The sequence below is a fragment of the Aphanizomenon sp. UHCC 0183 genome (assembly GCF_009712065.1).
GTDB classification, from domain to species: domain Bacteria; phylum Cyanobacteriota; class Cyanobacteriia; order Cyanobacteriales; family Nostocaceae; genus Dolichospermum; species Dolichospermum heterosporum.
In genome coordinates this window covers 1-57671 of record NZ_VILC01000016.1, presented here as the reverse complement: position 1 = coordinate 57671, position 57671 = coordinate 1, and the positions used below count along the sequence as shown (strand labels likewise).

Here is a 57671-nt window from a genome sequence, read left to right as displayed (position 1 = left end):
GAGTCATGGTATTAGGAAGTGCGATCGCTGCCGCTACCCAAGTTTTAGCCCCCCGTGACTTGATTCTTAGTCTTGGGGCTGGGCCAATTAGCTCAATTTTAGCCATGCTAGTATTAGCAGCAGTTGTATCAATATGCTCTACAGTTGATGCCTTCTTTGCCCTATCTTTTGCTTCCACTTTTACTAGCGGGTCATTGTTAGCATTTTTAGTATTTGGACCGATGATTGATATTAAAGGTATTGGTTTGATGCTATCAATTTTTAAGCCAAAAGCCCTGATCTATCTATTTTTCTTAGCTGGACAATTGACGCTCTTATTCACCTTATTTCTGAATCTGCACGTCATCTAATTGAGATTCAGTCCCATTTTCATCAGAATTTTCTCCTTTACCTCGGAAATGTGGGGTGTGAGGTATAGGGTTTAAACTTGGGGAAAGTGAGAATATAGTAACTGAAGATTAAGAAAAAGGTAGTCAATAATTTCTGTTCATCTACTCCCTGCCCCCTGCCTCTATCATCTGTGACACCCAAAAATGCTGAATTCCCAAACTAAAGCCCCAAATAAACTCATCCCTTGGCTAGATGTATTAGCCATTACAGCTTGGGGTATTCTCATGTTGAAATATTGGCTAACAGGCAAACTCTACTTATTAATCCACCCGGACTTCTTTTGGTTAGTAGTTGTAGCTGGAATAGCCTTATTAATCATTGGTTTTTCCAAAGGATTGCAACTGTGGAAAAACCGTCACCGTCCCCAAATATCTAATCCTGGGCATATTAACTTATTTCCCCCTGGTTGGGGCAGTTTTTTACTACTAACAACGGCAATTTTAGGGTTAATGATTACACCCCGTGTCTTTGCCAGTCAAACAGCCCTAGATCGGGGTGTCACTGAATCAACAGGTGCTAGTCGCGCTCAACCTCAAGCATTTCGGGCTACAGTTCGCCCAGAAGAGCGATCGCTTGTAGACTGGGTACGCACACTGAATGTCTATCCTGAACCGGACGCATACACAGGGCAAAAGGCAAAAGTTCAGGGATTTGTGATTCATCAACCTAACGTCAGTGAAGAATATATATTTTTAGCCAGATTTGTTCTCAGTTGTTGTGCCGCAGATGCTTATCCCGTGGGATTACCAGTCCAAATATCTGGAACACGGCAACAGTATCCGCCTGATACATGGTTAGAAATAGAAGGACAAATGACCACACAAACAGTCGCCGAAAAACGTCAATTAACAATCAAAGCCAACTCTCTGAAAAAAATTCCCCAACCTCAAAACCCTTACAGTTATTAGTCAGGATCATCAATCTAAAATCTAAAATCCAAAATCGTTAGATGAGCAAATCCTATAAACTTATACAACCATTAGACGGAATTGCGATCGCAGTCATGCTCCTACTGAGTATGCTCATCGGATTGATCATCTGGAAAGGCGATGTAGTCAAACCTAGCGTCCGCAACTTTACCTGGGAAAACCAACAAATCGGCGCGGAGGATCTCTCCTTCTCCCTCACCTTTAGTCGGCCAATGGACTTCAAAAGCATTGAGGAGAACTTAAAAATAGATCCACCCCTAGCCGGGAAAATTAGTTGGACAGGCAGAAGAATGGTCTATACCCTCCTCACCCCAGCCCCCTACGGAACAACGTACCAAGTCAAATTAGAACAAGGCAAAGATAAATACTCTCAAGCCGAAGGGAAAAACCGCGTCATGCAGCCCTTTACAGGGAACTTCACCACCCGCAATCGCGCCATCCTTTATATTGGCTCTGCGCCAGAAATCCAAGGGCAGTTGGTACTTTATAATTTAACCCAAGAACAAAAAAAAGTCCTTACTCCCAAAGACTTAATTGTTATGGATTTTGAGCCATTCCCCAATGGTGAAAAAATCCTCTTCTCCGCCCGTTCCGCCAAAAATCCCGACCTCCTCTCCGCCCAACTTTATACAGTAACCACAGGCATACCTAATCAAATTGGTCAAGAAACAGCAGCCCCAGGTAAGGTTGACCTAATTTTAGATAACAAAGAATATCAAAACCTCAAATTTGACCTCTCCGCAGATGGACAAATCATCGTTATTCAAAGAGGTAAACGAGATAATCCCGGTGACTTTGCCCTCTGGTACTTATCCACCCAAAATGACAATTCCGGCGAAAAACCCACCCCCAAACGATTACAAGGACAACCAGGTGGAGATTTTCTGATTACACCCGACAGCAAAGCCGTAGCCGTTTCTCAAGGACAAGGAACAGCAATTGTATCCTTAGAAGGTAACAGCAGTAAACCCCTGGATTTTCTGCCTCAATTTGGCTTAGTACAAGCCTTCTCTAAAGACGGTTCACAGGCAGCAATGGTCAAATTTAACACCGACTATACAAGAGATTTGTTTTTAGTCACCAACCAAGGCGTACAAAAACAACTATTAAAAACAACAGGCTCAATTCTTAGCTGTCAGTTTGACCCAGCCTCCCCTAACCTTTACTGCTTAGTTACACAACTGGTTTCTAAAGAACAATACATAGAACAGCCTTACTTGGTATCCATTAACCTAAAAACAGGAGTACAAAAACCATTGCTACTCTTACCCGCTGCTCAACGCAATGTGCAAACCCATTTAGCCCCCGACGGTTTAGGCTTCTTATTTGACCAAGTAGTTCCCGTGACCAACAACACAGCCCAACTACCCGCTAACACCTTAAAAACAGATGACGGCGAACCCATTGCTAGTAGTAGTCTTTGGTTAATGCCTTTGCTACCCATCCCTGATAATATCAACATAGATATTAAACCAGAACAACTGCCATTAGTGGGCTTTCATCCCCATTGGCTACCTTAAGTAATTGACAATTGCCAACTGATAATTAACAATTGTCAAATATCAAGAGTCAATTTTTCTTTGTGTAAATAACTGATAACGGCTACGTATTTGTGAATCATCACAATATGACCGTGACAAATTTACCTCTAATCAAGCTAACGCCACGCTATCGGCCAACTACAGATTGTCAATGTGAAACCGTAGTTATGGAAAAATTGGAAGACAGCAACCAACAAGACTGGATTGCAGAACCTAATATTGATCAACAAGCACAGATCAACTTAGAATTTCAGCAATTACTGAAGTTAAATACAGAATTAACTACAGCTAATAATCATCTATATGCCCAGGTCGAGCAGTTAAAAACCGAATTAGCTGAAGCAGAAAAGATTTTGCATTGGCACAAAACTCGGTCTACTGTTACCGAATCTATGTTTATCCAACAAAATCAAGAACTTTCCGTTGGTCAAGAACAAATTCATTCCCTGTATCAGCAGTTAGAAACATCTGTCCAAACAGTTCAACAACAAGAAATTTGTATTGAAAATTATAAAGCTAATTTGCAAATTAGCCAACAGCGGTTAGCACATTTGGAAAGAGAATGTTCGCTTCTGCAAGCTAACTACAGTCAAGAGTCCCAGCAGCTATTACACTCGGAAAATACCTGTCGTGAGTTGCGGGCTAGACTTATGCGTCAACAACGACAGACCATGCAGTTTAAATCGGCTTTGGAAAAATGTCTAGATACACCCATTCCTAGCCATGAGAACCTGGAGGATCATATCCATCATCCCCATGATGTCATCCACAAACAAACCCGATTCTCCAGAAAAGCCCGGTCTTTGTTTCCCAACGCTCAACCTATTCGACCTTGGACAGGGGAAACAGATTCTGTGAATGAGTCTGTCAATAGTTCTTGGGTTAAGTCTACAGTGACAACTTCGGAAAACTATACCCATCATCCAGAACCAGTCATTTCCGATCTTATACAGGTTAATGAAGCAACTATGCCCTCAACAACTGGAGATGATTCTGAACTATTATCTCTAGACCAACAACTGGAAGGAATAATTCATCGCTTTTTTATTACACCATTATCTGAAGAAACAGACCAGGGAACAGGGACAGATGCAAATATTCATCAAGGTGATACATCTATTTTAGAAGCTTTAGTATCTAATTCAGAAAATCATCCACAACCAGAAATCATCATTCAACAGGATTTGCAAATGGAAATTGATCCTTATGCTAATACTGAAAATTCTGGAAAGGAAGATTTTTCACTATCACTAATACAGGAATTACCAGTGATTTCTCATTCCCTCAGCCATCAGATCCATACTGAGGAAATGGAAGATTATTGGTTAGACAATTCCCCAGCAACAGCATCTTTACCAACTAATGATATTTTGCCGGAGTTATTGGATAATCATACATCTAACAATCAATCTGACCATAAATCGCCTTCACCATTGATTTATCCCCGACGACCACCCAAGGGACGCAAATCTTTAGCATCTGTAGAACTACCAAATTTTCAACCTAAGCATAAGTAGCTTTTTTTGGTGATAAAGCTTGAAAATATACGGCATCAGTGATTAGGGTGGGTTTGAATGTGTAAACTAGGCAATATTAGCCATTACACCGATTTTCGGGTAAATGAACCACATTTTTTTGTCTCACGCAGAGGCGCATAGAGAAATCAAGAGTGTGGTCTAAATACATGAAAACAGACTGTCTTAATAAGGAGTAGCTTGTTAATAGGGGTAAGCAGAACGTCTAGTTTGTCAAATAGCTCACCGAATTTGTAAATCTCTGAATTTAGATGAGGTGCTAGTCACCACAGTTGCAGAGGTAAAACAGGTTCTCCAAGCTGACATCTAGAATTAGAATATCGGAAAAGGGCGCAGGCCCTGCGCCCCTACGGAATGATTTTGATTAATATTTTCGCTCTTTTGGTGCAAACATTGTGATTGTGACGGGACGATATTGAATATTAATTCCTGTTGGTGAATAATAAGCCATGGTGTGTTGTAAAAACTTATTATCGTCTCTTTCGGCAAAGTCTTCTCTAAAGTGTGCGCCGCGACTTTCTTGGCGGTTGAGGGCGGAAGTTAAAATGGTTTGTCCAACTACCATTAAACTTTGTAGTTCTAAGGCTTCAACTAATTCTGTATTCCAGCTTTTTCCTTTGTCATCTAAATATATTTGTGAATATTTTTGTTGTAGTTGGGCGATTTTTTCTAATCCCTGACGCATTACTTCGTCGGTGCGGAAAACGCCACAATTTTCAGTCATATTATCTTGAAAAGCTTGACGGATTTGATTAATTCTGTACTGTCCTGGTTGGTCTATTAAGAGTTGTATTTGTTGTTTGGCTTCGTTGATGTAGCGTGTTTCATCTATGGATGGTAATTGCCGATTTTGGACATAATTAGCGATCGCCGCCCCAGTTCTTTTACCATAAACTACACATTCCAATAAGGAGTTACTACCTAGACGATTTGCTCCGTGAACCGACACGCAAGCAGTTTCCCCAGCGGCAAAAAAGCCTTCGACAAAACTATCATTATTACTTCTAACTTGTCCGTCAGTGTTAACAGGAATACCACCCATACAATAATGATTGGTAGGACGCACAGGCATAGGTTGAGTGACAGCATCTACACCGACCAAACGATGGGCTTCTTCCCAGCAAAAGGGAACACGACTCATGATTTTTTCCTTACCTAGATGGCGTAAATCCAGATAGACAAAGGGACCACCCGCGCTACCATCAGTATTTACACCACGACCGGCACGGATTTCATAGGTAATTGCCCGTGAGGTAATATCACGAGGGGCTAACTCCATGCGACTGGGGGCATAATTGGCCATAAAGCGATCGCCATCAGCATTAATCAAATATGCCCCTTCACCGCGCACAGCCTCGGAAATCAGCACACCCACAGGATACAAACCTGTAGGATGAAACTGGACAAACTCCATATCTGCCAAAGGTAAACCAGCCAAAGCTGTCATCGCCAAACCATCACCAGTAGAAGCATAATCATTAGAAGTCGTGTTATAAACCCGACCATAGCCCCCCGTAGCAAACATCACAGCCTTCGCCCGTAACACCTCAATATGCCCATCCAACAGGTGAAACATCACCACACCCTTCGCCTGGCCATCCTCCAAAATCAGGCGCATTACATACCATTCTTCGTAAATCTGCACCCCATAACGGCGCAAATTATTAACTAACTCATGTAAAATTGCATGACCAGTTTTATCAGCCGCATAACAAGTGCGGTTGTGAGAATGTCCACCAAAAGCCCGTTGAGCAATCCGACCATCAGGTAAACGAGAAAACAATACCCCCAGATGTTCCAAATCAATCACCACATCCGGTGCTTCCTGAGTCAAAATTGCCACCGCATCTTGATCCGCCAGATAATCGGAACCCTTGACAGTATCAAAAGCGTGAGCTTCCCAAGAATCCGTACCATCCACATTTTTTAAAGAAGCCGCCATACCACCTTGAGCAGCCACCGAATGAGAGCGAATTGGGTGAGTTTTGGCAACTACCGCTACCTTTAAACTAGGGTCAGTCCGGGCAATTTCCACCGCAGCCCGACAGCCAGCCAAACCACCACCAACAATAATTACATCATGTTCAAGCATCATCAACCACCGATTAAAAAAAAATTCCCCATCTACAAGACAGGGTAATAGAGAAATTGTAAATTTGACATCTGGTGCAAAAAAATGTAGAGACGCTTCATGTAACTTCTCTACAAGGGTTGTAGCAAACACACATTTAATTTTTACCAAATGTCTATTGGTGAAATCCCCTTTAGCTAGTTACTTGGACTGGGTTTTGTGAAATACTACTTTGTATTGATTCTGTCTTGGTTTTTGGCTCTACAGCATTGAGTTCAATATTATTTAATAAAGTCGTCACAAAGGCGAAAAGTAAAAAAGGTAGAGATAAAAGAACCACAAGACCTACCGTAGCTAAAGCGTATACAGGTCTTTTTGCGCCCATTAGTGCTAAAGCTGATGCCAAGCTAATAGTAATCGTAATTAACCAAACAATAATTTGACCGTAAATATCACCAAAAGTTAAGGTACAGACAAAGCGATAGTTTTGAATATTATTTGTGTTCATTTTAAAACTGGCCTCAATTTTGTCCTATAGCTTCTACCTTAAATCTATGTTTGCCTCAAGAACAATTTCTCAATATATTTCCAAGGTTTGTAATATTACTTTACAAAAAACTAATGTTCAGTCACATCCCCTGGGAAATTGTCAATTAATGTGTTTTATATATAACCATTTATACAGAGAACACGGTTAAAAAGAAAGTTTCTTCTATACAAAATTCGCCAAAGGCGATCGCTCGACTGACAGAATCAAACCGGATTCCTATAGTTTCATAATTAATAAAAACTTATCCTCAATTTAAAAATCTATGATATAAAAGTAAATAAAACTTAATCATTATTCATGCAAATGCTAAATGACTCCCCTACCTTACCCAAATTCAAAGATTTACTAACCAAAAAAATTCTCTTAGGTAACGAACCCAGTGCTGAGTTAATAGCAATTCTTACCATCTATTTTGTTCAAGGTATACTGACATTATCGCGTTTAGCTGTCAGCTTTTTTCTCAAAGATGAATTACTATTAGGTCCCGTGCAGATGTCAACAATTATGGGAATCTGTACTATACCTTGGATGATTAAGCCATTATATGGGTTTATTTCCGATAGTTTACCCATATTTGGTTATCATAGAAAACCTTACATAGTTATGTCAGGAATTCTGGGCTGTGCAGCTTGGGGATGTTTAGGAACAGTCGCTCATACCAGTACAACAGCCACAATTATGATTGTACTTTCTTCTGTCTCTGTGGCTATTAGTGATGTGATAGTTGATTCCATAGTAGTTGAAAGAGCCAGAAACGAATCAGAAGCCAAAATAGGTTCTTTACAATCTCTTTGTTGGGGTAGTTCAGCTATTGGTGCCTTATGTACAGCTTACCTTAGCGGGTTACTTTTAGAATATTTTACCACCCGTATAGTATTTTTAATAACAGCATTATTTCCTTTAATTATTTCATCTGTAGCTTGGTTAATTACTGAAAAACCTATTAATAAAGATCACAAAAAAAGCAACAACACAAAAGATCAACTACTAAAAATCCGCCAAGCAATTACTCAAAAAACAATTTGGTTGCCCACATTATTTATATTTATTTGGCACGCTACACCAAAAACTGAATCAGCATTCTTCTATTTCACAACTAATGAACTCCACTTTCAACCAGAATTTTTAGGACGAATTCGGTTAGTGACGAGTTTTGCTTCCCTAGTTGGAGTTTGGGCTTTCCAACGTTACTTTAAGCACATTCCCTTTAGAACTATGATTACTGCGGGTATTTTCCTATCCACAGCTTTAGGAATGACGAATTTATTATTAGTAACGCACACCAACAGAATGTTAGGCATAGATGATCATTGGTTTAGCTTAGGTGATAGTTTGATTATTACTGTGATTGGGCAAATTGTATTCATGCCCATATTAGTATTATCAACAAAGCTTTGCCCTCCCGGCATAGAAGCCACATTTTTTGCGTTAATCATGTCTGTATTTAATGTAGCAGGAACAGTTTCCTACGCATTAGGATCAATCATGATGAAATGGTTAGGAATCACAGAATATCAATTTGACTCCCTGTGGTTATTAATCATTCTCACTAGCTGTACTTCTCTGATACCCATATTTTTTGTTAAATTGCTACCAGATGATAGAATTGATAATGATGTACTTATTTAATAGATAAAAATCTCGAAGACAATTAGATTTATCTCTATATTTACATCCCTGGTTTTCTGAAAAAACTTACCATAGCCAAGAAAAAATGCAAATATTAGAACCTCAAGATCAGCAAAATCTCCAAAAATCCTATACTCTCAAAGATTGGCAAGGAGGATATGAATCTCTTCACCAGGAATTTGATTACTGGATTGATGATATAGAAGGAGAAATACCACCAGAATTGCAAGGAACATTATTTAGAAATGGACCTGGTTTACTAGATATTAATGGGCAAAAATTACATCATCCCTTTGACGGTGATGGCATGATTAGCCGCATTACATTTACCAATGGCCGCGCCCATTTTCGTAACCGCTTTGTTACCACAGCAGGTTATTTAGCAGAAAAAAAAGCGGGTAAAATTCTTTATCGTGGTGTTTTTGGTACACAAAAACTGGGCGGTTGGTTAGCTAACATCTTTGATTTCAAAATCAAACATATTGCTAATACTAATGTAATTTATTGGGGTAAAAAACTATTAGCACTATGGGAAGCATCCGAACCCTATTTACTTAATCCGCACACTCTAGAAACATTAGGGAATGAATACTTCAACGGTGTTTTATCTAAAGGGGAAGCCTTTAGCGCCCACCCGCGAATTGATGCAAATGGTACATTAGTTAATTTCGCTATTACACCAGGACTATCAACTACAATTAACATATTTGAGTTAAATACCGACGGAGAAATCACCAATAAACAAAATCATAGCGTTGCTGGTTTTTGCTTCATTCATGATTTTGTGATTACAGAAAATTACTGTATTTTCTTCCAAAATCCTGTTAGTTTTAACCCCATACCTTTTGCTTTGGGAATATCTAGCGCCGCCCAATGTATTAAAGTCCAAAAAAATCAACCTACAAAAATCATCATTATTCCTCGCCAAAACCCAACTAAAAAAATCAAAGTTTTAGAAACTCAGGCAGGTTTTATTTTCCATCATGTTAATGCTTTTGAAGTGGGTAATGAAATTATCATTGATTCTATTTGCTATGAATCATTACCAGAAGTTGAACCCAATAGCGATTATCGAGAAACAGATTTTGATGCCAATTCTCCTGGCAAACTTTGGCGGTTTAATCTGAATTTACCAACCAATACAGTCGAAAATCATTTAATAGATGATCGATCTTGTGAATTTCCCACAATGCACCCTCATCATGTCGGTAAATCCTATCGTTATCTATACACGGCTGCGGCTCATAAATCAACGGGAAATGCACCCCTACAAGCAATTTTCAAACTTGATTTAGAGTTACAACAAAGACAATTATGGAGTGCTGCACCAGCAGGTTTTATCGGTGAACCAATTTTTATTCCTCGTCCAAATTCCCAAACAGAAGATGATGGCTGGCTAATAGCCTTAGTTTATGATGCAGAACATCATCGTTCAGATGTGGTAATTTTAGATGCTGTAAATTTGGAAAAAGGTGAAATTGCAAGACTACACCTCAAACATCATATTCCCTATGGCTTACACGGGAGTTTTACACCTGAAACATTCATTTAATTAATATAGGTTGGGGAAAAGCTTCTGCGTCACCCAACCAAGTCATCAAAATTTGGCGTTGCTGAATCGAGGTATGAAATTCCCAAATTGAATCTTTAAAACTCAAACCTCAGTGCGTCTTTGCGCCTTTGCGTGAGACTAAAATTCATACCCTTAATCAGCAACGCCGATATTTTTATAGTTTATCTGCCCAAGCGTCTTACTGCATACAAATCGAAATAAAATTGTAACAGAAACTACAAAATTGACATCTTTTTCAAAAAAGAGGGTAAGCTAACCATATCAGTCCGGTTCACAAACATACGGTGATGAGGAGTAGGTATTATGGTGACAACGTCTCTCCCACTTATAGAAAATCATTCTCCAGCGCATATTTGTCCTTATGATCAAGCCTGTAGCTATTTAGAATGGGCTGCTAAAGAATTAAAATTAGATCAAGGTATCGTAGAAATACTCAGTCACCCTCGAAAAGTTGTCACAGTTTCCATTCCCATAAGAATGGATAATGGGGAAGTGCGGGTTTTTGCTGGACATCGGGTACAACATTCGGATATTTTAGGACCCTATAAAGGTGGTATTCGCTACCATGAAGCAGTGACATTACGAGAAGTATCCGCCCTAGCCATGCTCATGACTTGGAAATGTGCATTGTTAGGCATTCCCTACGGTGGTGGCAAAGGCGGAATTCCCATAGACCCCAAAAAGTTCAGTGTGGGGGAATTAGAACGCATTAGTCGCCGTTATATTAGCGAATTAATTAAAGACATTGGACCATCCGTAGATATACCCGCACCAGACATGGGAACATCAGCGCGGGAAATGGCATGGATGATGGATACTTATTCTGTCAATGTTGGTCATTCTGTCCCCGGAGTAGTTACAGGTAAACCATTATCTATTGGTGGTTCCCTGGGACGAGAAATGGCGACTGGACGCGGTGTGATGATTATTGTTCGTGAAGCACTTGCAGATCACGGTAAATCCCTCGTAGGAGTCAGGGTAGCAATTCAAGGCTTCGGTAATGTAGGTGGGGCAGCCGCCGAATTACTACACCAACAAGGAGCAAAAATTATCGCTGTTTCCAGTGCTAGTGGGGGTATCTTTGCCGAAAATGGTCTTGATATTTCTGCTGTCAAAGCCTACGCTGCGGCCAACCATCGCAGTGTGGTGGGATTTCCCCAAGGAACACCCATTAGTAATGCAGACTTATTAACTTTACCTTGTGATGTCCTGATTCCTGCCGCTTTGGAAAACCAAATTACCGCAGAAAATGTCCATCAAATAAAAGCCCAATTTGTCGCAGAAGCGGCTAATGGTCCAGTGACTTTGGAAGCTAACCGCGTTCTAGAAGCCCAAGGTGTCACCGTGTTACCGGATATTTTAGCCAATGCTGGGGGTGTGGTGGTCAGTTATTTAGAATGGGTACAAGGTCTTTCCTACCTATTCTGGGACGAAGAACGAGTCAACCGGGAAATGGAACATTTGATGGTTCAGGCTTACCGCAAGGTGATTCATGAGTCGCAAGCACGGGGGGTAAATCTGCGGTTAGCTGCTTATACTTTGGGTGTAGGTAGAGTCGCGCAAGCTTTGAATGATCGGGGCTTGTATCCTTAGTTTTATTTGTAATCTAGTTTAATTGGGGTGTGTTATGGCTTTAGCCTAACGCACCTTTTTTCAATCCTTGTACGTCGTCTACATATATAATTATTTTGTATAAATATTAATTGTTGATCATGCTACAACGAATAATTATCAAGGGGTTCAAGTCCATTAAGACTATGAATCTTGAGTTGCGTCCTTTAAACATATTGATTGGAGCTAATGGAGCAGGTAAAAGTAATCTCATTTCCTTTTTTAAGATGCTGAATGAGATGATGGCCGGGCGACTTCAACAATATATCGGCATATCCGGTTACGCTCAATCCTTATTGCACTTTGGACCTAAGATAACACCGCAAATCGAGGCACAACTAGAGTTCAAGATTGACAATGGGAGTTTGGATATTATCTATACCATGTGTCTAGGTCATGCGGCAGGTGATACTTTGATATTTGCTGAAGAAACAGCGACGCGAAACGGCTTACACCTACCTCAACCTTCAACCACTTACTCGTTAGGTGCAGGACATCAGGAAACAAAAATCAACAAAGCAGCACAAGAAGGTACGCCAACAATTGCCAACGCTATCAAACATTTGCTCAATGGCTGTTGTGTTTACCACTTTCACGATACGTCATCTACCGCGCGAGTTCGTCAATCCTGTTATATTGATGACAACCGCTCGCTGGTGTCTGATGCTGGAAATCTAGCCGCATTACTTCTGAGATTTCGTGAATATCATAATACAGCCTATCAGCGTATTATTAAAACGATCCGTTTAATTGCCCCATTTTTCGATGATTTTGTTCTTGAGCCTAGAGCGAATAATGTTATTCTCAACTGGCAGGGAAAAGACTCAGATCAAGTATTTGGTCCACACCAATTTTCGGACGGTACATTACGTGCTATCTGCCTGACTACGTTGCTTTTGCAGCCAGAAGAAGACCTCCCAGAACTAATAATTGTTGATGAACCGGAACTGGGTCTTCATCCCTACGCGCTCAATGTTGTAGCTGCGATGTTTGGTAAGGCCTCCTATCATACACAAATTCTCATCAGCACCCAATCTACTTCTTTTTTAGATAACTTTAATCCTGAAGATGTAATTACGGTAGATAGAGTAGGTAAGGAATCGCAATTTAAGCGGTTAAATCCTCAAGAATTAGAAACTTGGTTAGAAGAATATAGTTTAGGAGAAATTTGGGAAAAAAATATCATTGGTGGAGGTCCACACTAATGGTAAGACTCTATTTATTTGCAGAAGGACAAACAGAACAAACATTTGCTTCTATTATCCTGCAACCATATCTGGCGCAACATCAAGTATTTATGCACCACCCTAGACTCATTGCTCATGGAAGAAAAAAGGGTAAAACTAATCGTGGTGGTAGCGGTTATGGTGATTATCAGCCAATGAAGGATGATATTTTGCGATCGCTTACTGGGGATAAAAATACAGATGCTTTCTTTACAACGATGATTGATCTGTATGCAATTCATCATAATTTTCCGGGATTAGATGAAGCTGAAATCATGCGTCAAAATCCCATAAAACGAGTCGAGTTTTTGGAGAAAAGCTTTGCTGACGATATTGATGATCGGCGATTCGTCCCGTATATTCAATTGCATGAATACGAGGCTTACCTTTTTTCTGATCCTACTTGTTTTGAGTCCTTTTATGATAAATGCTCAGACAAAGTTGAAGAACTCAAACGTATTGCCGATAAATATGAAACTCCTGAGTTGATTAATGATAGCAAGGAAACAGCCCCCAGTAAACGTATTATTGCCCAATTTCCTGATTATAAAGGCGCAAAATCTACTTATGGACCACTATTAGCTGAATCAATTGGACTAGAAGTAATTCGGAATAAATGCCCTCACTTTAATTCATGGCTTTCACGACTTGAATCATTGGGGAAATAAGCCATTGATACCCCCAACATTAACAGGGGTAAATTTTTGTGTTCATGAAATGCGATCGCAGGATAAATTCTCATGAAATTCATTGAATCGTATAAAAGATAAAAGTAATGACTCAAAAGTATTACTGGCTGAATTTTGGATTTTTGATGACAACCTTTTTTCATCAGAAATTTACCTAAACAAAGACAAAAGCTCTCAAAAACATCAGTGTAATCAAGTAATCGTTTAAATTCATATTTAGTAAGTTACGAAACTTCCTTAACTACTTGCTGAAGAAGTCGCAAACTTTAATGGCAAAGATACTATATAACGGTATCCTGACTCCACCGAACCTTGAATAGAAATTTGTCCATGATGTAACTCGGCTAAAGTTTCTACTACCTGAGAACAAAATGACTCCCGACGTAAAAGTTGGCGTTTAGAAGCTAAATCATTCATTAATCCTAACCGAGATAAGCCCACCGCCGATTTGAACCAATGAAATTTTTGATCAATAAATCCTAAAATAGAAATTTCCACTTCTAGAAAGTGAGCAGCAGTTTGAGCAGCTTCTTCAAATACTGGAATCATTTCTGATTGTTGCAAACCCAGGTTCAATAATGCTTGTAGGCGTTGTTGTTCTTTTGTATTTACATAATTTCCATCATTTCGAGGAGTAAATAATTTATTGTTTGAATTTGCCATTGTGATTATTAGCCTAATAACTGCTTGATATGTAAATTTGCACAACCCCTAGAGGTTATTTCATCCCTATTTTCAAGCATTCCCAAATTTTTGACTACAATCAATAATGGAGAACAAAAAAAATTAACTAATAGTTGTTTTGCTCATCAATTCTACTCAACACAATACTTTTAGTTTAAGAAAATGTAGGTTGGGTTGACAAAGGAAACCCAACATTATTAAACTTAATTATTAAAATCCTTGTTGCGCTGTCGCTTAATCCAATCTAATTATATATAAAAAAATACAACCCTCTAACAAAGATTGTATCATTCTTGTGAATGAATTTAAGGCGTTGCTGAATCGAGGTATGAAATTTCCAAATTGAACCTTTAAAAATCTTGCCTTTGCGTCTTTGCGCCTTTGCGTGAGACTAAAATTCATACCCTTAATCAGCAATGCCAATTTAATTAGGGTGGGGAAACCCCACCCCTACAGATATTAGCGTTTCACCAATTTCTTAGACATCTTGCGAAGACGAATAGATTCAGGTGTAACCTCCACCAATTCATCTTGAGCAATGTATTCCAAAGCTCGTTCTAAATTCATGTCTACGGGTGTTTGTAACTGAGTCAGTTCTTCACCACCAGATGAGCGGTGGTTGGTTAACTGCTTAGTTTTACAAACGTTCAATTCCAAATCTTGGGGACGATTATGTTCACCAATAATCATACCTTTGTAAACTTTTGTTCCTTCACTGATAAAGAATGCACCTCTATCTTCACAATTCTTCATCGCGTAAGCAGTAGAAACACCTTCTTCAAAGGAGATAAGAACACCCTTATTCCGGGCTTCAATATCACCGCAAAGGGGGCGATAATCAAGGAAACTGTGGTTCATGATCCCTTCACCGCGAGTCATCCGCATGAATTCACCTCGGAAACCAATTAAACCACGGGCTGCCACAATAAACTCTAGTTGGGTGCGATCGCCTCCACCTGGCTGCATATCTTGCATTTCCGCTTTCCGTTGTCCTAAGCGTTCAATACAGCTACCAACTGCATCAGCGGGAACGTCTAAAGCTAGAAGTTCAAAAGGTTCGCAAGGTTGACCATTAACTGTGCGGTAAATTACTTGAGGTTGAGATACTTGGAACTCAAAACCTTCACGACGCATGGTTTCGATTAAGATACCCAGGTGTAATTCACCCCGACCAGAAACCAGGAATTTATCGGGAGAGTCGGTGTCTTCAACGCGCAAAGCTACGTTGGTTTCTAATTCGCGGTATAGGCGATCGCGGATTTGCCGAGATGTTACCAGTTTACCTTCTTGACCAGCAAAGGGCGAATCATTCACCCAGAAGGTCATTTGTAAAGTTGGTTCATCCACCTTAATTAAGGGTAGAGCCAGAGGTTCATTAGGATCTGTAATAGTTTCACCAATATAAGCATCAGCAAAACCAGCTACAGCCACAATATAACCTGCGGTAGCTTCCTCCATTTCTATCCGTTTTAAACCTTCAAATCCCATCAACTTGGTAACTTTGCCCTTGACAATGCTGCCATCTTCTACTACCAAAGCAGCTTGTTGTCCAGCGCGGATAGTTCCATTATGGATTTTACCAATGATAATCCGTCCTAAATATTCAGAATAATCTAGGGTAGTCACTTGCAATTGCAGAGGCTTGTTAGGATCTCCCACAGGTGCAGGTACGTGGCGAAGAATGGCATTAAATAGGGGCTGCATATCTACTGATTCTGCTTCTAAGCTTTCCTTAGCGAAACCAGCCATACCGGAAGCAAATAGATATTTAAAGTCGCATTGGTCTTCATCTGCACCTAATTCTAAGAACAGATCCAACACCTTATCAACAGCAACATGGGGGTCAGCTTGTCCCCGGTCAATCTTGTTAATAACAACGATAGGACGCAAACCTTTTTCCAAAGCCTTTTTCAACACAAAGCGGGTTTGGGGCATTGGACCTTCGTTGGCATCAACAATCAGAATACAACCGTCCACCATGCCGAGTACCCGTTCTACTTCTCCACCGAAGTCAGCGTGTCCAGGGGTATCAACGATATTAATCAGAGTGTCTTTGTAACGAACCGCCGTATTTTTAGAAAGAATTGTAATGCCTCGTTCCCTCTCCAAATCATTGGAGTCCATGACACAATCCGGAACGTCTTCGCCTTCGCGGAAAATGCCGGACTGTTTGAGGAGAGCGTCAACAAGGGTGGTTTTACCATGGTCAACGTGGGCGATAATGGCGACGTTACGAATTGGGAGCGTCATAGAGGGTTTCGGTAAACTTTAAGGTTTTTAGATTAAGAAGCTAATTTTCGGTCGTTTTAACAGAAGTGGGGATGATTTGCCAAATCTGTAACGAACCTTTAATAATTCTAGCGTAATTGTCACAAATATTGTTATTTTGATAATAAATATCAAGAGCATGGTTTAGGTTGAAGAGTCTATCAATGGGATTTTTTAGTACATTTTTACTAAAAAATCTAGTTTAAACTATAATTAAGACGTGTGTGGTGTTGTTAAAAATTATTTGGATAGCTAGTTTATTGTAGTCAGTTTATTTGGATTTGCGAGTTTGATTATGATTGATTGTCTAACTGTAGCTCGCTACTTTATTATGAAAGCTTATACAGATGGTATAGAAGCAGAAATGACAAACATGAAATCTCAAAAGCTTTTATACTATGCTCAAAGTTTGCATTTAGCAATGTATGATGAGCCACTATTTCCAGAAGAAATCCAGGCATGGCGGTATGGGCCTGTATGTCCACCTGCTTATAGATTTTATAACGAATTTGAAGCCAAACAATTACCTATACCTAGTCAAAAATCATTATCAGAAATATCTGAAGATAACAAACAACTACTAGAAGAAGTATGGGAATATTTTGGGGGCTATCATGCTTATCGTTTAAGTGATATGACTCATTTAGAATTTCCTTGGAAGAAAGCACGTAAAGGGTTACTTCCTGAAGCTGCTTCAACTACAGTAATTTTACTAGAAGATTTAAAAGTATTAGGATATGAAAAATTAGAACAGATAGAACGTGATCATCCAGGCTATCAAATTGTCATGCGACAAGTTTTAAAGGACGCTTGTAATTCAGAATCATCAACTCGTATTCAAAAAGGAGAAGTGCGTGACTGGCTTAACTCCCTTCTCGATTGAAAAATCTGATAGTTTTCAGCGTTCTTTCAAAAAACTCGCAAAAGCTTATAGATCCGATTTTGTAGAGTGTGTTGCCCAAATTTTAGAAGATTTAATTGAAGAACAGTATCCCATAAATTCCCGTAACGAACCTTTACCGGGAAAGATTGAATTATCTCAAGGATGGTCATTTCACAAAATCGAGTTTAAAGTATCCAAAGGTGCATCTGGACAAATTAGATTAATGTATTTAGTTAATACAAATGATTTTGTTATTAAGCTTGTGTGGATTTATAATCACGAACAATTTGCAAAACGTCCTGCTGAATCAGATTTAAAGGGCATTCTTAAAGAAATTTTAGACATTTAGTAGCAGTGGATAATTTTTATCTAAGCATGAGATTGTCAATTACGGCAAATATTGTGCCAAAATGAACTTATAGAGTTATAAGTTTACAGGTTATGGGTTGGTTGTCAGGACAGCAATTACAAGATGGTAAATATACCATAGAAAAAGAATTAGGCGAAGGTGGTTTTGGAATCACTTATCGCGCTAGAGATAATCAGGGAAATTACGTTGTTATCAAAACTTTAAATGATACAATCCAAAAACGTGCTGATTTTGCTAAATTTCAACAAGACTTTCTCAACGAAGCCATTAAATTAGCTAAATGTAGTCATCCTCATATTGTGCAAATTTACGAAGTCATTCATGAAAATGATCTTTGGTGTATGGTGATGGAATATATTGATGGTGAAGATTTAGGAACTATAGTAGAAAATCAAGGTATTTTATCTGAAACTGAAGCATTACGCTATATTCAGCAAATTGGATCAGCATTAACTGTAGTTCATGATAATGGCTTATTACATCGAGATATTAAACCACAAAATATCATGTTGCGTTCTGGTAAATTAGAAGCCGTGTTAATTGATTTTGGGATTGCGCGAGAATTTACACCGAATTTAACCAAAACCCATACCAAAATATTATCTGATGGTTTTGCACCAATTGAACAATATGATGCTAGAGCAAAACGGGGAGCATTTACAGATGTTTATGCTTTAGCTGCAACTTTGTATTCTGTGTTAACTGGAGAATTACCAACTATATCACCAATGAGAGCAATTGGTACAGAATTAGAAGAAGCAAAAAAGATAAATTCTAGTATTAGTGATCGCGTTAATCATGCAATAATTAAAGGAATGGAAATAAAGCCGGAAAATCGTCCTCAGTCAATAACTGAGTGGTTAGGTTTATTAGATTTAAATGAAATAGATTTACAACCACAAGTAACAAAAATTCATAGTATTGATGTCGTTAATATTGAGCAAATTCCCAATTTATTAACTAATAAATTATTTAATAAAATAAATAATTATAGTAAGCTAGAGGAATTGCTTATTAACAAAAAATGGCAAAGTGCTGATGAATGGACAAAGTATAAGATATTAGAAATAATGGGTTTACAAGAACAAGGATATTTCATGGCAGAAGATATTAAAAATTTTCCTTGTCAAGCCTTACAAACTATGGATCAACTGTGGGTAAAATATAGTAAAGGGCGTTTTGGTTTTAGCATCCAGAAAAGAATATGGGAAAAATTAGGTGGAAAAGCTGGAGTATTTAACGAAGAAAATTGGGTACTATTTGGAGAATATGTAGGATGGAGATCAACGAGAAATCATCAAATTTTATTTGCTGGTTGGACTACTAGAGAATGGTGTTATTATTCGGAAATAAACTTTAGTGAAAATGCAGTAGAAGGACATCTTCCTCGACTATGGTATGAATGGCGTGGTGGTTATGAATTATCTGCTATTCTCTTGAGATTGGAAGTGTGTAATTTCAGTTAATTAACAATAACGCCGAAATATACTAAACACGGGTGAGATTTAAACTTTTGCCAAATGACAAAGAACCCAGATGTGTAGGGGTTTAGCAGTGCTTAATGGTGTCAACTTAACGTGAAACCTGTAGCCCGCCTGGGAATGAATTCCCAGTCTAATAGCAGAAGTCATCTGAAGATGACTAAATAACCCGGAAATTTTTGAGTAAACTTTAGTTTACTTTCGCTATTAGCCCGGAAATTCATTTCCGGGCGGGTGTGGAAGCAAACAGATAAGCCATTTTTAACTTAAGTTGACACCAATGAGCTTTTGCTTTACCCCTACGTTTAGAATCAAACAATCAAGCCGTTTTGAGTATACCTATTTAACTAAAAATGCTATCAGAAAGATTTACCCAAGCGCTTACCTACGCCCATGAACTCCACGCCACGCAAAAACGCAAAGCTGGGGATATTCCCTATATTACCCATCTACTAGGAGTAGCCAGCATAGCCTTAGAATATGGTGCTAATGAAGATGAAGCGATCGCAGCCCTACTACATGATGCCATAGAAGACCAAGGCGGAGCAGCCACCAGAGCAGAAATTCGTCGGCGGTTTGGGGATAAAGTCACCGCCATAGTTGATGGTTGTACAGACACAGACACCACACCTAAACCCCCTTGGAAACCCCGGAAACAAGCCTATATTGCCCATATTGCCACCGCTTCCCCAGAAGTATTGCTAGTTTCTGCCGCTGACAAACTCCATAACGTCCGTTCAATTCTCAAAGATTATCGGATGATTGGTGATGCAGTTTGGGAACGTTTTCAAGGTGGCAAAGCAGGCACACTTTGGTATTATCGTTCCCTCGCAGATGCTTTCCAGAAACATCAAATTACGCCCTTAGTAGAAGAATTAGAAAGAGTAGTTTCCGAATTAGAAATATTAGCTGCATACAAAAAATGAAGAACGAAAACTTTCATCCTTCATTATTTACAGCATATTGCAGGTTACAGGAAGTACAAAGTTATCATGCTTTTACTCCTTCTTTCTTCTTTCTTCCTCCTGACTCCTGACTCCTTTTTTCTTCCTTTGGGATGATAGTTATTGGTTGATTAACGGAATAAACTACTGAGTGAGCTATCTTCGTGAATCCGCCAAATTGCTTCTCCCAGTAGATTAGCGACAGAAAGCGTCACCAATTGCGGAAACTGATTAGCCTCTGGGATGGGAATAGTATTAGTGACTATAACTTCCTCAAAGACCCCACTAGACAATCGCTCAATTGCCGGTGGGGAAAATACAGCATGAGTAGCACAGGCATATACCTGACTTGCACCTTCTTGACGTAGTAACTTAGCCCCTGCCGCAATCGTACCGCCAGTATCAATCATGTCATCCACCAATATGGCAGTTTTGCCTCTCACATCACCAATCACATTTAAAACCTCGGCGACATTATGAGCCTGACGACGTTTATCAATAATTGCCAATGGTGCATCATTCAATTTTTTCGCAAATGCCCTAGCCCGTGCTACCCCACCCACATCAGGAGAAACAACCACAATATCCTGTAATCCTTTGCTAATGAGATAATCTAGGATAACTGGTGAACCATAGACATGATCAAAGGGGATATCGAAATAGCCTTGAATTTGGGCTGCGTGCAAATCCATCGCTAGAACGCGGTTAGCACCTGCTTCAGTAATCAAATTAGCAACTAACTTCGCAGTAATTGACTCTCTGCCGGCTGTTTTTCTGTCAGCGCGAGCATAACCATAGTAAGGAATTACTGCTGTAATCTGGCGTGCAGATGCTCGACGACAGGCATCAATCATAATGAGTAATTCCATCAAATGATCATTGACGGGTTGACAACTGGGCTGGATTAAATAGACATCACAACCCCGAATTGATTCTTGGATTTGAACATAAAGTTCTCCGTCCGCAAATCTTTTGCGAATCATTGGCCCCAAGTCCATACCTAGATAACGAGCAACTTCTTGCGACAGTGCTATATTGGCAGAACCGGAAAAAAGCCGCAGACGATTATTGTCAGGTAGTCCCGTTGCTATTGACTGAATTGGTAAAGTGGCAGAACTTAGCACAGCAGATCCTCGAAGTGCATTCATAGAAATATCATCAGAGATTGAGCAAATTTCGCCGAAATTGAGTAAACAAATAATATTGATCTTCCAGTTAGCTCTGGGGTGTTACAACACCTATGATTAAATAGCACCAAACGTGCAAACAATTATTTTATGATACTTATTACCAATTAATAACCCAGTTAACTGAAGATTAAATATTAATTTTAATAAATCCCCAGACCTGGAAAAATTTGCCGTGAACTAAACCGCTTGATTTATAAGAAGATAGGCTCAAAACCCCGGAATTTATCCCTAAAAATCCCCAAAATTTTTAGGTATCAATGTCTTGTAAGTCGGGGATGAAAGCTGTAAGAGGGGATTTATCCCCCAGTGATAAGTTGATTATATTTGATGTTATCATCTTCTCAATAGACAGGAAAGGTAATCAACCTGTATAAAAACGCTACCATATTGAACACATCCTGACTTAAGGCAGAACGTAAGAATAGAATAATGCAAGACTTATTTCCAGTATACACTTCCTTGCAGGCGGGGTGACTGAGGAAAATTACGGAAGCTACAATTGAGACATATTGTGTCACGTTGTGGATGGATGATGCTTTTACTAAGTTCTAGCTCAGTTGCTATTATATTCAATTAATAGATCATGCAATCACCGATTACAGTTGGTACTATCCTACAAAATCGTTACCACATAATTCACATTATTGGACAGGGGGGATTTGGTAGAACCTATCTAGCAGAAGACCAAAGACGCTTTAATGAACTTTGTGTTCTGAAAGAATTAATTGCCCCAATCACAGAAACATCCCATGGGCAAAAAGCACAGGAGTTATTTGAACGAGAAGCTGCAACATTGTATCAAATTGAACATTCGCAAATCCCCAAATTTCGAGAAAAATTTGCCCAAAACGAAAAGTTATTTTTGGTACAGGATTTTGTGGCTGGTAAGACTTACCGCAATTTGCTCAAAGAACGTCAAGACCTGGGAAAAACCTTTAATGAGGCCGATGTACTGCATTTATTAAGAACTTTATTACCTGTTCTTAGTTATATTCATGGAAAGGGAATTATTCATCGAGATATATCTCCAGAAAATATAATTTTACGGGAAAATGATTTTCTGCCTGTGTTAATTGATTTTGGAGTGGTTAAGGAGTTAGCCACAAAATTACAATCATCAAGTGCTACATCAGTAACAACTGTAGGTAAGTTAGGTTATGCGCCTAGCGAACAAATGCAGACGGGCAGGGCATATCCTAGTAGTGATTTGTATGCGTTAGCTGTGACTTCTATAGTTTTATTGACTGGGAAAGAACCCGCAGATTTATTTGATGAGCAGCAACTAACCTGGAATTGGCAAAAATGGGCAACGGTGAAACCAGAATTTGCTCAGGTTTTACAGCGAATGTTGAGTTATCTACCGGGGGAACGCTATCAAAGTGCGGCTGATGTGACTCAGGCACTGCTGAACATAGGCTATAGTAGTCAACCTCCAGCTAATTTATCTTCTTTACAAACTATTGCTATTGGTCACCGTCCTGAACCTATATCGAAAGCATCTGAAAAGCCGCAACCTTCAGTAGATTCTGGGCAAAGTAGCTCTATTTTGGATAATGGTTGGGCGTTGGGGGGTATTGGCTGTATTGTGATTATTTTAGCAGGTTTTGGTTCTTGGACTCTGGTAACTTCACTGAAAGGTAAGCCGCGTCCATTGGGAGAAACGACTACAACTCCACAATCTTTTCCTTCTCCAGTTATTCCTAGTGGGATGACATTAACACCAACTCCAACACCGATTAATAGCGAACCTGTGATTAATCGCCAACGGCTGAAATTAGACAGGTCTAATATGGCGAGAGTTGAGGGAACACTGCGGGAAAATGAATTAGTTCAATATAGTTTGCAAGGTAAGAGTGGGGAAAAGTTAGTTGTATCTGTAAATGAGAACAGTGGTGTTATTCTGACGATTTTAACTGCTGATGGTGAAGTCGTGAATACTCAAGATCAACAATCTACATCTTATGAGGGAATATTAGCGAATGATGGCAAATATATTATTCAATTAGGTTTGTCCGGGGGTGTGGCAGAGGTTAATTATAGTTTGAATGTGGCTTTAGAAACGCCAACACCAACGCCAACGGAAACACCAACCCCGACGGAAACACCAACGCCAACGGAAACACCAACGCCAACGGAAACACCAACCCCGACGGAAACACCAACCCCGACGGAAACGCCAACTCCAACGGAAACGCCAACGCCGACGGAAACACCAACGCCAACGGAAACACCAACGCCAGGTTTTAATGGGACTAATTAGGGCTAAATTAGGAAAGGAAGCAAATTAAGTTGTCATTTTTAACGGAAAACGTTGTTGAATACTTTATTGATTACGGGAACTGATACGGATGCTGGTAAAACTGTGGTGACGGCAGCTTTAGCGGCTTATTGGCAAAAATATTATCCTCAGCGCAGTTTGGGGATGATGAAGCCAATTCAATCGGGGGTGGGTGATAGGGAACTGTACCAAAGTCTGTTTAATTTGGAACAGTCAGCGGAGGAAATTACACCTTTGTATTTTCAAGCGCCTTTAGCACCTCCAATTGCGGCTGCGAAGGAAAATCGTCAAGTTGATTTGGCGATCGCTTGGCGAACTTTGTTATCTTTACAAAAACAGCGTGATTTTGTGTTGGTGGAATCTTTGGGGGGTTTAGGTTCACCAGTTACCAATGAGTTGACTGTGGCTGATTTGGCGGGTGAATGGCGATTGAAAACTATTTTGGTTGTGCCGGTGAGATTGGGGGCGATCGCTAGTGCTGTGGCTAATGTAGCATTAGCTAGGCAAACTAAAATCAATCTGCGGGGGATTATTCTCAATTGTACCCAACCTCGCACCGAGTCAGAAATTGCTGATTTAACGCCACCAGATTTAATTCGATCATTAACAAATATTCCCGTTTTAGGTTGTGTTCCCTACCTAGAAAATCCTAGAGATTTGGAAAAACTTGCCGAAGTGGCTGCGGCTTTGGACTGGGAAATATATTGTAGGTAATTGGTAATTGGTAATTGGTAATGGGGAAGAGTTTTTTTCATTTTTAATTAATTAATAAATATGGTTTCTACATTTCCTCTGGCTTCAACAGTAAATCTCAAAAATGTCCGGTTAGAAATTCGGGCTTTACAACCACAATTAGTGGAGTGGAGAAGACAGATCCACCAAAAACCAGAATTAGGTTTTCAGGAAAAAATTACCGCCGAATTTATTGCCCAAAAATTGCAAAATTGGGGAATTGTCCATCAAGCCGGAATTGCTCAAACGGGAATTGTCGCTATTATTAAAGGTGAAAAACCTGGGAATGGCAAAGTGTTAGCAATTCGGGCGGATATGGACGCTTTACCTATTCAAGAACAGAATCAAGTTCCCTATTGTTCTCAACATGATGGAGTCATGCACGCTTGTGGACATGATGGACATACAGCGATCGCTCTCGGTACAGCCTATTACCTCAATCAACACCGAAAAGACTTTAGCGGCACTGTCAAAATTATCTTCCAACCCGCAGAAGAAGGTCCCGGTGGAGCAAAACCGATGATTGCAGCAGGTGTACTTAAAAACCCTGATGTTGATGCCATTATCGGTTTACACTTATGGAACAATCTACCATTGGGAACTGTAGGAGTCCGGGCTGGGGCATTAATGGCTGCTGTCGAATTGTTCCGTTGCACCATTTTCGGTAAAGGTGGACATGGGGCAATTCCTCATCAAACAGTGGATTCTGTAGTGGTAGCAGCGCAAATAGTCAATGCTTTACAAACAATAGTTTCCCGTAATGTGAACCCCATTGATTCGGCTGTAGTGACAGTGGGAGAACTCCACGCCGGCACAGCAGTTAATGTGATTGCTGATACCGCGAGAATGGGGGGAACAGTGAGATATTTTAATCCTGATTTGGCAGGTTTTTTTAAAGAACGCATTCAACAAATTATTGCGGGAATTTGCCAAAGTTACGGTGCAAGTTATGACTTAGATTATATTCATCTTTATCCACCAGTTATCAATGATACGGGAATTGCAGCGTTAGTGCATTCAGTAGCAGAAGAAGTCGTAGAAACCCCTATTGGTATCGTTCCCGAATGTCAAACAATGGGTGGGGAAGATATGTCATTTTTTCTGCAAGAAGTTCCCGGTTGTTACTTTTTTCTTGGTTCTGCAAATCCAGAGAAAAAATTAGATTACCCCCATCATCATCCCCAATTTGATTTTGATGAAACAGCTTTACCAATGGGTGTGGAAATGTTTGTCCGCTGTCTGGAAAAGTTCTTTGTTGAATAGTTTATTATGAAGTACAAGAACCCCACCCCCAACCCCCTCCCCGCAAGCGATGAGGGGGCTACAATGCACTATAATTGTAAAACCTCTGTAGTAGGGGTTTACGGCGTAAACCCCCGCGAGTGAGAAACTAAGAGGGTGGTCTCTCATGGTGTATCAAATATTTTTAGATCCCCCTAAATCCCCCTTAAAAAGGGGGACTTTGAGGAATTTAGCCCCCCTTTGTAAGGGGGGTTGGGGGGATCTCGATTAATTCTGATACTTTTCAACCATCCTCTAAGCAATTTTGGGTTTTTGTAAATGCCAATTAGTTGATTGTTCATAGGCATAAGCTACTTGGAAAAGTTGCTCTTCTCCTAACACTTTACCAACTATTTGTAGTCCAATTGGTAGACCTTTACTATCAAAACCGCAAGGTAAACTGATTCCTGGTAAACCAGCTAAATTAGCAGGAATAGTCATTAAATCATTTAAATACATACTCAAAGGATCGGTAGTTTTTTCTCCGGCTCGAAATGCGGTAGTTGGTGCAGTTGGAGAAATTAACACATCTACTGATTGAAAAGCTTTTTCAAAATCTTTTTTAATGAGAGTGCGGACTTTTTGGGCTTTCAAATAGTAAGCATCATAATAACCAGCGGAAAGGGCATAAGTACCAATCATAATCCGGCGTTTGACTTCCGCCCCAAATCCCTGAGAACGAGTTCGGGTATACATTGATAAAAGATTGTCTGCATCAGGGGAACGCAAACCATATTTAACGCCATCGTAACGCGCTAAGTTAGCTGATGCTTCCGAGGGGGCGATAATGTAGTAAGTTGGTAAACCATAGCGGAAACTGGGACAGGAAATCGGATGAATTTCCGCACCTAGTTCTTGAAGTTGTTCAATGGCTTTGGTGACAGCGGCTTGTACTTCTGAATCCAACCCTTCACCAAAGGTTTCTGTAATGACACCAATTCTAAGTTTTTTCCGAAGTTTGAGATCCGGTTTTAAACTAGCTGCATAGTCAGGAACTTTGATTTTGAGACTGGTAGAGTCTTGCGGATCATAGCCAGCGATCGCACTCAACAATATTGCTGTATCTTCTACACTGCGTCCAAATGGTCCGATTTGGTCGAGAGACGAAGCATAAGCCACTAAACCATAACGGGAAACTAACCCATAAGTCGGTTTCATGCCCACCACACCGCAGAAGGAAGCAGGTTGCCGAATTGAACCCCCTGTATCCGAACCCAGGGAAACCACGCATTCATCGGCTGCTACGGCTGCTGCTGAACCACCAGAAGAACCACCAGGAACACGGGATAAATCCCAAGGATTAGCGGTAACTTGATAAGCGGAGTTTTCTGTAGAACTCCCCATTGCGAATTCATCTAAGTTGGTTTTACCTACCATCACACCCCCAGCATCAGCTAGTTTTTGGGTGACGGTGGATTCGTAAGGTGGGATAAAATTTTCCAAAATCCGGGAAGCACAGGTGGTGACAATCCCCTTGGTACACAAATTGTCTTTAATGCCGATGGGAATCCCCGCTAAGATGCCAATTTCTTCTCCCGCAGCGACTTTTGCATCTACAGCTTGAGCTTGTTTTAAGGCTTGTTCTGTCGTGACTGTGAGGAAACTGTGCAGTTTGGGTTCTAACTCTTGAATCCGATTTAATGCTTCTTGGGTAATTTCAACGGCAGAACGTTCTTTACTGATTATCTGTTCGTGCAACTCGCGGATGGATGCCATAATTGTTCTCTTTAAGGAATCAAGTCATTGATTTTAGCATTTCCAGGTGTGGGGATTGGGGAATTTGCGTCTGAAGTTACAGGAGATTTTTTGTCTCACGCAGAGGCGCAGAGGCGCAAAGAGAGTTTTAAGAGTTTAGTTATACTAAAAATATTAGTTATGGTTGGATAATCAGTTTATACGTTCATTGGGAAAAGCCAATTTTAATATGCCGGCAAAGGACATCTATCACAATGCTGTTAAAAATGCCTTAATTCAAGAAGGCTGGATAATTACAAATGACCCTCTACATTTAAAATGGGGTCAAAAAGATATGTATGTAGATTTAGGAGCAAAACAACTTTTAGCGGCAGAACAAGGAACTAAAAAAATTGCCGTAGAAATTAAAAGTTTTGTCAGTCCTTCGGAAATGGCTGATCTTAAAGATGCTATTGGTGGATTTGTTTTGTATCGTGCTGTTATGAGTCGTCTAGAACCTGATAGAATATTATATTTAGGAGTCCGTGACACTGTATTCACAGATTTATTTGAAGAACCAATTGGTAAACTTTTAAGAGAAAGCGAAAATCTGAACTTACTTGTTTTCAATTCTGATACTGAGAGGATTACCCAATGGATACCTTAGATAATTATCGCCGGATTATAAAAGAAGTGTTAATACCTTATACACAAATTCCTTACTCCTATGGAGTGATTGAATGTAAAACAGTTTTTGATAGTGAAAATGATAGTTATTTATTAATAACTATTGGTTGGGACGGTGTGAAAAGAATTCACGGTTGCTTAGTTCATCTTGACATTATTGATAGTAAAGTCTGGGTACAAAGAGATGATACAGAAGATGGTGTTACCTATGAATTAGAAGCTGCGGGAATTCCTAAAGATAAAATTGTTTTAGGGTTTCATCCGCAAAATGTTAGGCAACATACGGGATATGCTATTATTTAATTGGCTTTGGCAAGGAAAAGAAGTTTTATTCAATTCTATCTAACCACTGTTTTGGATTGCGTTTTGCATGGAAGCAAGCAAATACAAAAACAGTATCTTGGTCAAAAACGTAGAGAATTATATAAGGAAATCGGCGAATTAATACTCTTCTTACCTGTTTGTAGGTAACTTGGTAAGCAAGAGGTTGTCTTCCAATTCCAGACAAACAAGCATCAACAGCACGAACAAATTCTGAACCTAAACCTGGATTTTGAGATTCGTACCACTCAAAAGCATTTTGGATATCGTATTCTGCTTCTGGCTGAATAATTAGGTTATAGTTCATTGGGAGAATCCTAACCGTTTTTTAACTTCTTCCCAACTAGAACCATTTGTAGGGTTTTTTTTGTAATTTTCTAACCGTCGATCTAATTCTTGTTGTTGTGCTGGACTCAAGGGTAATTCCTCTTGCTGTTCTAAGATGCTGTCCCATAAATCTTCAGCAAGTTGGATACGTTCTGCAATGCTGAGTTCAGAAATGTCAAATTTTAAGAGAGGATGGAGACTCATGATTGGAAAGTTAGGGTTGAGCTTTTATCTATTTTATAACATTGGTACATTTGAATGGTGTTGGAAGATGTATTATATTAGTTTCAGCACTTAGTAAACAGAGTAGAGTCTATCTCATGGTGTTTTCATCCTTGGTCTGATACTGATTATAGCAGGTATATATTCTATGTTCACAGGTAAATCTGTTAGTGGTTTTTTAGCTAAACATCTAAAATAGAATAGACTCAACTATACAATCACAATTATGTTCTACAAAATTCCACTACTGCTTACACCTCAACCAGAAGGAGGGTTCACCGTAACTTCTCCACTATTGCCAGAATTGATAACCGAGGGGGACTCTATGGATGAGGTTTTAGCCAATGTTAGAGATGCCTTTGAAGCAGTTCTGGAAACATATCAAGATTTAGGTAAAGAACTTCCCCTTAACCTACAATCTGTAGACCAAAACTCACCAGCTTTAATAGAAACAATTATCTCCATCAGATGAACTATAGAGAAGTTGCTAAGAAATTATCTAAACTTGGATGTGAAGAAATCCCCAGACGTGGTGGAGGTTCACATAGAAAGTGGTTTAATCCAATTACTCAGCAAGCAACTGTAATTCCTGATTGGAGTGGCCGCGATTTAAAACTAGGAACTTTACGCGCAGCCATAAAACAACTAGGAATTGAGTGGTCTGACTTTGAAGAAGTATAACAAATTAGGCGTTGCTGAATTGGGGTATGAAAGTCGAAAGTTCCATCTCTCAAACTCTTACTCTCTGCGCCTCTGCGTGAAATAAAATCATGAATATTAATGCCTCTATTATTGATCAACGTTTGCAATCAGTGACCGATGCTATTCGACAACGGGCTGCGGAAGAATTAAATATTAATGATGCTGGCAAACTTAAATCTTTGGCATTTGTATATTTTTGTGTGCAAACAATTCTAGATTTAGAAGACTCTAATACCTTTGATTGTTTGACCGAAGGTGGTGGAGATTTTGGTGTGGATGCCATGCACATTTCTGAAGAATATGATGGTGAGTTTACAGTTAGTTTATTTCAGGTAAAGTATGTAAATAATCTAGAAGGTAAGACTAATTTTCCTGAAAATGGCATCACGGCTCTCATTAATGCGATTCGATTTTTGTTTGATCCCACTGCAAAATTAGAGCATATTAATCAACGCTTACTTGCAAAAGTAGAAGAAGCCCGGAGTTTAATTCGGGATGGATATATTCCCCAGGTGCGGGCATTAGTTTGTAACAATGGCATAAAATGGAATGACTCTTCTCAAGAAGCAATTGATCGATCTGGATTCGGTGATCAGGTGACATGGGAACACATTAATCATGAACATCTCATCAAAATTCTGCAAGCTTCTAAACCAGTTAAAGATACTTTACAACTAAGTGGCAAAGCTGTAGTTGAAGATATGAATTTTAGTCGGGTGCTGGTGGGCAGAATTTCCATAACTGAAATTGCGGCTTTGATTGAGCGACACGGAGAACGCTTGTTAGAACGCAATATCCGCCGTTATTTAGGGTTGCAAGGCAACCGGGTCAACGAGGGTATTCGAGATACTTTAAATAGCGATGAAAAAAACAATTTTTATTTTTATAATAATGGCATCACTTTAACTTGCGACAGTTTTTCCTATAACGCGCTGCAAAATGGTGATTATCAGGTACGAGTTGAGAACCTGCAAATTATTAATGGTGGTCAAACTTGTATGACCATTTTTAAAACTCTTCAAGACCCAAATTTCTGCCAACAAAATACCCAAGCTTATGTTTTAGTTCGGCTTTATCAATTACCTAATGATAATGATGATTTAGTGCAAAAAATTACTTATGCTACTAATAGTCAGAACCCTGTGGATCTGCGTGACCTGCGAGCTAATGATAATCTACAGCGGCGGCTGGAAATGGATATCCAACAGTTGGGATTTAACTATCGCCGCAAACGCTCTGATACAGGCACTAAATCCACAGATATTACTTCAGGTGTAGCGGCTGAGGCGATACTGGCGGTTTGGCGACAAAAGCCTCATCAAGCTAAGTTTTTCACTCGTGAGCATTTTGGTAAACTGTATAATGTAATTTTTACTGAGCAGCTTAATGGCGCACAAGTCGTCATAGCTGTACAGTTGTATAGAATTGCCGAAAACCGACGTAAACGCCCGCATCCTAATGATCCTGCTTGTGTCCGTTATGCTTCGTGCTTTATTGCCATGCAAATGGGGAAAATACTTCTCAGAAAAATGAATCTGCAAATGGAGGAAATTAACCACCGTAATTTTGAGGATGCAAATCAGTTGATTAATCAAAATGGGGAGAATTATTTTAATGATTCAGTGCGAGATGTTCAAGAGGCGCTTCAAGCACTTTACGGAAACCAGGAAATTTCTTTACAACAACTTTCTGCTACTTTCCGACGTGGTGATTTAATAGAGAAACTTCAGCAGATGGAAATTCATTAAATCTATTCTTATGAATGACAAACTCCAGACCGAAAAAGATAAGCTCCAGGTAAGGACTAATATAGAGATGAATCAAGAAACAGAGAAGGAAGAGGTTCTCTGTCACCATTGTCTACGCACTGCTACAAATGGTATTAAATGTAAAGGTATCTGTGTGGCTGATAATGGCTATTAAGATGTAAATAAACAAATTTGGCAAAGCTAAGTGATATGGTTAAAATAATTTCTCGTACTTATGTCGGTCAAGCCAATGTTTATGATATTGGTGTGGAAAGTGACCATAATTTTGTGATTAAAAATGGTTTTGTTGCTTCCAATTGTTTTAATAAATCTCACTCTACAGCTTACGCTTATGTAACTTATCAAACTTCATATTTAAAGGCAAATTACCCATTGGAATATATGGCGGCGTTGCTAACCGCTAACAGTGGGGATACAGACAAGGTGCGGAAGTATCTTGATAATTGCTCTAATATGGGGATTGTGATTGATGCACCGGATGTGAATCGCTCTGGTTTGGATTTTACGCCGGTGGATGGGAAAATTTTATTTGGATTTTCGGCGGTGCGGAATGTGGGACAAAATGCGATCGCCTCAATTTTAGAAGCCAGGGAAGAATCAGGAGAATTAGTCCCATTTAAATCTTTGGCGGATTTTTGCGATCGCGTGGATTTACGTGCTATGAACCGCCGCACTTTAGAATCACTCATTAACTGCGGTGCTTTTGACAAAATTCAAGCTAATCGCAACCAATTAATTCATGATTTAGAATTAGTTTATGAGTGGGCGCAATCCCGCGCTAGAGACAAAGCTAGTGGACAGGGTAATATATTTGATTTATTAGGAGGGGGATTGGCAGGAAATAATCATCAACCTCAAAAAAATGCCTATGAATCTGCACCAAAAGCTCCTCCTGTCAATGATTTACCACCTCAAGAAAAATTGAGAATGGAAAAAGAATTATTAGGATTTTATCTCTCAGATCATCCTCTTAAATCTATCAGACAATCATCCTCAGTCCTTGCACCTATTAACTTAGCACAATTGGGAGAACAAAAAGATGATGCTATTCTTTGTGCAGTAGTAATGTTGAATAATGTCAAAAAGGTTGTCACCAAAAAAGGTGATTCTATGGCAATTCTGCAAGTTGAAGATTTATCTGCTGCTTCGGAAGCGGTGGTTTTTCCTAAAACATATGAACGCATTAGTTCTCTCCTCGAAGTTGATGCCAGATTGATTATTTGGGGTAAGATAGATCGCCGTGATGATCAAGTGCAATTTATTCTTGAAGACGCAGAAACTGTTGAAACTGTAAAAATGATTTTAGTGGAACTGAGTCCACAACAAGCAGGAACAATTGAAGAACAACATCGTTTGAATACAATTCTCAAAGCACAAGCAGGGGATAAAGATAAATCAAGAATACCTGTCATTGGTGTTGTTCAAGCTGGAGATCACCGAGAAATTGTCCGCTTTGGAAGACAGTTTTGGGTACAAGATTCGGGAACAGCAGTCCAAGCATTACAAAATGGCAGATTCCCGGCTCATATTAAACAACTAACCAGCGGCTAAACCATAATACCCGTAGGGGCGCAGGGCCTGCGCCCTTCCATATTGCGCCCTTCCATATTGCGCCCTTCCATATTGCGCCCTTCCATATTGCGCCCTTCCATATTGCGCCCTTCCATATTGCGCCCTTCCATATTGCGCCCTTCCATGTTGCGCCCTTCTCATATATGATGTATATGATCTTAAATTAAGAGGGCTTACACCGTAAGCCCCTACGAGATTAACAATTATTGATTTGGTTATATGAAGTTCGATCCCGAAAAACATCACCGTCGTTCAATTCGGCTTCCTAATTACAATTATGGTCAAGCTGGTGCTTATTTTGTCACAATATGTACTTATAAAAAACAATGTTGGTTTGGTGATATTAAACGGGGGGAAATACAGCTAAATCAAATTGGCCAAATAGTTGTTCAAGAATGGTTAAAATCATCAGCAATTCGGCAAGAGATTGAATTGGATGAATGGGTTTTAATGCCTAATCATTTACATGGAATTGTTTGGATTCAGGATCAAGATCAGGGAAGGTGCGATCGCATTGAGGAATTAAACCATGAGGATTTACGCAATAAGGAGTTAAACCAAGAGGGCTTACGCCGTAAGCCCCTACAGTCTGGTTCGCTCGGTTCTTTTATTAATGGGTTTAAATCCTCTGTGACTCGGCGCGTTAATTTAATTCGTTATCATTCTGATCTGCCTTTTTCGCAACGTAATTATTATGAATCTATAATTAGGGACGAAACACATTTAAGTAATATTAAAGAATATATTGGGAATAATCCTCAAAACTGGGAGGATGATGCAGAAAATCCCCACAATAGTTCAGAATGGCAGAAAATGCTGATAGATGTGCAGTTTTAACAAAAAACATATTTCAACTATTTGCAAAATTTGATGATTTATTTGCAGATTTAAGAGTTATTATTTTTAACAAAGATAAAATAATAACTTTCATAAACCAAATTAATGTGGTGTATTATCCCCAAGTTTGTATTTCTGACCCTAGCTGTCCGATTCATTTAGTTGGCAAAACAGGACAAGCTGTAGAGATTTCTATTCATACTCCCAGTCCATATATCTGTGCCAACTGCGAACAGATATTACCCGATTGGAAACAGCAACAGTTTTTGTGGGTGGTGGTTGTCTTGCAGCAATCACAATATCCTTTAGAAGAAATGACTATAGAAACAGAACAAGAAAAAGAGAAACTGCGAGAAAAATTTATGCGTTTTGGTTGCGATGTGGCATTTAATTTGCGCGATCGCGGATATTTAACAGACCTCATAGATCCCCGCACAGGTTATCCATTACTATCTCATTCTGGCCTAGTTCCCCATGATGATACAGCAGTAGCCCAAGCCTTACTTAAATATCCCGCCATTCAAAATAAATGCCATGTCCTTGTCCATCCTCAATGGGGAACCGCCGTTTATCCTAGTGTCATGCTTTCAGAAGCACCTCCAGAAATAATTGAGTCAGTCACTAAAGCGATCGCACCAATGCACGGATGGATACAGGTGTAAAGAGGCAGAGGGGTTGGGGGAGTTGGGGGAGTAGGGGAGTAGGGGAGTAGGGGGAGTAGGGGGAGTAGGGGAGTAGGGGGCAGGGAGAATATTTATTGCCTATTGCCTATTGCCTATTGCCTATTGCCTTCTTCCTGACAACTGACAAAATAAATGTGTAGGCTAGAATTACTAAGCTTTTAGTTAGCAACAAGTCAGAGGAAGGCAGTATGGATAGTAACAATTGGTTGCAACAGCTAATGATGTTGGGTATTGGCACAACTTCTTTAGTTGCAGACAAACTCAAAGAAGTGAGTGATGAACTGGTAAAAGACGGTAAACTCAATCCTGAGCAAGCAAAGGCAGTCATGGATGATCTTGTACATCAGTTACAGTCAGAACAAGGCAACTGGGACGAGCAAATGCAGCGACAAATGCGAAACATGATGCAGGATTTGGGGGTCGCCCGTCAGTCAGAAGTAGACGAATTACGGGGGAGAATAGACCGTTTAGAGCGTCAAGTCCGGGATTTAGAAAATAAGCTATGGCGCTAAAAGATCATTTCTGATTTAAACTAATTTGTGTTCTGTCAGTAATCTGATCATCGGTAATTAAAAGAGAGAGGGTTGATTTTGAAAGGAATTTTCCTCAGCGTGGTGTTAATGCTGGTATGTGTTGGCGTTTTAGTATTTACCCAAATTAGCGGTCAAAAAGATGCGGCGATCGGTAATTCATCCCCAGCACAACCAACCACCACTGTCACGCAAGAAAACAATACGCCAATAAAGAGCAATACTATGTCTGAAGCAAATGCTGTTACTACCGCCTCTGGATTAAAATATATTGAACTACAAGAGGGAACGGGCGCAACTCCCCAAACTGGACAAACCGTTGAGGTTCACTACGTCGGTACATTAGAAAATGGGACTAAATTTGATAGTTCGCGCGATCGCGGTAAACCCTTTAGCTTTAAAATTGGCACAGGACAAGTAATTAAAGGTTGGGACGAAGGACTCAGCACCATGAAAGTAGGTGGCCGTCGTCAACTAATTATCCCCTCAGAACTAGGTTATGGTGCGCGTGGTGCTGGTGGCGTTATTCCCCCCAACTCTACTTTGATTTTTGACGTAGAACTAATCAGCGTTAAATAGTAATTGGGAATTGGGAATTGGGGTGAGGTTATTGGGAAAATCAGAAATTTTCAGTTATTGCAATCGTCAAAAAATATCACCAAGGAAAATTAATTCTCAAAAGAAAAAAGATGAATACTTCTTATTCGGGCGAATCGTATTCCTTTAACTTTGACTTTCTTGCACCTCACCCCAAACAAGATGCTGATTTACTGCAACAGTTATCTTTTATCCCTGGGTTGAAAGAAATTCTCATGCTCCGTCAAGTTCACGCACTGGAACACGCCACTGTCTGGTTACTAGGGGAAAATAAATATTCCTCTTTATCATCAGGAACAACCACCAATATACAATTAGATGATGAATTATTAGGTGGTTTGTCTACCGAACAGGGATTTTTTCTCTATGGTGATGTGAATATTCATGATTTGCGCCGTGCAGTAACATTAGCTAAACATCGTTTAACTACTGGAGAATGGGATTTAGCCGTACATCCCCGCTGTGGCACAAATGTATCTGTAGCCATGTTATTAACAGCAGGACTAGCAGTAACAATTCCTTTTTTACTACCATTTCGACCAATTGAACAACTAATCGGTTTTGGTTTAGCCGCCACAGCCGCAGCGGAAATTGCACCAGATTTAGGAATGCTCACCCAGCGTTATCTTACCACCTCTATCCCCTTTAATTTAGCTATTGAAAATATTACCATCACCCGTGATTTTTGGGGTAAAGAAAGTCATTTTATCAAAGTATATTGGGAAAATTAGGAATCCGTAGGGGCGCAGGGCCTGCGCCCTAATTTATTCACCACCTGCGCCCTAATTTATTCACCACCTGCGCCCTGATTCATTAACCACCTGCGCCCTAATTTATTCACAACCCACACCATTATTTATAAACTTCAAAATTAGATATTTAGGATGATGAGAAAACTTTACTTTTTAGTACCAGGAACAAATGGTAAATTTGCTTGTGGAGGTCTTTGGGCAGAATTGAAAACAGTTGCTTTAGCTCAACAGATTTGTGATGCTGAAGTAGTTACCTATCGGCAGCGAGAATCAGATAAATTATTTTTAGATGATTTATTAAAAGAAAAGAACTTAGATTTAGATAACATAATTTTTGTAATTAGCTGGGGATTCAATGTTGGTAAATTAGCGGCTAAATTGCAAAAATATCATGTAATTTATCACGCTCATAGTGCAGGTTATAAAATTAATTTACCAGCTAGTATTCCCATAATTACAGTGAGTAGAAATACTTTGGGTTATTGGGGACAACAAGCCCCAAACTCTCTAATTTATTATTTACCCAATCAAATTAGTGATGAATTTACTAATTTACATCAACATCGAGATATTGATGTTTTAGTGCAAACCCGGAAATCTTCAGAATATTTAATTAAAACCTTAATTCCGGCTTTAGAAAAAAAATGTAAAGTATTGATTATTGATAGTTATGTAGAAAATTTACCAGCTTTATTTAATCGTGCTAAAGTTTATCTTTATGATTCGGCAGAATATTGGAAATTACAAGGAGTTAGCGAAGGATTTGGCTTACAACCAATGGAAGCATTAGCTTGTGGTTGTCAAGTCTTTTCTAGTGTCAATGGGGGATTATCTGATTATTTAGATCCGGGATTTAATTCCTATAAAATTGCTGGTTATGCTTTAGAATATGACGTTGCCAAGATTTTGCAAATTTTAGAAGCATCATCAACATTGACTTTATCAGAAATGGTGTTAGCAGAATACAGAACAGAGCATATCATTCACCGTTTAAGAGTAATTTTGGCAGAAATCAATAACTTCTTCGATCATAAACATAACTATTCAACTAAAATTCCCAATTTTACAAAAATCCGGTTAGCGCAATTGTTTACACAGAAAATCTTTGCTAAAATCAAGAAGAAATATTTACAGGGTAATTAGGGAATCTCATGAATAGACGATTACTGGTGACTGGAGGTGCTGGGTTTATTGGCGCGAACTTTGTCCATCATTGGTGTCAGGCTTATCCAAATGATAGAATCGTGGTACTGGATGCTCTTACCTACGCTGGAAATCGCCATAATTTAGCCTCTGTTGAAGCCAAAGAGAATTTCCGATTTGTGCAAGGAGACATAAGCGATCGCTCTTTAGTTGATAAACTACTTTTAGACGAAAATATAGATACTATAGCTCATTTTGCCGCCGAATCTCATGTTGATCGTTCCATCACCGGACCCGCTGCATTTGTCCAAACTAACGTAGTGGGAACTTTTACTTTATTAGAAGCTTTCCGTCAATATTGGCAAGCAAAAAACCAACCTAGTAATTACCTATTTCTTCACGTTTCTACCGATGAAGTTTATGGTAGTCTCACCTCAGATGAACCGGCATTCTCAGAAACTACAGCCTATAGTCCCAATAGTCCTTATTCCGCTTCCAAAGCTGGAAGTGATCATCTAGTTCGGGCTTATTATCATACTTATAAATTACCGACAATTATCACTAATTGCTCTAATAATTATGGTGCTTTTCAATTTCCTGAAAAGCTAATTCCTTTGATGTGTATTAACATTCTAACTGGTAAAGAATTACCTGTTTATGGTGATGGCAAAAATGTCCGCGATTGGTTGTATGTAGTTGATCACTGTCGGGCGTTAGATGTGGTAATCCATCAAGGAAAACCAGGAGAAAATTACAACATTGGTGGCAATAACGAAGTTGAAAATATCAGTCTGGTACAAAATTTATGTGCAATCATGAATGAATTAGCCCCAGATTTACCAGTATATCCAGCGGAAAAATTAATTACTTTTGTGAAGGATAGACCTGGACATGATCGAAGATATGCTATTAATGCCAATAAGCTAAAAACAGAATTTGGCTGGACTCCATCTGTAACAATTACAGAAGGTTTACGTTTAACCGTAGAATGGTATCTCAGCCATAGTGATTGGTGGAAACCCTTACTATGATTAATCCGTAATTATCAATTATTACCTAATCTTTAATTCCTCTGAATAATGAATGGGGAATTTCGATTGCAGGAAATTTCTGACAGCTAGTTCCAAATCATTTTCTTTGAGCAAAGATTCTCCGATGATCACTGTTTGTACACCACATTCAGCCACAAACGATAAATCATCGGGGGTTTCTATACCTGATTCACTAAGGACTAAAATTCCCAGTTTTTGAAGTTGCGATCGCCTAGCTGCCAATAATTCCTGAGTGGTGTTAATATTAATGCTAAAATCACCTAAACTCTGGTTATTAATGGAAACTATCCTCACATCTTCTAACGCCAGAACTCTATCCAAATCATTTAAGTTATGAACTTGGATGACAGCATTCATACCTAAGTAATGAATCACTCGTAAAAAGTTTTGTAATTGCTTATCTGTAAGAATAGCAGCAATTAATGATATTGCATCTGCACCAGCCGAACGGGCTAAATAAATTTGGCAAGGATCAATGATAAAATCTTTGCAAAGTAGAGGTATTCCTACCCGATATCTGATAGCACGGAGATGATCAAAACCACCATGAAAAAACTTTTGATCAGTGACAACAGATACACAAGATGCTCCTCCTCGTTTATAGGCTTGAGCAATAGTAACTGGATCAAAATCTGGTCTAATTACACTATGATAAAGTGATGCTTTTTTCACTTCTGCAATTAAACTAGGTTTATAAATACTCAATTGCAAAGCCGTAAAAAAGTCCCGCACAGTAGGAGCAGCACTTAATTGACGTTGCAAGGAAGCCCAGGACATATCTTGTTGCATTTGTGCAACTTCTAGTTTTTTCTGCCACACAATTTCTTGAATAATTGTTTGCATTTGATGATTATAAATTGTGGTTGGGTAGCTCATGAATTCTGCATAATAATCATATTTTTTTTGATAAATCTTCACCTTACCTTTTTATTTTCCAGAAAGAATTTTCACAAATTCAGATTTAAAACCGCAACTACTTTAATTTTCCATCAAATCCTTCAGCTTTTCTCATAGGAAGTTAATTTTGCTGAGAATTACCAAGTAAGCAGTTAGTTTTAAGTAATCTGATATAAGTACGATAGGGTATATAGTCCATAGGATTATAACCAGCAAATTGTAAAACTAGAACACAAGCCCAAGAATATTTACCCGCAATTATTGCTTTGATTATTTGCTCTATTTGTTCAGTCTTAATTTTTTTGTTAACAGACGAATGATAATCGCTAAAATTTTGACTCATAATATGCACTCCTGTTGAAAATCATAATCATCTAATGGTTTTGAGATTTTTTCATGCCTCTTTTTTAAGACTACCCAAAGTTACTCTTTCAATATATGAATTATTCTTTGATTAACTTGATAATTTTTTCGCTCTTATTTTTTAACCCTAATTAACTGTCAAAATATTAGATTTTTAAGTGTAAATTTATTAGCCGCAATTATATACTATTTTCTTGTTTTTTTAGGTTAACTTTTTCGTATAATCAAGTTAAAAATTGTTTCGTTCAGTTTAGTAATTGGTAAGTGATTATCAGTAAAATTATTAAGTAGGTTGGCGTTGAAAATTGTCGTTATAGCAAGGCAAGAGTAAAGAAGTTTTCAGCGATTTTACGTTTCTTTACACAGTTTGGTTTTATTGTGTTCGCCTACTTACTCCTTTTATGTTGTTTCTTAACTTTTATCTATTCCAGATTTCCTAATTTTGCCGTTTAGTGATTCTTGCTGATAGTTATATATAAATTTAATAAATCATTTATCTACCCTGGGGAGGATGCTAAATGATGAGCAGCTAATTTGAGGCAGAAAGATATTCCTGGCGACAGATGACCTTGTATCTTCTTTCATAGTTGAATGCAAAAGAGACTAAATTTCGAAAAATCAGGTAAATAACTCACAATTTACCTATTTATCAAATCTCACCATCCCAAAGTTTAAGTAATTGGACAAAAATATTTACAGTCATTGCGAGCGAAGGGAAGCAATCACAACCCTTGCGATTGCTTCATTTCACTTCGTTCGCAATGACATTGTGTAATTAATTCTGTCTCACTACTTATACAGATATTAATTGACAATATGGCAATTGTATGAAATTCAATACTGTTCGGTTAAGAGTTTTTGTAGCGACTATCTTGATTGTCAAGCGACAGCGTAACCCAAAAAAAGCTTATAAATGTTTGGTTTCGTTTCTCAACCCAACCTACGTAGGGTTTGCTGAATAAGTTGTCTGTGAGGGCAGGGAACTCTTAACTCTTAACAGGGAACAGTTTTAACTGTCTGGATATCCTCAATTTTCCAAATCCGACAAAGAAAAATGCACCTATTTTGAGACACCATTAGCCAAAACCTTGCACTTTTTTGTGGTAAAAATCCGCGAAACCCTTTGTTAATAAATGGTTTTAGGTTTATATGGCTAACGCCACGCTACGCTATCAGCAAGCCCTACGTAATTCTATTTTTTGAGCTTAACCGACAAGTATTGGTATGGAATTAGGTTCATTTTTCCGGGTGACTCAAGTGAAAAGTAATAAAAACAACCATTAATTTTTTTTCATGCAACCAAGTTGAACGTATTTACTTTTTATTGATAAAATCAGATTTATTCAAGATTAAACATAAATCTGCTAAAGATCAATTACTAATACTAATTGAAACAATAGCAATTATCAAGATTTTATTAACTCTTTACTCGAATTTTATGTTTCCTTTTGCCCTATTTATATCCAAAATTTTTCCGCAAATCGGTACAGAGTTTAGTAACGGCTAAAAATAACAAAATCTAGTGATTGGAATAGTTATGTACGAAACAAAAAGAATTATCGTCATTGATAATGATATTGTCAACCGCAATTTTGTTTTAGATTGTCTTCACTCTCAAGGCTATAATGCCATAGGTTTAGAAAATGGTATAACTGGAGTGCAATTAATCAAGAAATATTTACCTGATTTGGTAATTTGTGACCTAGTAATGCCAGACATAGATGGTTATACCTTATTAAATCATCTCCGAGAAGATCCATTAACAGCAATTACTCCTTTTATTTTTTTGACTGCTATTAATACAAAGGCATCTTTACGAAAAGCAATGGAATTGGGAGCAGATGATTATTTAACTAAACCTGTAACAACGGATGAGTTATTGCGAGCCGTTAATATTAGATTACAAAAACAGGCTCTTTTTAGATATTGGTATGCAACAAACCCCAATCAACTAACATCAACAGAATTACCTAATACATCAGCAAATTCTCCGTCAATTTTTCCAGATATTCCCCATTTAAAAATAATTTTCGATTATATAGAAGCTAACTATCAAAAAGGAATTACTTCATCTGATGTTGCCGAAGCTGTAGGTTATTCTTCTGCATATTTAACTAACCAAGTTGGTAAACAAACAGGAAAGCCAATAAATGTTTGGATTGTGAAACGGCGCATGGTAGCAGCCTTATCTTTATTGGAAAATACTAATCAGACAATTGAGGAAATTGCTGTTGAAATAGGTTATCAAAATGCTCCTCATTTCTCTCGACAGTTTCGCCAACATTATGGGTTATCTCCCGGAAATTGGCGAAAAAAACATCAGTTAAATTCAGATTCGACAAAGACTAAGTTGCAATTTAGGCAAAATCGCTCACGATTACTCAACCCTGTACCTGCGGGGAGGAGTTAAATCAGGAGGTAGAGGCGCAGTCCCTGCGCCTAATTAGGGTTTGCTGATAGCGCAGTGTGGCGTTAGCCATATAAACCTACAACCCAGAGGCATGAAGAGTTTCATCTGTATAAAAGGTGAACGAGGTGCAAGAAAAATATGATCGTAGCATCAAAAATCGCTCAGTTTTCCAGACTTCATATTACTTAAGTAGTGAGACAGAATTAATTACACAATGTCATTGCGTTAGCGCAGCGTGGCGTTAGCCATATGGAACGAAGTGAAATGAAGCAATTGCAGGGGTTGTGATTGCTTCCCTTCGCTCGCAATGACTGTAAATATTTTTGTCCAATTACTTATAACTTCTTCTAAATCCTCTTGATAGCGCAGCGTGGTGTTAGGTGTTAGCGATATTCCCGAATGGGCGCAGGCCCTGCGCCCCTACCTTCTGATAGCGCAGCGTGGCGTTAGCCATACTTCTAGTAGTTCGTCAAATTTATTTTGACGGGTAATGAGCGGAAAAAACTTCTGTTCTTCCCTCCCCTGCCCCCGGTGCCTCTCTTCTCCCCCTGCTTGCCTTCACCCGTCATTTTCGGGTTGACAGACTACTAGCCCTCACAGACAACTTTTTCAGCAAGCCCTAATTAAAAGTCAGAAAAAATGACCCCCCTATTTCCTATTAGATAAAACTAACTACTTTTGGGATTGCTTAATTGTTGGATAAAAAGTTGTATTGATAAGGCGAATAAACCTAATGCAACTAACCCAAATATTCCCGCTCCCAAGGCTACTATACCTACAACTAGGGTACGCACGGCAGAAGCAATGTTGATCACAGTTTGGTTATCAGAATGGGTGGGTTTATTGGCAAAAGTAGTGGCGATCGCTATCATTAAAGAATAAGTAGCAAATGCAAATCCTCCCGATATCACAGACCCAGTTATACAGCGTAAAGGAGTTGCTTGGACTTGATTAGAACTATCTACTGATGGCGTTTCTTGCGGTTGATTCATAGCAAAGTAATAAATTAGGCAATTTTATTGAGCGATTTTAATTCCATGTTTAATGGCATGGGTGACAAACAATTCCAAATCCTCATCAGGAATAGACTCACGTATCCGTTCCTTGACTATTTCCCCTTGATTTTGAGATTCAACAATAGCAAACACAGAAGGACCAGAACCCGACATCATTGTCCCTAAAACCCCAGGTTGACTGGCGAATAATTCCCGCAGTTGCCATACTTGAGGATAAGCTGGTAAAACAACCTTCTCTAAATCATTATGTAGTTTTCGGGCAATGCTTTCTGTATTCTTATTCAAGATAGCTTTCACCATATCTTCTGAATGAAAAGCACTAGTACGAGCCGCTAAACCTTCCGAATCTTGAATATAATCAATCCCAAATTGTTGCCGATAAGTTTTATATGCCCAAGGTGTAGAAACTTCCAAACTGCGATATTTGGCCAAGACTATATGTAAATTATCCAAACTTTGCAAAGGAGAAAGTTCTTCACCTCTACCAGTAGCAATTGCCGTTCCCCCACCAATACAAAATGGCACATCTGAGCCCAGAGCAGCCCCCAATTCTTCTAATTCTGATTGAGTTAATCCCAAATTCCAAAGTAAATCCATTCCCACTAACACCGCTGCGGCATTACTAGAACCTCCCGCTAAACCAGCAGCAACAGGAATATGCTTTTTGATAGTAATATCCACACCACCAAAATTACTAAAAGCTTTGGGAAATTCCTTAGCCATTAATGCCGCCGCTTGATAAACTAAATTAGTTTGATCTGTAGGTACTTGAGGATGATTGCAATAAACGCGAATATTTTCAGTGCTGGACGAATGAATATCAATTTGGTCGGACAAATCTATACTTTGGAGTATCATTGCTAATTCATGATACCCGTCAGGACGACTGCCGATAATTTCCAAATACAAATTGATTTTGGCAGGTGCAATTAAACTGTAAGAACGCATAACGGTTATTTAGTAGCAAGAGGTAAAAGGCAAGAGGCAAGAGGCAAGAGGCAAGAGAACTATTCACCATTTCCTATAATATTTACCAGTGATACCCATTGGTCAACACCAAGGTCTTCAGCGCGAACTTGAGGATTTATTCCCAATTGTTCCAGTAATTGAGTCAAGCTGTCTCGTTCAATTACCGATTGTAAATTATTTCTTAACATTTTTCGCTTTGACCCAAATCCCAATTTCACCAGAGTTTCTAACTTTTTGGGGTCATGAGCCGGAATTGCGATTTGTTTAGGACTCAACCGCACCACAGCCGAATCTACCTTGGGTGGAGGCACAAATGCCGCCGCCGGAACAGTACAAATTAACTCACAATCCGCCAAATATTGCACCCGCACCGACAACGCCCCAAAAGTTCTCGAACCGGGTTTAGCATATAATCTTTCGGCTACTTCTTTCTGTACTAACAAAACAATCGTATCATAAGGCTCTGGATTAGGATGAGAAATCGTCCCCAGTAACTTTTCAATAATTGGTCCAGTAATATTATAAGGAATATTAGCAACAACTTTATTCTGATTCTGAAAATTAGTAAATGTTATTAATTGCGATGGTAAATCAAGAGTTAAAAAATCTCCCTGTAGCAAGAGAAAATTTTCTTTTTCCCCCAATTGTTTAGCCAGTAACTTACACAAATCTCGGTCAATTTCTACGGCTAATAGAGATTTCACCAGCGGTAATAACCGACGAGTGAGAATTCCTGTACCCGGACCAATTTCTAAAACTTTATCAGTTTCGTGACAATTAGCCGCTTGGACAATTGCGTTCAGAGCTTTATCACTTTTTAACCAATGTTGAGCAAACTGTTTACGGGGTTGAATCATTTTATTGCCATTAAAAATTAGACTTATTATCAGGATTATTTTATTGGACAATAACAATCTTTATTATACTTAATGATGTAAGTCCATTCTTAATAATACCACAAATCACTTACATATCACACTTCAAAATGTAACTTGAAACCTTATCAATGCCATCTCTAACCTACAAATAATAGCAAAGGTCTTTCTTGTATTCACATATTTCTTTAATAAAATTAATCGTAAATCTTCTATCCAACACAAATAATTAAATAGTTTATCATGAGACAGTGCATTATAAAATCTTTCATCAGCCGTCACCATTTTACAATTATTATTTACTGCCAGCGCTAGATATACACAATCATAAACAGCTTGCTGAACTCTTACTGCAATTTCTAAAGCCATTGGCATTAAACGAGGAGATAAACAAATTTGTAAAGGCAATCCCAAAAGTAATTCTAAATCATTTTGAGCATCATCTAAATTCATTTCTCCTCGACGTACCCGCTTCCATAAAATATTGCCAATTTCTGGAAAAAAGAAATCAGGAACTAATAATTGGTAATTTGGTTTATTCAAACGCAATGCTGCTTCTGAATGAATTTCCGGTAGTACCCATTTAATCCCTACATTTGCATCTACTACAAATTTACTCAACAGTTTCGATCCTCACGCAAAAGTTCAACACTATCACTAAAAATTTTACCTAAATGACGCTGACGTGCAATATCTATTTTTTTCCACGCTTGTGCAGTAACCGATTCTTGATTGACTAATTCAGCCTCTACAAAATTTTCCAAAATTGTCTTAACTTCATCTTCCAAACTGCGGTTATGGCTTTGAGCTAAACCCTGTAATTTTTCTAATACAACAGGATTAATATTTCCTAGTACAACTTGTGTTGTCATATTGCCTCGCTACTACTACAGAAAAAGACATTAACGCTGGGATATCCATTTTAAACTAATTGTAACAGCTTGCCACCTTTCCAGCTAAAGCTTTCATGTGTTTTCCTAACTGAGTACCACTAGCCCAAAAGTGAGAAGGTAAATGACCTATTGGTGCAGATAACTTAAAAGATAATTGTTGTCGGGGGGAAGTAGCATAGGGCAAATACCAACCTACCGTACTACAAAATTGGGCATAGTCGGTATCACAGCTATAATAAATTTGGGTTTGAATACTAAAACCAAAATGTCCTTGACTATATTTTGTCCACAATTGATCGATTATTTGTAAATCCTGACAAGGCAAACTTTCCAAATCACTATTAGATAAATAAGTGACTCTCCCTTTAGATAAAGCTTGACACATTAACGCCCAAGTTTCTTTATCTGCTTTTTCCCACTGTTTCCATGCCAGGAAATCACGTAACTGCTGGTAATTAACACCAGTATCAGAACGGAGAGTAGTAGGTTGCTGTTTCTTCCCTGTTTGTGTTTTTATTTCTATTGCTGCTAGGACTTCTTGTGCAGATTTGTAACGTTGAGCCAAAGCATTATGAATGAGTTTATCAATAATTCCACCCAGATGTGGTGTCACCGGATTTTCCGGCAGTAAATAATCTCGCCAAACCCAGCGATCGCTTGTATCATCATATAAATCAAAAGGAGAAATCTCCGTCAACAACTGAATACAACTCACACCCAAACTATAAAGATCACTAGCTGGTAACACCTTACCCCGCATTTGTTCAGGAGCCATATATTCAGGACTACCAATAGTTGTTCCTGTTTTCATCATCCCAGTGGCAGAAATAAACTTAGCCACACCAAAATCAATCAACACCAAATCTCCCCCAGAAGATTTTCGCATGATATTTTCCGGCTTAATATCTCTATGAATCACATGATGACTATGCACAAATTCCAACACAGGTAATAAATCTTGCAGTAGTTTCTGGATTTTCTCTTCATTAAAAACCCCTTCCTGCGTCAATTCCTGCGCTAATGTCTGTCCAGATATCAACTCTTGTATTAAATACAACCTGTTTTCCTGCTCAAAATATGCCAATAATTGGGGAATTTGAGGATGATGCAACTCATCTAAACGTAATGCTTCCTGACGAAACAATTCCACCGCTTTTTTAAAATCCGCTGGATTTTCCTCGGGAAAGCAAAGTTGTTTAATCGCGCATTGAGGTTGAGAAGGGATATGTTCATCTACACCTAATATTGTTCTCCCAAAGCCACCCTTCCCTAGAGGATAAAGGGGACGATATCGCTCTTTAAGTAAAATTAACCTACCACACTTAAGACAAAATCGCGCATCATCAGAATTTTGCGGGTACAAACAGTTAGTACAAAAACTCATCACATAGTAGTTATTTTTCAGAACTACTTATATATTAAGTCTTCATTTGACCTACGCCGATTTATTTTTCCTCAGCATTATAAGTATAAAATTGATTTAATGCCCCCACCGTTTCAAATTTGTACCCTGGTATCCAAGCATCCAGTTTGATTTGAGTCCGGTAAATACTAAATATCATATAGTCTTGCCGGTTAGTAGTAGTAGTAATCAGTTCCTTAATATGTGGCGTAGCGGAATTAAGCAACTGTTCACAATTAACTTTAATTAACTTTTCCAAAAAGCTTGGTGTTTTTTTACATACATCAGTTTCCAAGTATGTTGTCAGCTTTTGGACTGCATACTTTTCATACTCTTCCTGATTAGGGTTAGTTTTCGCCATAATTGCCCCTAGAACAGTAACGCCCACTGCTCCTACGCATATAATCATAGTTAAAGGTTTCATTTTTAGCTCGACCCAGTATAGTGGTTAATCTTTTAAAGACTACCAAGAAAATTATCTAATTTCTGGCAAAAAACTTGATCATTTTTCTCAGGTCGTGCTAGACTTACAGAAGTAAATTGAATGGCGAGCGTAGCCAAGTGGTTAAGGCAGTGGTTTGTGGTACCACCACGCGCGGGTTCGAATCCCGTCGTTCGCCCTTTTTTGTTCAGTATTAATAATTGTTGAGACAGTTACACCTACTGTTGAAAATTATATCAAATATTTGAAAGAAAAATCAAGAAAGTGTTCATTCCGCACTTCGTGCCGCTGCGCTAACATCACCAAACAACACTGATTAAGCTGCGCTTAATTTTGCTCGTTGGGCAATTCGTCACTCGCGCGTATTGTATTCATCTCATCACCTCCCTATCGGGTAGGTGAGAGGCTTCTACTGTTTAAGCTAAAAGTTATATTTAATTATGAAGTGCGATCGCCAATTGCAATTATGGTTCAACATGACAATAATATAGAAAGTAACGATAGTATTAATAATTGGGAATTAATTCAGAATAATTATATATATAGCAATTTATCGCCACAGCAAGAACTACAAATTAAGCACCTCCTTCTAGAAGAATTACCAAATAAGTAGTGAGACAGAATTAATTACACAATGTCATTGCGTAAGCGTAGCGTGGCGTTAGCCATATGGAACGAAGTGAAATGAAGCAATCGCCAGGGTTGTGATTGCTTCCCTTCGCTCGCAATGACTGTAAATATTTTTGTCCAATTACTTATTACTAGTTCTGAAAATAAAAATCATTTTGCAGCTAATCTAGCTAAAATATCTCAATCCAGTCAACAGATTTATAAATTAGCAAAATCTCATCATTGGCGAAAAGCACGAGGTGAGAACAAAAAAATACAAAATTTTATTAAAGATTTAGAAACAATAGCTACTCTTGATCAAGCCTCATTATTTAATGATTATACACAGATAACTACGGTTCTTCGGTACTTGTTATGCTAAAGTGAGAAGTTGAGAGAAGGGAACAGGGAACTCTTAACTGGGAACAGGGAAAAAATTTTAATTTTCTAGTTTTTTAATAAGAGACTTCCAAATAAAAAAATGTCCCAAAACTGATGCAGAAATTCTCTCTCTGTGTACTCTGTGCCTCTGTGGTTCGTTTCTTAGGATAATTTATTTCTTGGAAGTCTCTAAGACTAATAATTATTCTGCTTTCCTCTTTTAACAAATTAAGAATCATTTCTATATCTTTTTCTGAGCATAATCCTACTCGCTTAGATAAAATTAGGTGAGTTTCTAATTCATTAACTGACCCTTGCGCTATGTTTAAAAATCTTATATATTCTCCTCTATATCGTCGCCCATATCATAAGAGCTATATTAGCTGGAATGGATACTGCACTTGTTCGGATTTGTTGAACCATAGAATATAGCTCGTCTTTGGGAAAAAGTTTAGTGAGGAAATAGCACTTTTCAGCAATATCCATCCCTTTTTGCCAAATCATTAAGTCTTTAAAGTCATTAATATCCGACATTCTTCCTGTTCCCAGTTAAGAGTTCCCTGTTCCCTATTTTCGTTATTTTAGCATACTAAGTCCGGTAGAGCCATAACTACTTTATTACAAGGAGAACAAGATAATCTAGAAAAAGTATTTCAATGATGTAGATAGATATTTATCATTCAAACCTTTATCATAAAAGATTGATAAAAAATTACCTCCAGCTTGAAAACCACTGGAGGCTATGATTAAAGACATTGGAATGTGGACTAGTTCACTTATGAATTTAACTTTATTTTCATATAGTTATATCTATCTGTAGGAACGTTTAAAATTAATTCATTTCTGTCTAATTGAATAAATAAAAAAGACCCCCGGTTATAGACCGAGGGATTCTGCAAGTCGGAATTATCGCACAAAGACATTCGCGTACCCACAATAGCAATGTAACAGGTCGAAAAAATGCCAAAATGCCAAAAACCACAAATCTCCGTATTTTTGCCAATACTTTAAGATCCAGTCGCAATGGAGGTTGGTTGTAAATAAGTAATCAACTGTTGCAAACCTTTTTGCAGATATCGTGTTACTGTCATTGGTGTAGCCGTTCAAAACCCCAATCTTCTTAGCAGCATCCTTGCGAGTTAATTGTTTAAAAAATACTAACTCCACCGCCATTCTGGGTTTATCATCTAGCATACTTATTTCTCCTTCTAGCTGCTCTTTTTCTTCTTGCTGTTGCTGAAGTGCGATGCTATGATGACAGGGAAGCAAATCAGCCCAGGTGACTGGGGAATTTACGTAATTAGATACTGTATTATCTAAACTCATGACACCAATGACTATCAGCAAACCCTAATTACGAATATTTACTTCCTGTAAATAATCTTCTGGTTGCAAAAATACTCTACGCTCAACGGCGCGTTTATCGGTAGGTGTGTTTTGTACTTCAATAACAGGAACTGTTTTTAGTGTCGCTAATTCTTGTTGTTGATTACGTAGACGTAACTTTTGGGAATATTCTTGTAGTTTGACTCTTGCTTGTGCATAGACATCAGTATCTTTGGGAACTCTTTCCAGGAGTTTAATTGCCCCAAAAAAGTCACCTACAGATGCTTGATTGTGGGCTTGATATACATAATATCCCGATCTAACTTGACGTTTTTGATTATATTCAGCTAATTTTTGTTTAACTATAGTGCCAGCGGAGCTTTCTTCAGGTATTTGTTGTAAGTAATATAAAGCTGTTGAGAAATCTCTTTCTTCAGCTTTTGCATAGGCTTTGGCTAATAATGTTTGTGCTTGGGCTTCGATATTTACTTTTGCTTGTTCAACTAGGGGCTGAATTTTTGCTTGCCAATAAGAATTAACTGTAACTTTAGCCGCGTGAGTTAATATGTCTGTCCACCGACTTTCTTTGAATGCTTTTTCTGCTGAAATATAATGCTCTGCGTCTTTTTGCCATTGCTGTTGCCATTCTTCAATTGAGGCTTGTGCTTCTGCATAAATATTACTATCAAGAGGGATTGACTGAGCTAAATTAATTGCTTTTTGTAAGTCTCCAGATTGATATTTGGCTATGGCTTTATATAAAGTTTCTGTGGCTGAGTAAGCTTGAGAATTATTAAATAAAGAATATACTCCTAACCCTAATAAAACGGAATTAATTAATAAGCCTAATCTTAATTTTGCTAGTAATGGTTGGGATTTTTGATGTGGTTTTTCAATAGTTTGATAAGATAATTGAGATTCTGATATTTGTATTTCTGCTGGGTTATTTACCCATTCTATATGCTTGAGTACCCATAGTGCTTCATGAGCGGATTGAAACCGTTCCTGATGTTGATAACGGATCATCTGATTGAGGAAAGCAATTAAATAATCATTAATTTGGGTATCATCATCACACCAAATAATTTCATTGGTTTTGGGATCAATTTCTAATTGCAGAGGTGCAAGTCCTGTAATAGCCTGAATAGCAATTATGCCCAAGGAGTAAAGGTCACTATTGGGTTGAGTTTGACCAATGAATTGTTCTGGAGGAATGTAACCCAAGGATGTTACAGGAATTTGATCTATGGATAATTCGGTTTCAATACTAAAATCTATTGGTTGAATTGAGCCAAAATTAATTAATACTAATCTGGCATCTATAGCTCGTCTAATTAGGTTTTCTGGTTTAATATCGCAATGAATAAAGCCTTGAGAGTGAACAAATTCGAGAATATATAGGGCATCTTCTAGAAATTTAATAACGTCAATTTCACTCCATTTACTTGAGCTTTGGGGGCTAGTTGGTAGTTCTGCTGCTAAAGACTCTCCAGGAATAAATTGTTGTACTAAATAAAAACGTTCATTTTCTTGAAAGCAGGTAATTAATTCGGGAATTTGGGGATGGCGACCTAAGTGTTTGAGAGTTTCAGTTTCTGTTAAAAACCGTAGTCTGAGATAGTCAAAATAGGAGGTAGATTGATAGTTGTTAACTTTGAGTTGTTTAACAACATATCTAGGTTTTTCTGGATGGTGCATATCTACCGCGATAAATGTTTGCCCAAACACTCCGGCACTAAGTGGTTGAACAATTTGGTAACGCTCTTGTAATAGTTTGCCGATCATTTGGTTATTCATGATCTAATTACTCAGAAATCCTTCTATATCTTTTCTGACATCGGCTACTATTTTCCGGAATTATAGAAAATAATTCAGTAAGTAGGTGAACACAATAAAACCAAACTGTGTAAAGAAATGTAAAATCGCCTAAACCCTCTTCACTCTTGCCTCTTGCCTCTTGCCTTTTGCCTTGCCATAACGACAATTTTCAACGCCAACCTACTTATGTGAAATATTTAATAATTATTTCAGTGTTTTTACTTATAATCTTCTTTTTCTGCAAATGTATCAGTTAATGGTTTGACGACTTTAGCGATCGCTTCTTGCACAAAAACTTTGATAAACTCATCGCGGCGATTAATCTGAAATTGTTGCTGCACAACTTCTGTCATCCCCCCATCACCCCAATCTTGATCATGACGAAAGTATTCAATAAAACTTTTCCCAGCAATGCGGGTTAAATATGCGGCTGTCACCCCTTGAATTGCTCTTCCCACAATAAAAGTAGCCACATTGAGTTGCAAAGCCGTTGATAATAATTCAATTGCCCCTTTGACAATCCCTAAACCAGCAATAGTTTTTCCTAAAGATAGGGCTAATTCCTTGCCCCTTTCCATGTTTAAATCGCAACCGTAAAGCCTGCCAATTTCTACCACCATTTGAGCATTAACCGCCGCAGTGGCGAGTAAGTCTACCATTGGCAATGGGGTGACAGAAACCACACCTGCTCCAATCCATTGATACCGCTCAACAATTTTATCAGCTTGCCGACGACGCTGAGAATCTATCAGTTTACGGGCTTCTTCTCCTAAGCGTAAAGACTGTAAGAGAATATTGTCTGCCACTAAATCTTCACCTTCAGCGCGTAAAATGGAAGCCATACGCCGTAACAAAGGGATAATATCCGCTTCGGGTTGGAAAGTTTCGCCAGTTTCTAATTGGGCTATTTGGGGATTGGCAGCGATCGCCACCACATCATTAGTAGCAATAAAACCCCGTACCCGCTCCCGTAATCTCGCCAAGATTGATTCTATGTCAGTTTCAGTGTATAAATCTGTTTTATTTAGAACTAAAAGCGATCGCTTACCAATTTCCGCCAACCCCCGCAATGGTTCATATTCAGAACGGCGTAAATCATTATCCACCACAAATAACAACAAATCCGCCTCCGTCGCCAAAGCCCTAGCCAATTGTTCCCGTTCCGTACCTGCCACCCCCGGTTCTAAAATCCCTGGAGTATCAGTAATTAATATCTTCCGTTCCAAACCCTTCAACCGTAAACAATAGGTTTCTCCCACCTGAGTCGTCCCCATTGGTGCATTCACTTCACCAACTATCCGCCCCATAATCGCATTCACCAGGGAAGTTTTACCAGCACTACCAGTACCAAAAACAACAACCTGAATTTCCCCTCTCGCTAAATTCGCCTCAATTTCCTTAGTCCGACTCAGTAAAGCTTGGCGTGTCACCTCATCTTGAATTTGGGCTACTTGTTGACGTACCGCTTGCAAAGTAGAAGAAGCCGCATCCGATTTAGCTGCTGGAATTTGGGCAGAAGTCACCCTTTGACGTTGACGACGGGATTTTTCCTCCCCCTGCCGCAGCACCAATACATAATAAACAAACGCAGCAATCAAACCACCAATCAGTAAAACTAGCAGTAATAATAGTAAATTACCCAACAACGGCGAATAGGACAACTGCCAGTACAAGCGGGAAAGAGAATCAATTAGCCATAGGGTTAACGCCAAAATGACGATTAGGCCAACAATTAGTGTAACAATACGAGACAAAGGCATGAAGGATAGAAGTTATTACTTATACAGTGGTTTTCTCAGCTAGAAAGTAAAAAGCAACAATTTTTGATAAACTAATATTTAAGTGTATGTGTAGTGTTGCCTGATTGACTGACTGTTAAATTCTCCATTTTCTACCTGCTCTCAATTCATGGGAAAGTTAAATGCCGAGTTACAATGTCAGTAACCCAGCCCTAAAGGGACTGGGCTTGCAAGAGTAATCAAGCAAGCCGTGCTGACCAGACCACCCTGAGCCTAGTCTAAGGGTAGCCGTTATTTGAGTCACGACACCCCGGAATGCGTTCGCGCCAGCGTGCCGTCAGGCATAGCTAGTTCCCTGCTCTGTCGCTTGTGATTAAACAGTTCTAAGGTCACTGGAACAGTGTTGCAAGCTCAAGCAAGCTCTTATAACAGGTCGTTCGCGCCAGCGTGCCGGAGGCATCTAGCTAACATTACCCCAGAAATGGGAGTTGGTTTCCAGGTTCCAATCAAAAATCTGGTTTCAATTTTAATATCCACAGCGGTTAAAACCGTGGTCAGTGAGCTTGTCGAACTGCTGGTGTGGTCACTGAGCTTGTCGAAGTGTCGTTTCCCTCTCAGGGAGCCAAGCCACTGAGTTTCCCACTTACCGGGTATTCTTATGAATTTTATCTCTGAGTTTAAACATTTTAGCTCTTTTAAAAAATTATTCTCCCGCGCGAGGATCAACAAAAAGTTATCCTGAGGTATAGTCTTTCTCTGGGAATAGCAGTTTTAGGTACATCTGGAGGGTGATTAGTAGACAATAGCTATTTTCAAACAGCCAGAGAAAAAGCAATCTTAGTCCATCAAGAATGTCTCTTATTTGCTGATTTACCAACAAAACTTTTACAAATAGTGATTATGGTTATACAAGATTATCATATCAATTTTTTATGAAAATTTTAAGTAATCCTATTGATACTATACAAGAAAAATCTCATCAAAATCCAGAATTTTACCGATGATAACCATCAGGGAAAAATTACCTTTCATTCTGATTTTCATCAAGGTACATAATTTACTATATCTTTACCGATTACTTATTCATCAATATAATGATTTTGACTTTATTCCTGATTTCTAACTGGTGATTACTTGATTTTGCTGTATCATTGATAATTAGAGATATTAAAAACAACAGGAAAAAATTAATGGGGCTATTTGATCAAATTCTTGGTGCAGTTAGTAATTCCAATCAGCCAGGTGGTTTGGATAACTTGATAAATATTGCCACCACAGTTAAACAATTAGGTAATGGCATTGGCTCAGACTCTGCCACCATGCAATCAGTTCTATCAGTTGTTGGTAAACAAGTACAATCATCTTTGCAGGCAAAACAAGCTACTGACGGAAGTGAAGCCGTACAAGAGTTGGTAAATCAATTTGCCGGAACTTCAGCCGATTCCCAAGCTGTAGATACCTTATTTTCTCCAGATATCCAAGCACAAGTAGCGGAAAATGCTGCTCAGGGTACTAGCTTAGATGTGAATACAATTCAACAATTATTACCAACTTTAGTCCCTTTAATTTTGAATTTTTTACAATCTGGTGGTAATCCATTACTCAATAAATTTCTAGATGCTGACGGTGATGGTGATGTAGACATTATGGACGCGATTAAATTAGCTAGTAAGTTTTTAAGAATATAAACTAGCTGGAATTTTTGTCTCTGGGAATTTACTGATACCAAATTCAGATGAAGCTGCATAGAATAAGACTTCAAGAATAATTGACCACAGATAAACGCAGATAAAGACGGATAAATTCATGGATTTCATGATTCTGTGCAGCCTCACATATAATTGGTATGACAAATGATAATTTTAAGAATTGTGAACAATTAACAATTGAGTTTATGAACGCAGCCGACGATAAAACAATAGTCCGCGAATACTTCAACTCCACAGGCTTTGATCGGTGGCAACGCATCTATGGTGATGGTGAAGTCAACAAGGTTCAGCTAGACATTCGCACTGGACATCAACAAACTGTAGATAATGTCATCGGCTGGTTAAAAGCTGACAACAATTTACCATCATTATCAATTTGTGATGCTGGGTGTGGTGTCGGTAGTCTGAGTATTCCTCTAGCTATGAGTGGTGCTAAGGTCTATGCCAGCGACATTTCTGCCAAAATGGTATCAGAAGCTCAGGATAGGGCTGTAATGGCTTTGTCAAATACTGTAAACCCCTCTTTTACGGTACAGGATTTGGAATCTTTGAGTGGTAATTATCACACTGTTATCTGTTTGGATGTTCTGATTCACTACCCTCAAGAAAAAGCTGACGAGATGATTTCTCATTTGTGTTCTTTAGCACAATCACGGATTATTCTCAGTTTTGCGCCTAAAACTTTCTTCCTGACTATCCTCAAAAAAATCGGTACTTTCTTTCCTGGTCCAAGTAAAACCACTCGCGCTTATTTACATCCTAAAGCTGATGTTATCAAAATCTTGGAAAAAAATGGCTTTTCAATCCAACGGCAAGCTATGGCGCGAACAAAGTTTTACTTTTCCAGTTTACTAGAAGCAACTCGTACATCTGTGTAGATAGTAAATTACAATTGATATACTAAACACGGGTAAGATTTAAACTTTTGCCAAATGACAAAGAACCCGGATGTGTAGGGGTAAAGCAAAAGCTCATTGGTGTCAACTTAAGCTCAAATCCCTACCACATCTCGTTCCTAGTCTCTGACTAGGAATGCAGTTGATGAGGCTCTGCCTCTAAATATTATTGAAGGCAGAGCCTTCTAGAATTCATTCCCAGTCAGAGACTGGGAATGAGATGACTTGAGTTCTTTGCGGGATAGAGGTTTTACGTTAAGTTGACACCAATGAAGCTCTTGCTTTACCCCTACGTTTAGAATCAAACAATCAAGCCGTTTTGAGTATAATTAATTCTGTCTCACTACTTAATGATCCGAATCTTCTTTCTTCCCCCTGACTCCTATTACACTGCGGCGTAAATACACCAACCATTCTCAATCGTCAAAAAGCTTGCTTAACATTACTTTTGACCTTTGACTTTTGACTTCCGCTTTGCGGTACTAGCCCTAAGGAAAAGACTTCTTCCGCGAACCCTATTTAGTCATCAAATACTTGTATTTTCAATTATTCTAATTTAGATGTATAATTATAGTTTACAAGGAAAGTTTTGCCAAGTATTGCAAAAAGGAATGTATTAATCTATCTTAAGAGATATATTAATAACATATTGAATTTAATACAATCTGTTGTTAATAAATTAGAGAATAACTAAACGTGAATAACTGTCCTAAAGCCCCACCTATGGCTCACGCCACTCTAAACTATCACCAGGATGTAATAGTTTTATCTATTATTCCATTCTGAAAAAGTAGAGGAGCTATGAAGACAGAGCTATCCATCTATTTTGATCACCAACAGGGGAAACAAACAGGAATGTATAGCTTAAGGCACTCTGGGCTGTCAGTATTATATAAGTTTTATAGAGCAGTTGAGTCAATGGAGAAAAAAAATGATGAGCAAAGAAGATTTTCTCTATCCCCGTGGTCGCTATTATGGTCATGTCAAACCAGAAAACTTGGTATTTAATGCGAATTTGCAGGAATTTGCCCAAAAGGTTAGTTATATTTGCAATTTAGAAACTGGTGGCAAAATCTCACCAGATGAGGCTTATGATCAGATTAAGTTACTTTGGAAACAGTTGAAACAATCAAAAAAACAACTGAAAATCGGTGAACAACCTTTTCCAAGTAACGGTTCTGAAGAAGTTTAGGTTGTTAGTCA

The 57671-nt window shown here is 38.6% G+C and carries 58 protein-coding genes, 1 tRNA gene and 2 pseudogenes (1 of these 61 running past the window's edge); 37 read left to right on the top strand and 24 right to left on the bottom strand.

The window, feature by feature from the left end; all coding sequences use genetic code 11:
* The 4 genes from FJR37_RS07875 to FJR37_RS07860 form a co-directional block, all read left to right on the top strand.
* Positions 1 to 350: the end of a permease gene (locus FJR37_RS07875; RefSeq protein ID WP_168465727.1), read on the top strand. The gene continues 703 nt to the left of window position 1, outside the view; the window shows 350 of its 1053 coding nt (coding positions 704–1053); its start codon lies off the left edge, out of view; its stop codon occupies positions 348 to 350.
* Positions 351 to 533: 183 nt separating this feature from the next.
* Entirely contained in the window at positions 534 to 1298 is a 765-nt protein-coding gene (locus FJR37_RS07870) for a TIGR03943 family protein (protein WP_039203806.1), read from the top strand.
* Positions 1299 to 1339: 41 nt separating this feature from the next.
* Entirely contained in the window at positions 1340 to 2839 is a 1500-nt protein-coding gene (locus FJR37_RS07865; protein ID WP_039203803.1) for an Ig-like domain-containing protein, read from the top strand.
* A 107-nt stretch (positions 2840 to 2946) separates the two neighbouring features.
* Positions 2947 to 4377 carry a hypothetical protein gene (locus tag FJR37_RS07860; protein ID WP_217355213.1) on the top strand — a complete coding sequence of 477 codons (1431 nt, stop codon included), beginning with the start codon at positions 2947 to 2949 and terminating at the stop codon, positions 4375 to 4377.
* A 382-nt stretch (positions 4378 to 4759) separates the two neighbouring features.
* On the opposite strand, the gene FJR37_RS07855 is transcribed toward FJR37_RS07860, so the two are convergent.
* Entirely contained in the window at positions 4760 to 6487 is a 1728-nt protein-coding gene (locus tag FJR37_RS07855) for a succinate dehydrogenase/fumarate reductase flavoprotein subunit (RefSeq protein WP_168465733.1), read from the bottom strand.
* Positions 6488 to 6659: 172 nt separating this feature from the next.
* Positions 6660 to 6974: a hypothetical protein gene (locus FJR37_RS07850; RefSeq protein ID WP_039203801.1), complete on the bottom strand. Its 315-nt coding sequence runs from the start codon at positions 6972 to 6974 to the stop codon at positions 6660 to 6662.
* Positions 6975 to 7319: 345 nt separating this feature from the next.
* Between FJR37_RS07850 and FJR37_RS07845 the strand changes: the two genes are divergently transcribed.
* The 5 genes from FJR37_RS07845 (at position 7320) to FJR37_RS07825 (ending at position 13723) form a co-directional block, all read left to right on the top strand.
* On the top strand, positions 7320 to 8645 hold the full coding sequence (locus tag FJR37_RS07845) for a folate/biopterin family MFS transporter (RefSeq protein WP_053541279.1): 1326 nt from the start codon (positions 7320 to 7322) through the stop codon (positions 8643 to 8645).
* Positions 8646 to 8730: 85 nt separating this feature from the next.
* The gene (locus FJR37_RS07840) at positions 8731 to 10197 is read left to right on the top strand and encodes a carotenoid oxygenase family protein (RefSeq protein WP_039203799.1); all 1467 of its coding nucleotides are present in this window, start codon (positions 8731 to 8733) and stop codon (positions 10195 to 10197) included.
* 324 nt (positions 10198 to 10521) lie between these two features.
* Positions 10522 to 11811, top strand: a complete 1290-nt coding sequence (locus tag FJR37_RS07835; RefSeq protein WP_168465725.1) for a Glu/Leu/Phe/Val dehydrogenase — start codon at positions 10522 to 10524, stop codon at positions 11809 to 11811.
* Positions 11812 to 11930: 119 nt separating this feature from the next.
* A complete protein-coding gene (locus FJR37_RS07830; RefSeq protein ID WP_168465724.1) occupies positions 11931 to 13034 on the top strand; it encodes an AAA family ATPase in 1104 nt (367 codons plus the stop codon).
* Positions 13034 to 13723 carry a DUF4276 family protein gene (locus FJR37_RS07825; RefSeq protein ID WP_168465723.1) on the top strand — a complete coding sequence of 230 codons (690 nt, stop codon included), beginning with the start codon at positions 13034 to 13036 and terminating at the stop codon, positions 13721 to 13723. Before FJR37_RS07830 ends, FJR37_RS07825 begins: the two co-directional genes overlap by 1 nt.
* Positions 13724 to 14092: 369 nt before the next feature.
* On the opposite strand, the pseudogene FJR37_RS07820 reads toward FJR37_RS07825, so the two are convergent.
* Both FJR37_RS07820 and typA read right to left on the bottom strand, forming a co-directional pair.
* Positions 14093 to 14407 (bottom strand): annotated as a pseudogene (locus FJR37_RS07820) (histidine kinase); the annotation flags it as partial.
* A gap of 480 nt (positions 14408 to 14887) precedes the next feature.
* Entirely contained in the window at positions 14888 to 16678 is a 1791-nt protein-coding gene (gene typA / locus FJR37_RS07815; RefSeq protein ID WP_039204906.1) for a translational GTPase TypA, read from the bottom strand.
* Between the two features lie 313 nt (positions 16679 to 16991).
* On the opposite strand from typA, the gene FJR37_RS07810 reads away from it, so the two are divergent.
* The 4 genes from FJR37_RS07810 to FJR37_RS07795 all read left to right on the top strand — a co-directional run bounded on the left by FJR37_RS07810 (position 16992) and on the right by FJR37_RS07795 (position 20356).
* A complete protein-coding gene (locus FJR37_RS07810; RefSeq protein ID WP_168465722.1) occupies positions 16992 to 17579 on the top strand; it encodes a Panacea domain-containing protein in 588 nt (195 codons plus the stop codon).
* Entirely contained in the window at positions 17551 to 17928 is a 378-nt protein-coding gene (locus tag FJR37_RS07805) for a hypothetical protein (RefSeq protein ID WP_168465721.1), read from the top strand. The genes FJR37_RS07810 and FJR37_RS07805 overlap by 29 nt, the downstream gene beginning before the upstream one ends.
* A 92-nt stretch (positions 17929 to 18020) precedes the next feature.
* On the top strand, positions 18021 to 19415 hold the full coding sequence (locus FJR37_RS07800; protein WP_168465720.1) for a serine/threonine-protein kinase: 1395 nt from the start codon (positions 18021 to 18023) through the stop codon (positions 19413 to 19415).
* 368 nt (positions 19416 to 19783) lie between these two features.
* A complete protein-coding gene (locus tag FJR37_RS07795) occupies positions 19784 to 20356 on the top strand; it encodes an HD domain-containing protein (RefSeq protein WP_168465719.1) in 573 nt (190 codons plus the stop codon).
* A gap of 149 nt (positions 20357 to 20505) precedes the next feature.
* Here the strand turns inward: FJR37_RS07795 and FJR37_RS07790 are convergent, their stop codons facing one another.
* Positions 20506 to 21522, bottom strand: coding sequence for a ribose-phosphate pyrophosphokinase (locus FJR37_RS07790; RefSeq protein WP_039204898.1), 1017 nt, complete (start codon positions 21520 to 21522; stop codon positions 20506 to 20508).
* A 625-nt stretch (positions 21523 to 22147) separates the two neighbouring features.
* Between FJR37_RS07790 and FJR37_RS07785 the strand changes: the two genes are divergently transcribed.
* The 3 genes from FJR37_RS07785 to FJR37_RS07775 are packed head-to-tail and all read left to right on the top strand — an operon-like array spanning position 22148 to position 25837.
* Positions 22148 to 23824 carry a serine/threonine-protein kinase gene (locus FJR37_RS07785; protein ID WP_053539285.1) on the top strand — a complete coding sequence of 559 codons (1677 nt, stop codon included), beginning with the start codon at positions 22148 to 22150 and terminating at the stop codon, positions 23822 to 23824.
* Positions 23825 to 23878: 54 nt separating this feature from the next.
* Positions 23879 to 24556: a dethiobiotin synthase gene (gene bioD / locus FJR37_RS07780; RefSeq protein ID WP_168465718.1), complete on the top strand. Its 678-nt coding sequence runs from the start codon at positions 23879 to 23881 to the stop codon at positions 24554 to 24556.
* A 60-nt stretch (positions 24557 to 24616) separates the two neighbouring features.
* The gene (locus tag FJR37_RS07775) at positions 24617 to 25837 is read left to right on the top strand and encodes a M20 family metallopeptidase (protein WP_168465717.1); all 1221 of its coding nucleotides are present in this window, start codon (positions 24617 to 24619) and stop codon (positions 25835 to 25837) included.
* A gap of 273 nt (positions 25838 to 26110) precedes the next feature.
* On the opposite strand, the gene gatA is transcribed toward FJR37_RS07775, so the two are convergent.
* The gene (gene gatA, locus FJR37_RS07770; protein WP_168465716.1) at positions 26111 to 27571 is read right to left on the bottom strand and encodes an Asp-tRNA(Asn)/Glu-tRNA(Gln) amidotransferase subunit GatA; all 1461 of its coding nucleotides are present in this window, start codon (positions 27569 to 27571) and stop codon (positions 26111 to 26113) included.
* A 208-nt stretch (positions 27572 to 27779) separates the two neighbouring features.
* Here gatA and FJR37_RS07765 point away from each other — a divergent pair, with 208 nt between their 5' ends.
* A complete protein-coding gene (locus FJR37_RS07765; RefSeq protein WP_168465715.1) occupies positions 27780 to 28196 on the top strand; it encodes a XisH family protein in 417 nt (138 codons plus the stop codon).
* Positions 28184 to 28519 carry a XisI protein gene (locus FJR37_RS07760; RefSeq protein ID WP_168465714.1) on the top strand — a complete coding sequence of 112 codons (336 nt, stop codon included), beginning with the start codon at positions 28184 to 28186 and terminating at the stop codon, positions 28517 to 28519. The genes FJR37_RS07765 and FJR37_RS07760 overlap by 13 nt, the downstream gene beginning before the upstream one ends.
* A gap of 25 nt (positions 28520 to 28544) precedes the next feature.
* Here FJR37_RS07760 and FJR37_RS07755 read toward each other — a convergent pair whose 3' ends face one another.
* Positions 28545 to 28844, bottom strand: coding sequence for a type II toxin-antitoxin system RelE/ParE family toxin (locus FJR37_RS07755; protein WP_053539280.1), 300 nt, complete (start codon positions 28842 to 28844; stop codon positions 28545 to 28547).
* Positions 28841 to 29068 carry an addiction module protein gene (locus FJR37_RS07750; RefSeq protein ID WP_053539279.1) on the bottom strand — a complete coding sequence of 76 codons (228 nt, stop codon included), beginning with the start codon at positions 29066 to 29068 and terminating at the stop codon, positions 28841 to 28843. Before FJR37_RS07750 ends, FJR37_RS07755 begins: the two co-directional genes overlap by 4 nt.
* Before the next feature lie 244 nt (positions 29069 to 29312).
* Between FJR37_RS07750 and FJR37_RS07745 the strand changes: the two genes are divergently transcribed.
* The 5 genes from FJR37_RS07745 (at position 29313) to FJR37_RS07725 (ending at position 33108) form a co-directional block, all read left to right on the top strand.
* Positions 29313 to 29558: a type II toxin-antitoxin system HicB family antitoxin gene (locus FJR37_RS07745; protein ID WP_015078469.1), complete on the top strand. Its 246-nt coding sequence runs from the start codon at positions 29313 to 29315 to the stop codon at positions 29556 to 29558.
* Positions 29555 to 29767 carry a type II toxin-antitoxin system HicA family toxin gene (locus FJR37_RS07740; RefSeq protein ID WP_039199868.1) on the top strand — a complete coding sequence of 71 codons (213 nt, stop codon included), beginning with the start codon at positions 29555 to 29557 and terminating at the stop codon, positions 29765 to 29767. Before FJR37_RS07745 ends, FJR37_RS07740 begins: the two co-directional genes overlap by 4 nt.
* Positions 29768 to 29856: 89 nt before the next feature.
* Positions 29857 to 31536, top strand: coding sequence for an AIPR family protein (locus FJR37_RS07735; RefSeq protein ID WP_039199870.1), 1680 nt, complete (start codon positions 29857 to 29859; stop codon positions 31534 to 31536).
* Between the two features lie 10 nt (positions 31537 to 31546).
* Positions 31547 to 31711 (top strand): hypothetical protein, encoded by a 165-nt coding sequence (locus tag FJR37_RS07730; RefSeq protein WP_168465713.1) that lies wholly within the window; start codon positions 31547 to 31549, stop codon positions 31709 to 31711.
* A 35-nt stretch (positions 31712 to 31746) separates the two neighbouring features.
* The gene (locus FJR37_RS07725) at positions 31747 to 33108 is read left to right on the top strand and encodes an OB-fold nucleic acid binding domain-containing protein (RefSeq protein ID WP_039199872.1); all 1362 of its coding nucleotides are present in this window, start codon (positions 31747 to 31749) and stop codon (positions 33106 to 33108) included.
* Here FJR37_RS07725 and FJR37_RS26400 read toward each other — a convergent pair.
* Positions 33105 to 33254 carry a hypothetical protein gene (locus FJR37_RS26400; protein ID WP_217355212.1) on the bottom strand — a complete coding sequence of 50 codons (150 nt, stop codon included), beginning with the start codon at positions 33252 to 33254 and terminating at the stop codon, positions 33105 to 33107. The genes FJR37_RS07725 and FJR37_RS26400 overlap by 4 nt on opposite strands.
* 94 nt (positions 33255 to 33348) lie before the next feature.
* On the opposite strand from FJR37_RS26400, the gene FJR37_RS07720 reads away from it, so the two are divergent.
* The 7 genes from FJR37_RS07720 to rfbB all read left to right on the top strand — a co-directional run bounded on the left by FJR37_RS07720 (position 33349) and on the right by rfbB (position 38702).
* Positions 33349 to 33966, top strand: coding sequence for a transposase (locus FJR37_RS07720; protein WP_168465712.1), 618 nt, complete (start codon positions 33349 to 33351; stop codon positions 33964 to 33966).
* A gap of 107 nt (positions 33967 to 34073) precedes the next feature.
* Entirely contained in the window at positions 34074 to 34628 is a 555-nt protein-coding gene (locus tag FJR37_RS07715) for a methylmalonic aciduria and homocystinuria type D protein (protein ID WP_027403832.1), read from the top strand.
* A 209-nt stretch (positions 34629 to 34837) separates the two neighbouring features.
* Positions 34838 to 35161 (top strand): phasin family protein, encoded by a 324-nt coding sequence (locus FJR37_RS07710; RefSeq protein ID WP_027403831.1) that lies wholly within the window; start codon positions 34838 to 34840, stop codon positions 35159 to 35161.
* 78 nt (positions 35162 to 35239) lie between these two features.
* Positions 35240 to 35758: an FKBP-type peptidyl-prolyl cis-trans isomerase gene (locus FJR37_RS07705; protein ID WP_081424364.1), complete on the top strand. Its 519-nt coding sequence runs from the start codon at positions 35240 to 35242 to the stop codon at positions 35756 to 35758.
* 110 nt (positions 35759 to 35868) lie between these two features.
* Positions 35869 to 36507, top strand: a complete 639-nt coding sequence (locus FJR37_RS07700) for a DUF6391 domain-containing protein (protein ID WP_168465711.1) — start codon at positions 35869 to 35871, stop codon at positions 36505 to 36507.
* 156 nt (positions 36508 to 36663) lie between these two features.
* Positions 36664 to 37671 (top strand): glycosyltransferase, encoded by a 1008-nt coding sequence (locus FJR37_RS07695; RefSeq protein ID WP_168465732.1) that lies wholly within the window; start codon positions 36664 to 36666, stop codon positions 37669 to 37671.
* 8 nt (positions 37672 to 37679) lie between these two features.
* Positions 37680 to 38702: a dTDP-glucose 4,6-dehydratase gene (gene rfbB / locus FJR37_RS07690; protein ID WP_168465710.1), complete on the top strand. Its 1023-nt coding sequence runs from the start codon at positions 37680 to 37682 to the stop codon at positions 38700 to 38702.
* 21 nt (positions 38703 to 38723) lie between these two features.
* Here the strand turns inward: rfbB and FJR37_RS07685 are convergent, their stop codons facing one another.
* Positions 38724 to 39599, bottom strand: a complete 876-nt coding sequence (locus FJR37_RS07685; RefSeq protein ID WP_168465709.1) for an indole-3-glycerol phosphate synthase TrpC — start codon at positions 39597 to 39599, stop codon at positions 38724 to 38726.
* Between the two features lie 142 nt (positions 39600 to 39741).
* Positions 39742 to 39963, bottom strand: a complete 222-nt coding sequence (locus FJR37_RS07680) for a HetP family heterocyst commitment protein (protein ID WP_027403825.1) — start codon at positions 39961 to 39963, stop codon at positions 39742 to 39744.
* 1557 nt (positions 39964 to 41520) lie between these two features.
* Between FJR37_RS07680 and FJR37_RS07675 the strand changes: the two genes are divergently transcribed.
* Positions 41521 to 42393: a DNA-binding response regulator gene (locus FJR37_RS07675; protein ID WP_168465708.1), complete on the top strand. Its 873-nt coding sequence runs from the start codon at positions 41521 to 41523 to the stop codon at positions 42391 to 42393.
* Positions 42394 to 43061: 668 nt separating this feature from the next.
* On the opposite strand, the gene FJR37_RS07670 is transcribed toward FJR37_RS07675, so the two are convergent.
* The 7 genes from FJR37_RS07670 to FJR37_RS07640 all read right to left on the bottom strand — a co-directional run bounded on the left by FJR37_RS07670 (position 43062) and on the right by FJR37_RS07640 (position 47972).
* Positions 43062 to 43385, bottom strand: coding sequence for a DUF3082 domain-containing protein (locus tag FJR37_RS07670; RefSeq protein WP_039204766.1), 324 nt, complete (start codon positions 43383 to 43385; stop codon positions 43062 to 43064).
* Between the two features lie 24 nt (positions 43386 to 43409).
* Entirely contained in the window at positions 43410 to 44357 is a 948-nt protein-coding gene (gene ispE / locus FJR37_RS07665) for a 4-(cytidine 5'-diphospho)-2-C-methyl-D-erythritol kinase (protein WP_168465707.1), read from the bottom strand.
* A gap of 59 nt (positions 44358 to 44416) precedes the next feature.
* The gene (gene rsmA / locus FJR37_RS07660; RefSeq protein WP_039204764.1) at positions 44417 to 45235 is read right to left on the bottom strand and encodes a 16S rRNA (adenine(1518)-N(6)/adenine(1519)-N(6))-dimethyltransferase RsmA; all 819 of its coding nucleotides are present in this window, start codon (positions 45233 to 45235) and stop codon (positions 44417 to 44419) included.
* Between the two features lie 123 nt (positions 45236 to 45358).
* A complete protein-coding gene (locus FJR37_RS07655) occupies positions 45359 to 45874 on the bottom strand; it encodes a type II toxin-antitoxin system VapC family toxin (RefSeq protein WP_254434534.1) in 516 nt (171 codons plus the stop codon).
* A complete protein-coding gene (locus FJR37_RS07650; protein ID WP_039204761.1) occupies positions 45871 to 46125 on the bottom strand; it encodes a hypothetical protein in 255 nt (84 codons plus the stop codon). Before FJR37_RS07650 ends, FJR37_RS07655 begins: the two co-directional genes overlap by 4 nt.
* A 55-nt stretch (positions 46126 to 46180) precedes the next feature.
* Positions 46181 to 47530 (bottom strand): serine/threonine-protein kinase, encoded by a 1350-nt coding sequence (locus tag FJR37_RS07645; protein WP_039204759.1) that lies wholly within the window; start codon positions 47528 to 47530, stop codon positions 46181 to 46183.
* 61 nt (positions 47531 to 47591) lie between these two features.
* A complete protein-coding gene (locus FJR37_RS07640; RefSeq protein ID WP_039204758.1) occupies positions 47592 to 47972 on the bottom strand; it encodes a DUF4359 domain-containing protein in 381 nt (126 codons plus the stop codon).
* A gap of 123 nt (positions 47973 to 48095) precedes the next feature.
* Between FJR37_RS07640 and FJR37_RS07635 the strand changes: the two genes are divergently transcribed.
* The 3 genes from FJR37_RS07635 to FJR37_RS07625 all read left to right on the top strand — a co-directional run bounded on the left by FJR37_RS07635 (position 48096) and on the right by FJR37_RS07625 (position 48981).
* Positions 48096 to 48168: transfer RNA gene (locus FJR37_RS07635), tRNA-His, on the top strand.
* 288 nt (positions 48169 to 48456) lie between these two features.
* Complete coding sequence (locus tag FJR37_RS07630) at positions 48457 to 48603, top strand: hypothetical protein (RefSeq protein ID WP_160290056.1); 147 nt, start codon at positions 48457 to 48459, stop codon at positions 48601 to 48603.
* Between the two features lie 114 nt (positions 48604 to 48717).
* The gene (locus tag FJR37_RS07625; protein WP_039204756.1) at positions 48718 to 48981 is read left to right on the top strand and encodes a hypothetical protein; all 264 of its coding nucleotides are present in this window, start codon (positions 48718 to 48720) and stop codon (positions 48979 to 48981) included.
* Between the two features lie 73 nt (positions 48982 to 49054).
* Here FJR37_RS07625 and FJR37_RS26915 read toward each other — a convergent pair whose 3' ends face one another.
* From FJR37_RS26915 to FJR37_RS07605, 5 genes and pseudogenes are all read right to left on the bottom strand, one after another.
* Positions 49055 to 49303, bottom strand: coding sequence for a four helix bundle protein (locus FJR37_RS26915; RefSeq protein WP_250636668.1), 249 nt, complete (start codon positions 49301 to 49303; stop codon positions 49055 to 49057).
* A 25-nt stretch (positions 49304 to 49328) separates the two neighbouring features.
* Entirely contained in the window at positions 49329 to 49466 is a 138-nt protein-coding gene (locus FJR37_RS26910; RefSeq protein ID WP_254434535.1) for a four helix bundle protein, read from the bottom strand.
* A 521-nt stretch (positions 49467 to 49987) separates the two neighbouring features.
* Positions 49988 to 50306 (bottom strand): annotated as a pseudogene (locus FJR37_RS07615) (RNA polymerase sigma factor SigF); the annotation flags it as partial.
* A 24-nt stretch (positions 50307 to 50330) separates the two neighbouring features.
* Positions 50331 to 52103, bottom strand: coding sequence for a serine/threonine-protein kinase (locus tag FJR37_RS07610; RefSeq protein WP_039204752.1), 1773 nt, complete (start codon positions 52101 to 52103; stop codon positions 50331 to 50333).
* A 239-nt stretch (positions 52104 to 52342) separates the two neighbouring features.
* Entirely contained in the window at positions 52343 to 53884 is a 1542-nt protein-coding gene (locus FJR37_RS07605) for a YcjF family protein (protein ID WP_039204748.1), read from the bottom strand.
* A gap of 1169 nt (positions 53885 to 55053) precedes the next feature.
* On the opposite strand from FJR37_RS07605, the gene FJR37_RS07600 reads away from it, so the two are divergent.
* Positions 55054 to 55551 (top strand): DUF937 domain-containing protein, encoded by a 498-nt coding sequence (locus FJR37_RS07600; RefSeq protein ID WP_039204747.1) that lies wholly within the window; start codon positions 55054 to 55056, stop codon positions 55549 to 55551.
* Here FJR37_RS07600 and FJR37_RS27400 read toward each other — a convergent pair.
* Positions 55540 to 55671: a hypothetical protein gene (locus FJR37_RS27400; RefSeq protein WP_256366869.1), complete on the bottom strand. Its 132-nt coding sequence runs from the start codon at positions 55669 to 55671 to the stop codon at positions 55540 to 55542. The two genes, FJR37_RS07600 and FJR37_RS27400, sit on opposite strands and share 12 nt — an antisense overlap.
* A gap of 86 nt (positions 55672 to 55757) precedes the next feature.
* On the opposite strand from FJR37_RS27400, the gene bchM reads away from it, so the two are divergent.
* Both bchM and FJR37_RS07590 read left to right on the top strand, forming a co-directional pair.
* Positions 55758 to 56450, top strand: a complete 693-nt coding sequence (gene bchM / locus FJR37_RS07595) for a magnesium protoporphyrin IX methyltransferase (RefSeq protein ID WP_039204768.1) — start codon at positions 55758 to 55760, stop codon at positions 56448 to 56450.
* 952 nt (positions 56451 to 57402) lie between these two features.
* Positions 57403 to 57660: a hypothetical protein gene (locus FJR37_RS07590; RefSeq protein WP_053539260.1), complete on the top strand. Its 258-nt coding sequence runs from the start codon at positions 57403 to 57405 to the stop codon at positions 57658 to 57660.
* Positions 57661 to 57671: the final 11 nt, after the last annotated feature.

What these genes read in the sequence shown, in the direction of transcription:
- FJR37_RS07860 (WP_217355213.1), top strand. Translation starts at nt 2,947, where the DNA reads ATGACCGTGACAAATTTACCTCTAATCAAGCTAACGCCACGCTATCGG.
- FJR37_RS07610 (WP_039204752.1), bottom strand. Translation starts at nt 52,103, where the DNA reads ATGAATAACCAAATGATCGGCAAACTATTACAAGAGCGTTACCAAATT.
- FJR37_RS07675 (WP_168465708.1), top strand. Translation starts at nt 41,521, where the DNA reads ATGTACGAAACAAAAAGAATTATCGTCATTGATAATGATATTGTCAAC.
- FJR37_RS07680 (WP_027403825.1), bottom strand. Translation starts at nt 39,963, where the DNA reads ATGAGTCAAAATTTTAGCGATTATCATTCGTCTGTTAACAAAAAAATT.
- FJR37_RS07600 (WP_039204747.1), top strand. Translation starts at nt 55,054, where the DNA reads ATGGGGCTATTTGATCAAATTCTTGGTGCAGTTAGTAATTCCAATCAG.
- FJR37_RS07755 (WP_053539280.1), bottom strand. Translation starts at nt 28,844, where the DNA reads ATGAACTATAACCTAATTATTCAGCCAGAAGCAGAATACGATATCCAA.
- ispE (WP_168465707.1), bottom strand. Translation starts at nt 44,357, where the DNA reads ATGCGTTCTTACAGTTTAATTGCACCTGCCAAAATCAATTTGTATTTG.
- FJR37_RS07855 (WP_168465733.1), bottom strand. Translation starts at nt 6,487, where the DNA reads ATGCTTGAACATGATGTAATTATTGTTGGTGGTGGTTTGGCTGGCTGT.
- FJR37_RS07735 (WP_039199870.1), top strand. Translation starts at nt 29,857, where the DNA reads ATGAATATTAATGCCTCTATTATTGATCAACGTTTGCAATCAGTGACC.
- FJR37_RS07850 (WP_039203801.1), bottom strand. Translation starts at nt 6,974, where the DNA reads ATGAACACAAATAATATTCAAAACTATCGCTTTGTCTGTACCTTAACT.
- FJR37_RS07760 (WP_168465714.1), top strand. Translation starts at nt 28,184, where the DNA reads ATGGATACCTTAGATAATTATCGCCGGATTATAAAAGAAGTGTTAATA.
- FJR37_RS07765 (WP_168465715.1), top strand. Translation starts at nt 27,780, where the DNA reads ATGCCGGCAAAGGACATCTATCACAATGCTGTTAAAAATGCCTTAATT.
- FJR37_RS07775 (WP_168465717.1), top strand. Translation starts at nt 24,617, where the DNA reads ATGGTTTCTACATTTCCTCTGGCTTCAACAGTAAATCTCAAAAATGTC.
- FJR37_RS07670 (WP_039204766.1), bottom strand. Translation starts at nt 43,385, where the DNA reads ATGAATCAACCGCAAGAAACGCCATCAGTAGATAGTTCTAATCAAGTC.
- rsmA (WP_039204764.1), bottom strand. Translation starts at nt 45,235, where the DNA reads ATGATTCAACCCCGTAAACAGTTTGCTCAACATTGGTTAAAAAGTGAT.
- FJR37_RS07865 (WP_039203803.1), top strand. Translation starts at nt 1,340, where the DNA reads ATGAGCAAATCCTATAAACTTATACAACCATTAGACGGAATTGCGATC.
- gatA (WP_168465716.1), bottom strand. Translation starts at nt 27,571, where the DNA reads ATGGCATCCATCCGCGAGTTGCACGAACAGATAATCAGTAAAGAACGT.
- FJR37_RS07625 (WP_039204756.1), top strand. Translation starts at nt 48,718, where the DNA reads ATGACTGTAAATATTTTTGTCCAATTACTTATTACTAGTTCTGAAAAT.
- FJR37_RS26910 (WP_254434535.1), bottom strand. Translation starts at nt 49,466, where the DNA reads ATGGATATTGCTGAAAAGTGCTATTTCCTCACTAAACTTTTTCCCAAA.
- typA (WP_039204906.1), bottom strand. Translation starts at nt 16,678, where the DNA reads ATGACGCTCCCAATTCGTAACGTCGCCATTATCGCCCACGTTGACCAT.
- FJR37_RS07750 (WP_053539279.1), bottom strand. Translation starts at nt 29,068, where the DNA reads ATGAGTCTCCATCCTCTCTTAAAATTTGACATTTCTGAACTCAGCATT.
- FJR37_RS07630 (WP_160290056.1), top strand. Translation starts at nt 48,457, where the DNA reads ATGGTTCAACATGACAATAATATAGAAAGTAACGATAGTATTAATAAT.
- FJR37_RS07720 (WP_168465712.1), top strand. Translation starts at nt 33,349, where the DNA reads ATGAAGTTCGATCCCGAAAAACATCACCGTCGTTCAATTCGGCTTCCT.
- FJR37_RS07685 (WP_168465709.1), bottom strand. Translation starts at nt 39,599, where the DNA reads ATGAGCTACCCAACCACAATTTATAATCATCAAATGCAAACAATTATT.
- FJR37_RS07695 (WP_168465732.1), top strand. Translation starts at nt 36,664, where the DNA reads ATGAGAAAACTTTACTTTTTAGTACCAGGAACAAATGGTAAATTTGCT.
- FJR37_RS07745 (WP_015078469.1), top strand. Translation starts at nt 29,313, where the DNA reads ATGTTCTACAAAATTCCACTACTGCTTACACCTCAACCAGAAGGAGGG.
- FJR37_RS27400 (WP_256366869.1), bottom strand. Translation starts at nt 55,671, where the DNA reads ATGAATTTATCCGTCTTTATCTGCGTTTATCTGTGGTCAATTATTCTT.
- FJR37_RS07710 (WP_027403831.1), top strand. Translation starts at nt 34,838, where the DNA reads ATGGATAGTAACAATTGGTTGCAACAGCTAATGATGTTGGGTATTGGC.
- FJR37_RS07740 (WP_039199868.1), top strand. Translation starts at nt 29,555, where the DNA reads ATGAACTATAGAGAAGTTGCTAAGAAATTATCTAAACTTGGATGTGAA.
- FJR37_RS07785 (WP_053539285.1), top strand. Translation starts at nt 22,148, where the DNA reads ATGCAATCACCGATTACAGTTGGTACTATCCTACAAAATCGTTACCAC.
- FJR37_RS07605 (WP_039204748.1), bottom strand. Translation starts at nt 53,884, where the DNA reads ATGCCTTTGTCTCGTATTGTTACACTAATTGTTGGCCTAATCGTCATT.
- FJR37_RS07590 (WP_053539260.1), top strand. Translation starts at nt 57,403, where the DNA reads ATGAGCAAAGAAGATTTTCTCTATCCCCGTGGTCGCTATTATGGTCAT.
- FJR37_RS07700 (WP_168465711.1), top strand. Translation starts at nt 35,869, where the DNA reads ATGAATACTTCTTATTCGGGCGAATCGTATTCCTTTAACTTTGACTTT.
- FJR37_RS07810 (WP_168465722.1), top strand. Translation starts at nt 16,992, where the DNA reads ATGATTGATTGTCTAACTGTAGCTCGCTACTTTATTATGAAAGCTTAT.
- FJR37_RS07845 (WP_053541279.1), top strand. Translation starts at nt 7,320, where the DNA reads ATGCTAAATGACTCCCCTACCTTACCCAAATTCAAAGATTTACTAACC.
- FJR37_RS07650 (WP_039204761.1), bottom strand. Translation starts at nt 46,125, where the DNA reads ATGACAACACAAGTTGTACTAGGAAATATTAATCCTGTTGTATTAGAA.
- rfbB (WP_168465710.1), top strand. Translation starts at nt 37,680, where the DNA reads ATGAATAGACGATTACTGGTGACTGGAGGTGCTGGGTTTATTGGCGCG.
- FJR37_RS07840 (WP_039203799.1), top strand. Translation starts at nt 8,731, where the DNA reads ATGCAAATATTAGAACCTCAAGATCAGCAAAATCTCCAAAAATCCTAT.
- FJR37_RS07730 (WP_168465713.1), top strand. Translation starts at nt 31,547, where the DNA reads ATGAATGACAAACTCCAGACCGAAAAAGATAAGCTCCAGGTAAGGACT.
- FJR37_RS07725 (WP_039199872.1), top strand. Translation starts at nt 31,747, where the DNA reads ATGGTTAAAATAATTTCTCGTACTTATGTCGGTCAAGCCAATGTTTAT.
- FJR37_RS07795 (WP_168465719.1), top strand. Translation starts at nt 19,784, where the DNA reads ATGCTATCAGAAAGATTTACCCAAGCGCTTACCTACGCCCATGAACTC.
- FJR37_RS07830 (WP_168465724.1), top strand. Translation starts at nt 11,931, where the DNA reads ATGCTACAACGAATAATTATCAAGGGGTTCAAGTCCATTAAGACTATG.
- FJR37_RS07800 (WP_168465720.1), top strand. Translation starts at nt 18,021, where the DNA reads ATGGGTTGGTTGTCAGGACAGCAATTACAAGATGGTAAATATACCATA.
- FJR37_RS07835 (WP_168465725.1), top strand. Translation starts at nt 10,522, where the DNA reads ATGGTGACAACGTCTCTCCCACTTATAGAAAATCATTCTCCAGCGCAT.
- FJR37_RS07640 (WP_039204758.1), bottom strand. Translation starts at nt 47,972, where the DNA reads ATGAAACCTTTAACTATGATTATATGCGTAGGAGCAGTGGGCGTTACT.
- FJR37_RS07825 (WP_168465723.1), top strand. Translation starts at nt 13,034, where the DNA reads ATGGTAAGACTCTATTTATTTGCAGAAGGACAAACAGAACAAACATTT.
- FJR37_RS26400 (WP_217355212.1), bottom strand. Translation starts at nt 33,254, where the DNA reads ATGGAAGGGCGCAATATGGAAGGGCGCAATATGGAAGGGCGCAATATG.
- FJR37_RS07790 (WP_039204898.1), bottom strand. Translation starts at nt 21,522, where the DNA reads ATGAATGCACTTCGAGGATCTGCTGTGCTAAGTTCTGCCACTTTACCA.
- FJR37_RS07870 (WP_039203806.1), top strand. Translation starts at nt 534, where the DNA reads ATGCTGAATTCCCAAACTAAAGCCCCAAATAAACTCATCCCTTGGCTA.
- bchM (WP_039204768.1), top strand. Translation starts at nt 55,758, where the DNA reads ATGAACGCAGCCGACGATAAAACAATAGTCCGCGAATACTTCAACTCC.
- FJR37_RS07645 (WP_039204759.1), bottom strand. Translation starts at nt 47,530, where the DNA reads ATGAGTTTTTGTACTAACTGTTTGTACCCGCAAAATTCTGATGATGCG.